We start from the raw sequence: 56756 nt of genomic DNA on the forward strand, positions 1-56756 counted from the left end.
GAGCGCGACATACATGTCCGCGATCTTGGCCTGGATCAGCTGGAAATTGCCGATGGGGGTGCCGAACTGCTTGCGTTCGCGGACATAGGGCAGGACCGTGTCGAGGCACGCCTGCATGATGCCCAGCTGAATCCCCGCAAGCACCGCGCGTTCATAGTCGAGGCCGCTCATCAGCACGCCGACACCGCCATTGGGCGGGCCCATGACCTGTGATTCGGGGACGAAACAGTCGTCGAACACCAGTTCCGCCGTCGGCGAGCCGCGCATCCCCATCTTGTCGATCTTTTGCCCCACGGAAAACCCGGTCATGCCGCGTTCGATCAGGAAGGTGGTGATGCCGCGCGACCCCTCCCCCGTCCTGGCATAGACGACCAGCGTGTCGGCATAGGTGGCGTTGGTGATCCAGAATTTGGTGCCGTTCAGCACATAGCCGCCATCGACTGCCTCCGCCTTCAGCCGCATGCCGACAACATCGCTGCCCGCGCCGGATTCGGACATGGCGAGCGAGCCGACATGCTCGCCCGAAATCAGCTTGGGCAGATATTTCGCCTTTTGCTCCGGCGAGGCCCAACGCGCGATCTGATTGACGCAAAGGTTGGAGTGCGCGCCATAGGACAGGCCAACGGACGCGGACGCCCGGCTGATCTCCTCACACGCGATGACATGTTCCAGATAGCCGAGGCCAAGGCCGCCATCCGCCTCTGCCACCGTGATTCCGTGCAGGCCCAGTTCGCCCATCGCCGGCCAGAGTTCCTGACGCGGGAACCAGTCCTCTGCATCGACGCGGACCGCCAGCGGCGCGATGCGATCAGCGGCGAACCGCTGAACACTCTCGCGGATCATGTCGGCATTCTCGCCAAGCGCGAAATCGAACTCGGGCAGGCTCAACGCAACTCTCCTGTGGTTCGTCCGCACGGACAGCGCCTGGCGGATCGTATCAGATGTTACGATGTCCCTTAATCGAGAACAGGGCCGGCTCGCAACCGTCCGATATCGCGGTCGATCAGCCTTCGCCGCCCAGCCGGTCGACATGGACATCGACGTCGAGCACTTCCTGACCATGGCCGATGCGCATCCCGGCAATGGGGGTGGAGCCGGCGGCGTCCAGGCCGACGGCGATGCGGACATAGCCTTCGTCCGGCGAATGGCCCTGCGACGGATCGAACCCGACCCAGCCAAGGCCGTCGACCCATGCCTCTGCCCAGCCATGCGGGCCGGGCGCGCCATGGGCATCGGCAGCGGCCAGGCTGTAGCCGACGACATAGCGCGCCGGGATCGACAGCGACCGGGCGGCCGACACGAACACCAGCGCCATGTCGCGCGGCGATGCCGTATCGGCGGCGAACATGGCGGCGGCCTCTGTCCGGTCGGTCTTGCGCGCCCGTCCCGGCCAATGGCCGGGCAGCGCGTGGTTGAGCGCCCGGAGCAGCGGCAGCCGTTCGGAATGCGCCGATGCAACGCCGTCGGCGAAGGCGCGGATCGCATCGTCATGCAGGGTGGTCGGGGTCACGCGGCGATAGACGATCGGGGACAGCGTTTCCGCGATCCCGCCCAGCACACCGGTGCCGTCGGTGGTCAGCACCTCACCTGCGACGGTAATCGCGATTTCGTCCAGCGGCCCTTCGGCATAGAGCATGGTGACGGCGTTGCCATGCCCATCCATGCCGTGCCGCAGCCGCGCATCGCAGCTGACGTCGATGCGCCAGTTGACGATCGTCTGATTGGCATCGTCGCGCGGCGTCAGACGCAGCAGCTGGACCAGCCGGGCCTGAGGCTCGGTAAAGCGGTAATGGGTGGTATGTTCGATGGCGAGCCGCATCAGCCGAACCGGAACTGGCGGGCGATGACGCCGTCCAGCCTTTCATTTTCGGCGATGAACCCGGTCAGCCATTCGTGCAGCCCGCCCAGGATCACGTCGCCCGAACGCGTGCGCTGCATCCGCGACAGGCGGGCGCGGGCCATGCGGTCTGCCTCCCCCTGCAATCCCGTGCGGCGGGCCAGCATACTGAGCATTTCCACCGTTTCCTCGACACAGGCGGCAAGGCTGCGCGGCAATTCACCCCGCGTGGTGAGCAGGTCGATGACCAGCGACGGCTTCAGCCCCTCTGAATAGAGCCAGCGATAGGCGGTGACGGCGGACACGGTCTGAAGGATCGTCGTCCACTGATCCCGGTCGATCACGCCGCCGACCTTTTCGCCCTCTGGCAGCAGGAGGTGATATTTGACGTCGATCAGGCGCGCAGTGTTGTCCGCCCGCTCGATCGCAGCGCCCAGGCGGATGAACCACACCGCCTCGTTCTTCATCATGCGATGCACCGCTCCCTCGAACCCGCGTGTTTCGGCCTTCACCGCTTCGACCAGGTTGAGCGTTGCATTGGCGCCGCCGGGGCTGCTCCGGCTGCTGAACAACAGCCACGCGCGGTTGATGCCGGCCCATGCCTCTCGCGTCAGGGCGGTTCGCACGGCGCGGGCATTGTCGCGCGCCATGTGCAGGCAGTGGATGATCGAGCCGAAATGCGACCCGTCGGTGGTCAGATATCGCGCGACATGGGTGGGGGTCAGCGTTTCGCCCGTCGCGGCAAACCCCTCGCTGTTATAGGTGACGGCCAGCGCGCTTTCCCACGCAGCTTCCCCCGCCGGGCGGGCGGACAGCGCATCGAGGCGGATCGTCGCTTCGACCAGCCGGGCCATGAAGTCAGCGCGTTCGACATAGCGGCCAAGCCAGTAGAGCGACGCGGCGGAGCGGGACAGCATCAGCATCAGTCCAGCCCCCCCGAACGGCCCTGACTCTGTCCGTCGATGGGCGTTTCATCGACCAGCGCCTGTTCCTGAACCTGAGCCTGGCCCTGTTCCTGATACTGGCTGCCGCATTCGGGCAGCAGGACGAAACTGTCCTTGGTCCCGCCGCCCTGACTGGAATTGACCACCAGCGATCCTTCCTTGAGCGCGACCCGGGTGAGGCCGCCGGGGACGACCTTTACCCCCTGGCTGCCACTGAGCACGAAGGGGCGGAAATCGACATGGCGGGGGGCCAGCCCCTTGTCGGTAAAGGTCGGGACGGTGGACAGGGCCAGCGTCGGTTGCGCGATGTACCGCTGCGGCTCTGCGATCAGCGCGGCGCGGAACTGCTCGATTTCGTCATGGCTGGCGGTCGGGCCGACCAGCATTCCGTATCCGCCCGACCCGTCGACCAGCTTGACCACCAGTTCGGGCAGGCGATCGAGGACATAGGCCAGCGCCTCCGGCTCGCGACAGCGCCATGTCTGCACGTTCGGCAGCTTTGCCTCGCTGCCGGTATAGAAGCGGACGATTTCCGGCATGTAGCTGTAAATCGCCTTGTCATCGGCAATGCCGTTGCCGGGCGCGTTGATCAGCGCGACATTGCCCGCGCGATAGGCCGCCATGATGCCCGGCACGCCCAGCATCGAATCCGGCCGGAAGACCAAGGGGTCGAGATAATCGTCGTCGATGCGGCGATAGATCACGTCCACCCGCACCCGGCCGCCGATCGTCTGCATATAAACCATGTCGTCATCGACGATCAGGTCCGCCGCCTCGACCAGCGGGACGCCCATCGAATCGGCCAGGAAGCTGTGTTCGTAATAGGCGGAATTGTAATGGCCCGGCGTCAGCACGACGCACAGCGGATCGCGCTCGCGGCCCAGCGGGGCAACCGACTGCATCGTCGCGTGCAAAAGATCGGGATAGCTGTCGACCGCCGCGACCCGAAAGCTGCGGAACAATTCCGGGCACAGGCGGATCATCGCCTCCCGATTTTCCAGCATGTAGGAGACGCCCGACGGCGTGCGGGCGTTGTCCTCAAGCACATAAAACTCGTCCGGCCCGGTGCGAACCAGGTCGATGCCGCAGATATGCGCCCACACATCGTGCGGGGGCCGCGTGCCGACCACTTCGGGCCGGAACTGGTCGTTGCAATGGATCAGTTCGGGCGGAAGGATGCCCGCGCGCAGGATTTCCTGCGGGCCATAGATGTCGCGCAGAAAGGCGTTGATCGCATCCACCCGCTGAACCAGGCCCGCGCTGAGGCTGGACCATTCGGCGGCGGTGAACACGCGGGGGACGATATCGAACGGGATGATCCGTTCCGCAGCCTCCCGGTCGCCATAGACGGCAAAGGTGATGCCCAGCTGGCGGAACATGGTTTCGGCGGCCTGCAACCGGCGTTCAAGTTCGGCAGGCGGCGTATCGGCCATCCATGCAGCAATCGCGTCGAAACCCGGCCTGGCCCCGGCGCCGCGGCCTAGGCCCCAGATTTCATCGAACGCTCCGTCCACTCGCGATCGCCCCCCTTAGTGTCAGCTGAAAGCCATAACGCCATGCTGCACATTCAGGTTGCACCGCACAAGTAGGAAAGGTTCAGGAACCCCCCGCCCGCCCGGTCAGCATCGACTGGGTCAGGATCTGGGGCAGCACATCGGGTTGAGGCTTGCCGGGCGCGTACCACAGGTACAGCGGCACGCCCGCGCGGCCATTCGCCTCGATAAACCGGCCGAGCGCCGGGTCGCCATCGGTCCAGTCGCCGACCAGCACCGCCACCTTGCCCCCGGCAAGGGCATCGCGGACAGCATCGGTATCGATCACCGTCCGCTCGTTCACCTTGCACGTCACGCACCAGTCGGCGGTGAAATAGGCGAAAACCGGGCGTCCTTCGGCGCGAAGGGCGGCCAGCCGTGCCTCGCTGAACGGTTCGGCGCCGGCCAGCGTTTCCGCGGTGGCATTGGCGGGCGCAGGGCGGATCAGGGGGATTGCCGCAAGGCCGAGCACCAGCGCCAGCGTGCCGGGCAGCCAGGCCCGGGCGCTCATCCCGCGCTGAAGCCCGCCCGACCACCACAGGCCAAGGCCGAACAGCAGCGCCGCGCCCAGCCCCAGCGTCATGCCAGCAACCCCCGCCTGCTGACCCAGCACCCAGGCGAGCGCCAGCGCGGTCAGGAACATCGGCACGGACAACAGATGGCGCAGCCGCACCATCCAGTTGCCGGGTTTCGGCAAGCGCCGGCGGAGGGCGGGCACGAAACCGAGCAGCAGGAACGGCAGCGCAAGGCCAAGGCCAAGCCCGGCAAAGATCGCCAGGGCAACGGGAACGGGCAGGACCAGCGCCGCGCCCAGCGCCGCCGCCATGAACGGCCCGCTGCACGGCGTGGCGACGAATGCGGCCAGCGCGCCGGTCATGAACGCACCGCCCGACCCGCCATCGGTCAGGCGGGCAAGCGGCCCCGGCAGCGTCATTTCGAACAGCCCGGCAAGATTGAGGGCGATGGCGGTAACCAGCAGCAGCAGGATCAGGATCACCTGAGGGTTCTGAAGCTGAAACGCCCAGCCGACGCTGGCCCCGCCCGCCCGCAGCGCAAGCAGCAGGCCGCCAAGCGCCAGACAGACCAGCACGACCCCGGCGGTGTAGGCCAGCGCCTCCCGCCGTGCCTGGGCTTCTTCCCCGCCCGCCTTGGCAAGGCTGAGCGCCTTGAGGCTGAGGATCGGAAAGACGCAGGGCATGACATTGAGCAGTACTCCGCCCGCCAGCGCGCCGAGCAGCGCGATCAGCGCCGCGCCCCAATCCACCCCGCCGGACGGCAGGGCCGGTACCTCGCCCGGCGTTGCAGCGATGGCAAAGCCGCGCCCGGCATCGGTGGCGATCACCCCATCGATCCGGCTGGCCGTGCCGGTGGCGCGGGTTTCGACAAGCAGCCGGTCGCCGTCGCGCACCACCCGCTGCGGTGCGTCGTAATCGATCACATCGCCGGTCAGCGGAAAGAAATAGGCATCGCCGATCGGGCGGTCGGCGGGATAGGGAATGGAGAGGCGGATGGTGCGGGCATCGCCGTTGCCGGACAGGGCAAAGCGGGCCGGGCTGCCGATCGGGGGCGGGATCGCCTGTCGCCACGCATCGAACCGGGCGCGGCGCGACGGATCGACCGTGCCATCGCCGACCGTCAGCGTGATCGACCGTTCCGCCCGTTCGGGCACGCAAATCTCGTTCGTGCAGACCAGGTAATCGAGCCGCACGCTGACCGGGAGCCGCGTGCCGGGGGCCAGCCCGGGATCCAGCGTCAGCGTGACCAGCGGGGCGAACGGCCCTTCATACACATAGTTCATGATGTCCGCGACGATCAGCCGGTGCGGCACCGGATAGCGCGGTACCCCGGCCGTGACCCCGGCGGGCAGTGTCCAGTCATAGCGGGTGGCGACACCGGCGGCCCCGGGATTGAGCCAATATCCGTGCCAGCCGGCATCGGGCCGGGAATCGAAAGCAAGCGTCACTGTGCCGCCCGGCGCGGGTCGATCCGTCTCTGCCACCAGATCAATGGCGATATGCGGGCCGGGCGAGGTCCCCTGTGCCCATGCCGGCGAGACGAGCAGAATGGCGGCCGCCAGCATCAGGGCACGAAGGGCCAGCGTTACGGACGGAACAAGACGCATTCACCATTCCCGGTCGGGCGGACGGTGATCCGCCGCCCATCGGCCCGCCCTAGCGGGTTCGGCGGCGCACAGGCAATGCGTGCCATGGGCCATAGCGCCAGCGATGGCGGCGCGGCGGCCGGATCAGCGCGTTTCGTACGGCCGGATGCCGGGGCCGAGGGTATTTGCGCCGATGACCAGCCGCTCGCCGCTGGCATTGGCGACGAAAACGGGGTTCTTGTCGACGCCGGGGGCGAGGCGCGCGTCATTCCCCTCGACCCGCAGGCCGCCCGCGCGATGTTCCCGCGCCTCTGGCGACACGGCGATGAAGGCGGTCCAGTTTTCCTTGTTCCGACCCTGAACAAAGCTGTTGCCCGCGATGATGCCGGTGCCGCCGACGGACAGGTCGATCATGTAGTTCGTTTTTTGCCCGCGCGTGTCGTCAAAGCTGTTGTCGCGGATATCGACGCGTGGCCCGCGCAGCTTGACGTAATGCCCGCCCTCGCCCCGTTCGAAGCGCGAGCGGGTGACGGTGATCAGGCCGGTCGTTTCCAGATAGATGGAGTGCGCGCAGCTTTCGCTTTCGTCGCACTGGCCAAGGCCGGCAAAGGTCGAGCGGTCGATGGTGATGTTCCACGGTTCATCGGTCGCGCCCAGGATCCCTTCCTGACTGTCCAGGAACATGGAATTGCGGACGATCAGGTTGCCGCGTTCGATACGGATGCCAGCGCCATTGCCGTCGGCGACGCTGAACCCGCGAAAGATGATGCCGTCGACGACCGATGATTTGCCGCGCAGCACGAACGCCGCCTTGTCCTCGCACGTCTCACCCTCGAACACCACGGTGCCCGGCTCCCGCGCCCGGTAGGTGATGTTGCCGGTGATCTGAACCGTGCACTGGCGATAGACGCCGGGCGCGATCAGGATGGTGGAATTGCTGTCATGCGCCTCTGTCACGGCGGCGTCGATGGTGTCGAACGCCTGCCCCGTCTGTTCGATGACGAATGGCCCGCGCGACTGGGGCATGGCGATGCCCGGCACGGCGAGCACAAGGACTGCAATGGGAAGGGCAAGGCGCATTGCGGCAATTCTCCACGAGGTTTGCCCCGAATGCCGCCTGACCGCCCGGTTGAGAAGGCAAATTGAGGGTTAACCGCCGGTAGCCGCCGGGTTCAGCGCAGCGGCGACCAGCGGTGCGACCCGATCCGTCACCCGATCGATCCCCCTGGCATTGGGATGGATGGAATCGGCCTGCATCAGCGCGCGGTCGCCGATCACCCCGTCGAGGAAAAAGGGATAGAGCGGCACGCCATAGTCCTTGGCCAGCGCAGGATAGATGGCGTCGAACCGGCGGCGATAATCGGCCCCCATGTTGGGCGCGGCGACCATGCCGGTCAGCATCACCGGGATGCCGCGTTCCTTGAGCAGGTCCAGCATTCCGCGCAGATTGCGTTCGGTTTCGGCCGGATCGATGCCGCGCAGCATGTCGTTGCCGCCAAGGCCCAGGATCAGCAGGTCCGGCTTTCGCGGGAACCCGTCCAGCGTAAAGGCCAGCCGCTGCAACCCGCCCTGCGTCGTTTCGCCCGATACTCCGGCATTGCGGACATCGGCGGCGATGCCCCGCGCCGTCAGGCTGCGTTGCAGCGCGGCGGGAAAGCTTTCGTTCTGGGCAACGCCGTAACCGGCATAAAGGCTGTCCCCGAACGCGACGACGAGGCGCGCATCCGCGGCCTCCGCCCCGGCGGCGGCGGCGGGCTGCGCCGTGGGCGTGGCGGCGTTGTCCGCTGCAATGCCCGCTGCATTGTCCACCGCCGGTTCACCCGAACAGGCGGCCAGCAATTGCGCCGCAGCGCACAGCGCTACATATGTCGTTCCACGCCGAACCCAGTTCACACCCATACCGGGGATTTCCCTTACCAATGCACGCCACTGTCGAGCCTTTCCATATTGCGATCCAGGCGCGCAATGTCACCCTTACCCTTGGCACCAGCGCCGCCCCGACGGAAATCCTGAAAGGGATCGACCTGAGCATCCCGCAGGGGCAGAGCGTCGCCATCCTTGGCCCGTCCGGGTCGGGCAAATCGTCGCTGATGGCGATCCTGTCCGGCCTTGAGCGCGCGTCCGGCGGCGAGGTTCGCGTGGCGGACATGGAGTTCGGCCCGATGGACGAGGATGCGCTGGCCCGCGCGCGGCGGGGGCGGATCGGTATCGTCCTCCAATCCTTTCACCTGTTGCCCACCATGACCGCGCTGGAAAATGTTGCCGTGCCGATGGAGCTGGCGGGCGTGGCCGATGCGTTCGAGCGCGGGCGGGCCGAGCTGGAGGCGGTGGGCCTGGGCCATCGGCTGACCCATTATCCGGCGCAGCTGTCGGGCGGCGAGCAGCAGCGCGTGGCGATTGCCCGCGCCGTCGCGCCCCGCCCCGCCATCCTGTTCGCGGACGAGCCGACCGGCAATCTGGACGGCGCGACCAGCGGCGCGATCGAGGATATCCTGTTCGACCGGCAGCGGGCGGCGGGCGCAACGCTGGTCATCATCACCCATGACCCTGCCCTTGCCGAGCGATGCGACCGCGTGGTCGAAATGCGCGACGGCTTGATCGTCGCGGACCGGGCCAGCGCATGAGCGAGCGGCTGAGCTGGGCAGCGCTGTGGCGGATCGCGCGGCGCGATCTGCACGCCGGGTTTCGCGGGCTGCGCCTGCTGTTCGTCTGCCTGTTCCTGGGCGTGGCGACGCTGGCGACCATTGGCGGGCTGACCAGCGCAATCACGGGCGAGATCGCGTCCAAGGGCCAGTTGATCCTCGGCGGCGATGTCGAGGTGGAGATGACGCAGCGCGAGGCGAGCGAGGCGGAAAAGGCCGCGTTCCGCGCCGCCGGCCGCCTGTCCGAAACCATCCGCTTGCGCGCCATGGCCCAGCGGGTCGATACAGGCACCAACGGCCCGTCAGCGGTGCTGACAGAGTTGAAGGGCGTGGACACGGCCTATCCGCTGTATGGCACGCTGACCCTGCGGGGCGGGGCGGCGGCGCGGCTGACCGCGGACGAGGTGGTCATCGGCGCGGCGCTGGCCGAGCGGCTGGCGCTGAAACTCGGCGATCGCCTGCGCTATGGCAATGCCGATTACCGCATCCGCGACATCATTGCCGACGAACCCGACCGGGTGGGCGAAGGGTTCACGCTTGGCCCCGTCGCGCTCACTTCGCTCGACGGGTTGCGGCGCAGCGGCCTGATCCTGCCGGGCAGCCTGTATGAGAGCAAATACCGCATCCGCACGCCCGACGGCACCGATGCCAAGGCGGTGGCCGACCGGTTGAAGGCGGCGTTCCCGGAGGCGGGGCTGGACATCAAGACGCGCGATGGCGCGGCGCCGGGCACCAGCCGGTTTTTCGAGCGCATGGGCCAGTTCCTGGCGCTGATCGGGCTGGCCGCGCTAGCGATTGCGGGGATCGGGGTCAGCAACGGCGTTGGTTCCTATCTGGCGATCAAGCGGAACGGCATTGCCACGCTGAAAATCCTGGGCGCATCATCGGGCGATATTGCCCGCATCTACCTGATGCAGGTGGGCGCGGTGGCATTGCTGGCGATTGCGGTGGGGCTGGTGACGGGCATTGTCCTGCCCTTTGCACTGGTGACGGCGGTGCAGGACCTGTTGCCGGTTAAGCCGGGATTTGCGATCGCGCCGGGGGCGCTGGCGATCAGTGCGGGCTATGGCGTGCTGATCGCGCTGATCTTTACCCTGCCGCCGCTGGCACGCGCGCGCACCCTGCCCGCCGCTGCGATCTTTCGCGAAACCGTGGACCGGCGGGCGCGGATCGACCGGCGGACGATGGCGCTGGTCGCGCTGGCCGGGGCGGCGGTGCTGTCGCTGGCGCTGGGCACGGCGCGCGATCCGCTGTTCGCCGCAGCGGTGCTGAGCGGCGTTGCGGGCACCATCCTGTTGTTGCTGGGCATTGGCGTTGCCGTCAGATGGCTGGCGCGGCGGCTTCCCTCTCCGCGCCGTCCGCTGGCGCGGCTGGCGGTGGCGAACCTGTATCGACCGGGGGCGCAGACATCGGCGCTGGTCGTGGCGCTTGGCCTGGGCCTCACCCTGTTCGTCACGCTGGCGGCGATCCAGTCGAGCCTGACGAGCGAAATCCGCAACACCGTGCCGAAGAAAGCGCCGGACCAGTTCGTCCTGGATATCCCGATCGAGCGGCAGGCGGCGTTCGGCGCGCTGGTGCGGCAGCAGGCACCGGGCGCGGACCTCAACATCGTGCCCACCCTGCGCGGCACCATCGTCGCGTTTCGCGGGCAGCGGGTGGCGGAGATGAAGACCCTGCCCGAAGGCGCGTGGTTCCTGCGCGGTGAGCGGGGCGTCACCTATTCCGACACGCTGCCCGAAGGATCAGAGCTGACGGCGGGAAAATGGTGGCCAAGGGACTATACCGGGCCGCCGCTGATTTCGCTCGATCAGGAAGCGGCAAAGGTGATGCAGGTCGGCGTCGGCGACACGATCACCGTGTCGGTGCTGGGGCGGGAGATCGACGCGCGGATCGCATCGCTGCGTCAGGTGAACTGGGAAACGATGGGCTTCAACTACATCATGGTGTTCACGCCATCGACGCTGAAGGCCGCGCCGCACAGCCTGGCCGCGACGATCACCCTGCCCGGCACGGTGCAGCCGGGGATGACCCGCGCGCTGCTGGCGGCATTCCCGTCGGTTTCGGTGATCGATGTGGGCGAGGTGGTGGCGCAGGTGAGCGTGTCGCTGGGCCAGATGTCGACGGCGATCCTGCTGGCCGGATCGGTCGCGATCCTGGCGGGCATCGCGGTGCTGGTCGGTGCGATCGCGGCATCGCGGCAGGCGCGCGCCTATGACAGCGTGATCCTGAAAACGCTCGGCGCGACGCGGTGGCAGGTGCTGGGCGCGCAGGCGATCGAATATGCGCTGCTGGCCAGCGTGCTGGCCGGGGTGGCGCTGGCGCTTGGCCTGGGTGCGGCATGGTTTGTCATCGTGCGGATTTTCGAATTTGGCTGGTCGCCCGACTGGGCGCTGGTGCTGGGCACGCTGGGCGTTGGCGCGCTGGGGACGCTGGCCATCGGGCTGGCGGGATCGATCCCGATCATGTCGGTGCGCCCTGCACAGGCGCTCAGAGGGTTGTGATCCAATCGTCATTGCGAGCGTCAGCGAAGCAATCCAGTCCCGCGCTGGATTGCTTCCCTTACGCTCGCAATGACGGGGTTCAGTCCCTGGCCAGCATCCGGATGAGGCCGCTGAAATCCAGCGTGCCGTTCCCGTCATCGACGAAGCGCTGGTAGAGTTCGGCCGCGCGCCTGCCCATCGGCGTTGCCGCGCCCGCGCCGTCGGCGGCATCCATGGCGAGCTTCAGATCCTTGAGCATCAGCTGGGCAGCGAACCCGCCCTGATAGTCGCGGTCGGCGGGTGTTTCCGGGCCGACGCCGGGGACCGGGCAATAGCTGGTCATCGACCAGCTCTGCCCCGACGAAACCGACGCGATGTCGAAGAAGCGCTGTGCATCCAGCCCCAGCTTTTCGGCGAGCACGAACGCCTCGCACGTTGCGGCCATGGTCGCGCCGAGGATCATGTTGTTGCAGATCTTTGCCGCCTGACCCGCGCCGACGGCACCGGCATGGATCACCGACTTGCCCATGGCGGACAGGATCGGTTCCGCCCGGGCAAAGGCCGCGTCCGTCCCGCCGACCATGAAGGTGAGCGTGCCGGCATTGGCCGCCGCAATGCCGCCCGACACCGGCGCATCCACCGCCAGCAGGCCGCGCGTCGCCGCCGCTTCGGCCACGGCGCGGGCAGTAGCGACATCGATCGTCGAACAATCCATCAGCAGCGTGCCGGGCGTGGCCAGCGGGATCAGCTGATCGCGCCACACCTGATCGACATGGGTGCCGGCGGGCAGCATGGTGACAATGGCCTCTGCGCCCGCAACCGCCTCTTCCACCGACAGCGCGGCAAGGCACCCGGCGGTGCGGGCGCGATCCAGCGCGGCCTCCGACAGGTCATAGGCGCGCACGTCATGCCCGGCCTTTGCCAGATTGGCGGCCATCCCGCTGCCCATATTGCCAAGGCCGATAAAGGCGATGCTGGTCATTGGTTACTCCCGTTCCTCGCCCCCATGGAGAAGGGGACAGCGCAGCTTACGAGCCTGCATGCTGGCGAAGCTTGGTGAGGGGGGGTGCGCGCCTCCCCCTCTCCCAACCCTCTCCCCTGAAGGGGAGAGGGCTTTGCCAATCTCAACGCCCGGTCCAGGTGCCGGGACGCTTTTCCATGAACGCGGCCATGCCCTCTTTCTGGTCGGCCGTACCGAACAGGCCGTTGAACAGGCGGCGTTCGAACTGAACCCCCTGTGCCAGCGTGGTTTCGAACGCGGCGTTGACCAGTTCCTTGTTCGCCAGGACGGCGAGCGGCGGCATGGCGGCGATGGCGGCGGCGGTCCTTACCGCTTCGTCCACCAGATCGGCGGCGGGGACGATGCGGCTGACAAGACCGGCACGCTCAGCCTCGGCAGCGTCCATCATCCGGCCGGTGAGGACCATTTCCATCGCCTTTGCCTTGCCCACCGCGCGGGCCAGCCGCTGCGACCCGCCCATGCCGGGGGCCACGGCCAGCTTGATTTCCGGCTGGCCGAACCTGGCGGTATCGGCGGCCAGGATGAAATCGCACATCATCGCCAGCTCGCACCCGCCGCCGAGCGCATAGCCGGCAACCGCCGCGATCACCGGCTTGCGGGTGCGGGTAAACGCCTCCCACCCGCTGAAATGATTGCCGCCATACATGTCGGCAAAGCCCATTTCGGCCATTTCCTTGATATCCGCGCCGGCCGCGAACGCCTTTTCACTGCCGGTGATGACGGCGCAGCCCTGAGCCGGGTCGGCATCGAAGGCAGCGAGCGCGGCCAGCAGATCGGCCAGCACCTGCGCGTTCAGGGCGTTCAGCGCCTTTGGCCGGTTGAGCGTGATCAGCGTCACGCCGTCGGCGCGCGGTTCGACCAGGATGGTTTCGTAATCGGTCATCGCCTGCTCCTTATATCGTCATCCTGACCCTGGTTCAGGGTTCACCCATCCAAATTCCATGTCGCTGCCTGCTGCGCGATGGATGCTGAACCCAGTTCAGCATGACGCATTCACGCCGGCGTCCACGCCTCGTCGTCCGGCAGGGGCGCGAAGATGCGGTCGATCATGTGGTCGGTCATGTCCGAGATCGCCGACGGGTTCCAGACCGGCGCATTGTCCTTGTCGACAATCAGCGCGCGGACGCCCTCGATAAAGTCGGGCCGCTGAACGACGCGGGTGGCGACGGCATATTCCTGTCGCATCTCGTCCTCGAACGTCGGCATGGTCGCTGCGTCGAGCAGCAGCTTCAGACTGACCTTCATCGCCTGGGGCGACTTGGTGCGGATCGTGCCTAGCGTGTCGCGGGCAAAGTCGCTGTCGTCGGCTTCCAGCGCGGCCACGATCTCCTCCAGCCGGTCGCTGGCGAACAGGCGGTCGATCGCGTCGCGATGGGACAGGATCCGCGGCTGTGGCGCGGCGGCGGATAGGTCGGCCAGCACCGCCTCGATCCCGGTCGGGTCGGCGATGATGCGCGCCTTGGCATCCTCGAGCCGTTCGGCAGGCAGAAAATGCGTGGCAAGGCCAAGGGCGAGGCAGTCGGCCCCGTCGATCCGTGCGCCCGTCACCGCGAGATACTGGCCGATGCGGCCCGGCAGGCGGGACAGGTACCAGCCGCCGCCGACATCGGGGAACAGGCCGATACCGGTTTCGGGCATGGCCAGCCGGGTATTCTCGGTCGCCACGCGATAGCGCGCGGGCTGGCTGATGCCGACGCCGCCGCCCATGGTGATGCCATCCATGAACGCCACGATCGGCTTGGCATAGGTGAACAGCGCATGGTTCATGCGATATTCGATGCGAAAGAAATCACGGGCCGCGGCGCCATCGCCGCCGCCGCTTTCCGCCAGCATCCGGATATCGCCGCCCGCGCAGAAGCCCCGGCCATCCGCATGGTCGATCAGAACCGCCAGGATGCCGGCATCGTCGCGCCATTCGGCAAGCGCGGCCAGCACGGCAGCGCACATGTCGGTGGTCAGCGCATGGATCGCCTTTGGCCGGTTGAGCCGGATGCGACCCACCGCGCCGTCGCGGGTGATGAGGATGTCGCTCACTGGCGTAGCAGATCCCGGCCGACGATCATGCGCATCACCTGGTTCGTCCCTTCAAGGATCGAATGGACACGCAGGTCGCGCCAGAAGCGTTCAATGGGATAGTCCATCAGATAGCCGTACCCGCCGTGCAGTTGCAGCGCGCGGTCGACCACGGCGCTGCCGGTGTCGGTCGCCAGCCGCTTGGCCATGGCGGCAAAGCGCGTCTTGTCGGGCGCGTCCGCCGTCACCTTGGCCGCTGCCATGTAAAGGAGGGCGCGGGCGGCCTCCAGATCGGTGGCCATGTCGGCCAGCATGAACTGGGTATTCTGAAACTCGCCAATCGGCTGACCGAACTGTTTGCGGTCCTTTACATAGCCGATGCTTTCATCGAGGCAGCGCTGCGCCCCGCCGAGCGAACAGGCGCCGATGTTGAGGCGGCCGCCATCCAGGCCCATCATGGCGATGCGGAACCCCTGCCCCTCTGCGCCGACCAGATTTTCGACCGGCACGCGAACGTCCTCAAGGATCACCTGCCGCGTCGGCTGCGAATGCCAGCCGAGCTTGCGCTCGTTCGCGCCGAAGCTGACGCCCGGCATATCCCGCTCGATGGCAAGGCAGGAAATGCCCTTTGGCCCATCCTCCCCGGTGCGGCACATCACCAGATACAGTTCGTTCTCACCGCCGCCGGAAATGAACTGCTTGGTGCCGGTGACGACATAATGGTCGCCGTCCCGGACTGCGCGCGTCTTGAGCGCCGCCGCGTCGGACCCGGACGACGGTTCGGTCAGGCAATAGCTGGCGATCCAGTCCATCGTGACCAGCTTGTCGAGATACTTGCCCTTCACCGCGTCCGATCCGAACCGGTCCAGCATCCAGGCGGCCATGTTGTGGATGGAAATGAACGCGCTGGTCGACGGGCAGCCATAGGCCATCGCCTCCATGATCAGCGCGGCCTCCAGCCGGCCAAGCCCGATGCCGCCCGATGCCTCGCTGACATAGATGGCGGCAAAGCCCAGTTCCGCCGCGGCCTTGATCGTGTCGCGCGGAAAGATGTGCTTTTCGTCCCATTCCGCCGCAAAGGGCGTGATGGCATCGGCGGTGAAACGGCGCGCAAGCTCCTGAATCTCGCGCTGATCGTCGGTCAGATCGAACTGGGTCATTTTGCTTCCTTTAGCACCGCTTCGGCGAACCAGCGGGTCGCCACTTCGGAGCTGTTGCCTTCATACCAGCGCGGGGGGGGCATGCCCTTTTCCCACGCAATCGCTTCGGTGAGCGTGCCCTGAGCGGAGGGGACGTCCACGGTCATGGCGAGCGGCGCGATGGGATCGGCATAGGCCGCGTCCGCCGTGACGATGGTCCATCCCTTTGCCCGCAGCGCCGCGACGAGATCGGGCAGGAACAGGGCAGCAAGGTCAGTTTCGTGCATCAGCATGACATGGGCGGGCGAGCGGCCCAGCGCCGTGCGGGCGATCCGGTCATACGCCTCCGCCGCATCGACGTGCATCCGGACATAGAGGTCGCGCAGGCCATCCATGTCCATCGACTTGCCCGCCCGTTTTGCGGCGATGGTCATCCCTTCAAGGTTCCAGTCGCTGGCATCCGCCGTGACATAGCCGTTCGTCAACCCGCGTTGGCGAAGGCCAGCGCGGACGGCATCGCGCCTTGCCTTGTCGGCACGCCCTTCATTGAGGAACGGGAAGCGGAACCAAGGGCGATGGCCCGGCTGTTTCGACAGCCAAGCCTCTGCCCGGTCGATATCGGCCAGATATTGCTCGGCCGTCAGGTCGGTCAGCGCGGGGTGCGAAAAGCTGTGGTTGGCGAGCACATGACCCGCGGCGACATAGGCGGCCAGCCGCGCCTCTCCCCCCTGTCCGTCCGGGCGGGACAGGAAACCGGGATTGACGAAGAACGCCGCCTGTTCGACGCCCGCCCGCTTCAGCCCGTCGATCAGGCGGGCCGTCCGCTCGTCCGGCGTCAGGAAGGCACCGCGATCGCGCGGGGCGTCGTCAAAGGTGAGCGCGATCCGCTTGTCCTGCGCGGCCACCGGCGCGGCAAGACCGAGGACCAGCAACAGCGCGGCAAGGAAACGGACCAGCATCGGCGGGTTACCCCATCGTCGGAATGACGAACGCATTGCTACCGTCCGGCGCGCCATCGGGCCAGCGTTGGGTGACCGTCTTGACCCGGGTCCAGAACCGGACGCCCTCCATCCCGTGCTGGTTCACGTCGCCAAAGGCGCTGCGCTTCCACCCGCCAAAGCTGTGATAGGCGACGGGCACCGGGATCGGCACGTTGATGCCGACCATGCCGACATTGACCCGCGCGGCAAATTCGCGGGCGGCATGGCCGTTGCGGGTAAAGATGGCGACGCCGTTGCCATATTGATGCTCGCTGGGGAGGCGCAGCGCCTCCTCGAAATCATTCGCGCGGACGATCTGCAGCACCGGGCCGAAGATTTCCTCGCGGTAGCTCGCCATCGTCGGGGTCACGCGGTCGAACAGGCTGGGGCCGATGAAAAAGCCCTGTTCATGCCCCTGAAGCGCAAAGCCGCGTCCGTCGATGACCAGTTCCGCGCCCTCGTCCACCCCGGTCTGGATCCACTGTTCCACCCGCGCGCGGTGCGCGGCGTTGACCACCGGGCCGTAATGCGCGTCGGCATCCGTGGACACGCCCACGCGAAGGGCATGGATTGCGGGGATCAGCTTGTCGCGCAGGCGATCGGCGGTCTGTTCGCCCACCGGCACCACGACCGGCAGCGCCATGCAGCGCTCGCCGGCCGATCCGAATGCGGCGCCGGACAGGTCGGCCACCACCTGATCCAGATCGGCATCGGGCATGACGATGCCGTGATTCTTGGCCCCGCCCATCGCCTGCACCCGCTTGCCCGCATCGACGCCGCGCCGATAGACATAATGGGCGATGTCGGACGATCCGACAAAGCTGACCGCGCCGATGGCGGGATGATCGAGGATCGCGTCGACCATCGCCTTGTCGCCATGCACGACCTGAAGGATGCCGTCGGGCAGCCCCGCCTCGCTGAACAGTTCGGCGAGGCGGACGGGAACCGACGGATCGCGCTCCGACGGTTTCAGGATAAAGGCGTTGCCGCAGGCGATGGCGACGCCGGACATCCAGAGCGGGATCATCGCGGGAAAGTTGAACGGCGTGATGCCGGCCCCGATGCCGATGGGCGTGCGCATCGAATAGACATCGATGCCGGGGCCTGCGCCGGGGGTATATTCGCCCTTCAGCGCGTGCGGGATGCCGCAGGCGAACTCGATCACCTCAAGCCCCCGCTGAATATCGCCCTTGGCGTCGGCAATCACCTTGCCATGTTCGGAGGACAATAGATGGGCCAGGCTGTCCATGTTCGCCTCGACCAGTTCCTTGAACCGGAACAGGACGCGGGCACGCCGCTGCGGATTGGTGGCGGCCCAGCCGGGCTGAGCGGCCTGAGCCGCGGCGACGGCGGCATCGAGGACCGCAGCATCGCCCAGCGCCACGCGGGCCTGAACCGTCCCGGCATTGGGATCGAACACATCGCCGTGCCGCGTCGCGGCGGGCACTGGCCCGGCCAGAAAATGGTCGATCATCCGCATCGCATCGTCTCCTGTGGCATCATCGCCGGTCTGACGCCGACTCATGAACGCGTAATTTAATTGCGTTGTGCCACAGGCGACAGGATGTGTCAGCCCGCCAAAATCCAATCTTTCTGTCGCAAATATGACGTAATAAAATTACGTTTTGTCATTCAAATGTCATCAATGGCTAACTCCGCGTTTACCGGAATTGGAAGAAAACGAAGTGATGGTGCAGTCGTCGTTCACCCTTACCCCAAACAGTTCTCCGCTGCCGGACTGGCTGCGTGGAGCGGATTGCAACATCGCATCGGTAACTGCCGAGACGCCCATGCGGACCGTCGTCGCATTGTTCGAGAAAAATATCGATTTGCGTCTGCTGCCCGTCGTTGATGACGGCAATCGTCCGATCGGCGCGATCTTCGAACGGGATATTCGCCGCTTGGTGCTTAACCCTTTTGGCCATGCACTGATGCGTAATCCGGCATATGGGGACCGGATTGACGCGCTGATACGGCCATGTCCCGTCGCGGAAGTGGACCTGCCCGTTTGCAAACTGCTGTCCCGGTATGAGGAAGCCCGCGGAACCGAGGGCATGGTTCTGACGGTCGGCGGACGGCTGCGCGCGGTGGTCCCAAACCGGCGCCTCGTTCAACTCGCTGCCGAAGTCGCCATGATCCGGGCAGACAGCGAGGTTGCCAAAGCACGCCGGATCGAAGCCTCCGCCGCATCGTTCGAGGCCGAGGTGGCAGCGCTGGCCAACACAATGGCTGATCTTTCCGACCGGCTGGAAGCCCATGCCGTCTCGACGCTGGATCGTGCCGGACTGGTCGGTGACAAGGCGACTGCCGTGGCAGCGGCGGCGGATCAGACAGGTAGCGCGATGGATGGCATCGCCGATAACAGCGCAATGCTGGCCGGGGCGTTCGATCGCATCGCCGGTCAGATGGACGACGCCGAGCGATCGGCCGGGTCCGCGGCATTGCTGGCCGCGCATGGACGCAGGCGCGCGGCAGAACTGGTTCAGTCCGCGCGGTCGATCGATACCGTGATCAGCCTGATCACGGATATTGCATCGCAGGTAAACCTGCTTGCGTTGAATGCCTCGATTGAGGCTGCACGCGCCGGCGAAGCAGGCCGCGGCTTCACTGTCGTGGCCAATGAGGTCAAGGGACTGTCGAGCCAGGCCGCAGTCGCCGCAGCCAGCATCACCCGGCACGTCGAGGCGATCAGCACCGGTTTTGAAACGATTGCCGACAGCCAGGACGAGGTAGCGACCGCTGTCGGGTCAATCGCAGCGCTATCGGCCGAAATCCGCAATGCGATGGCACTTCAGCGAGCCGCGACACGCACCATCGCCGATCACGCCAGCGAAGTTGTGTCGGCATCGGATGCCATCCGGTCAGATATGTCCGACCTTTCGGGCAGTGCGGGCGAGGCTACATCAGGCGCAAGGGAGATCCGCGAACTTGCACGGCTCCTTAATCGCGGAACCAGACAGTTGTCCGGGGAAGCATCCCGCTTTCTTGCCGAACTTCGGGCGGCCTAACGCCCTTCAGGCTCTGGCACGCGCAGCATGGCGAGCGCGGCGAGCACGAACACCCCGGCGGCAAAGGCCATGGTCCATACCGGCTGATCGGGAAAAAACGCTTTCATGATCGTGCCCATGACGGTCGCCACGAGCAGTTGCGGGATGACCACGAACACGTTGAACAGGCCCATATAGATGCCCAGTTTCTGCTGCGGCAAGGCCGAGGCGAGGATGGCATAGGGCATGGCCAGGATCGAGGCCCAGGCGATGCCGATGCCGATTTCGCTGACGATCAGCCAGCGATGGTCGGTGATGACGAAAAAGCCGGCAAAGCCCGCCGCCCCGGCGAGCAGCGCGATCATGTGGGTGCGCACCCGCCCGACCCGGCGCGCCAGCAGCGGGAGGAAGGTCAGTGCCGCCACCGCCGCAATGCCGTTATAGATGGCGAACAGCACGCCCGCCCAGTTGCCCCCGGCATTATAGGCCGCGCCGCTGGTGTCGGTTGCCCCGAAATAGTTCGCGGCGACCACCGGCGTCGTATAAATCCACATGATGAACAATGCGGACCAGCTGAAAAACTGGACCAGCGCCAGCCGTTTCATGATGTCGGGCATTCCGGCAAAATCGCCGACGATGCTGGCCAGCATATGGTCATCCCGGCCGTTCCGGGCGAGCAGGATGCCCGCGATGCTGGCGATGCCATAACCGATCAGCAGACCGCCGAGCAGGAACATCTCCTTTTCCAGTGCGAATGCCTGAACCGCGGCGATGACCGCCGCGCCCGCACCGATCCAAAGGAGGCTGGCGACAAAGCTGCGGCTGGACAGCGCGCGCACAGGCTGAGCCGCCGCCTCTGCCTCGCCGTCGAATGCGGCAAGCTCGGCCGGCGAATATTCGCGGGTCGTCACGATGGTCCACAGGACGGCAAGGAACAGCGCGGCCCCGCCCGCCCAGAAGCTCCATCGCACGGTGTCGGGGACCACCCCGGGCGCGGCCTCGTTCGCGACGCCAAGGCTGGTCAGCAGCCAGGGGAACATCGAGCCGGCCACCGCGCCGACGCCGATGAACGCCGTCTGCACCGCATAGCCGGCGGTATGCTGATCCTTGCGCAGCATGTCGCCGACGAATGCGCGAAACGGCTCCATCGAGATGTTGAGCGAGGCGTCGAGCAGCCACAACATGATCGCGGCAAAGATCAGATGTTCGGCCAGCGGCATCAGGAACAGCGACAGGGCAGCGAGCACCGCACCGGCCAGGAAATAGGGGCGGCGGCGACCAAGGCGGCCAAGCCAGGTCCGGTCGCTGAGATGCCCGATCACCGGCTGCACCAGTAGTCCGGTCAGCGGCGCGGCGATCCACAGCGCGGGCAGATTGTCGAGCGATTCACCCAAGGTCTGGAAAATGCGGCTCATATTCGCGTTCTGAAGCGCGAACCCGATCTGAATGCCGAAAAAGCCGAAGCTGATGTTGAACAGACCCGCCCAGCCCTGACGCGGCTTTTCCATGGTCCTCCCCTTACATGACGCTGTGTTGTTGCCCCGACCTTGCGGGCAAGCGCGGGCCAATGGAACCGGTATTCGTATGCGCGGGATATGCGCCGCACCCGCGTCATTTTTGCCGATGTGGCTCTAGCCGCCGCCGCTGAGCACCGATAAGGCTGTGCCAGTCGCCCGCCAACGCCCAAAGGATCCCGCACCATGCCCAGTGGCCTGATTGCCCTGCTTGACGATGTGGCCACGCTGACCAAGCTGGCGGCGACGTCGATCGACGATGCGGGGGCCGCAGCCGCGCGGGCGGGCAGCAAGACGGTGGGCGTGGTGATCGACGATGCGGCGGTGACGCCCGGCTATGTCGTCGGTCTGCCGCCGCAGCGGGAATTGCCGATCATCGGCAAGATTGCGCTGGGATCGCTGAAGAACAAGCTGTTGTTCCTGTTGCCCGCCGCGCTGGTGATCAGCGCGTTCCTGCCGTGGCTGCTGACGCCGCTATTGATGATTGGCGGCGCCTATCTGTGTTTCGAGGGCGCGGAAAAGGTGGCACACAAGCTGTCCGGCCATCATGGCGGAGAGGGCGTCGAAGCGATCACCGACCCCGCCGAACTGGAAGAACGTCAGGTAACGGGCGCGATCCGCACCGATTTCATCCTGTCCGCCGAAATCATGGCCATTGCGCTGGCCGATGTCGAAGCCAGCCCGATCTGGCAGCAGGCCATCGTGCTGGCCCTGGTCGGCACGGCGGTGACGGTCGGCGTTTACGGCGTGGTCGGCCTGATCGTGAAGATGGACGATATCGGCCTTCATCTGGCCAAGGGCAAAGGGGCACAGGCGGCGTTCGGCCGGGGACTGGTGGCGGCGATGCCCCGCCTGCTTTCCACCCTGTCGGTGATCGGCACGGCCGCGATGATCTGGGTCGGCGGCGGGATCATCGTCCATGGGCTGGCCGAGTTCGGTCTGGACTGGCCGGAGCACGTCATCCACGACGCGGCCGTCGCCGCAGGTGGCGCGGTGCCCGCTCTGCATGGCCTGGTCGAATGGGCGGTGACCGCGATCGGCAGCGGGATCATCGGCGCGATCCTGGGTGCCGCGATTGTCGGGGTGCTGCACCTGATCCCGAAGAAGGACAAGGCGGCGGCAGCGCACTAACGCCAGTCGCGCCAAGCCGCACAGCGGATCAGCCGCCGCTGGATTGCCGGACCTCAAGATGCACGGGCAGCACCTGATCCTGCACGGCCTCGCCATGGATCAGGCCGATCAGCGTGTCGACCAGCATCCGCCCGGCCGCCCGGCTGTCCTGCACCACGCTGGTCAGCGGAGGACGGGTGAGCCGCGCGGCGGGGATGTTGTCGAACCCGACGATGGCGACATCGCCCGGCACGTCCCGGCCGGCGGCTTGAAGGGTACGCATCGCTCCGATGGCGATCAGATCACTGGCACAGACCAGCGCGTCGAACGGCAGCCCACGCGACAGCAGGGCGGCGGCGGCCGCCTCCCCATCCGCCTCGTTCGACAGGGCATCGGCCTGTAGCGCGGGATCGCTGGCCAGCCCAGCGGCCTGCAACGCGGCCTCATGCCCCCGATAGCGGGCAAAGAATTCCGGATAATGGGTGGAGGCATCGCCCAGAAATCCGATCCGTCGCCGCCCCCGGTCGATCAGGTGGCGGGTCGCATCATGTCCGCCCTGAAAATTGTTGGAACCGATCGTCACGCCCGGCTGTCCATCCCGGCTGGAGCCCCAGAGCACGAAATGCGTCCCCTGTGCCACCAGCTGTTCCAGCCGCCCGCGATAGGTTTCGTAATCGCCATAGCCGAGCAGGATGATGCCGTCCGCCTTGCGGCTGTCCTCATAATCCTTGTGCCAGTCGGTGCTGAACTGCTGAAACGAGATCAACAGGTCATAGCCGCGCTGGGCGCAGGCGCGGGTGATCGAACCCAGCATGGACAGGAAGAACGGATTGATCTGGCTGTCATCGGGCGAGGGATCCTCGAAGAACAGCAGGGCCAGCGTGTTCGAATGCTGGGAGCGCAGGTTCGAGGCGTTCTTGTCCACCTTGTAATTCAGCTGGGCGGCAATCGCCTCGATCCGCTTGCGCGTCTCCTCGCTGATCGCCGGACTGCCGCGAAGGGCCCGCGAAACCGTCGGCTGGGACACCCCGGCCAGTTCGGCGATATCGAAACTCGTGATCTTGCGCGGTGCCGTCATCGCCAGGCCATGCCCCCTCCCCCAGATTTGCGCCACCCGATTTCAAAGATCGGGTATGCCGCAGTGATGCCGAAATGCCGCACTGGCCTGTCCTTTGGCCCCCGTGCATACGAGTGCATAGGCGTATTCGTATGCACATTTGTTGCCCGCGCCAAGGGGGCGAACGCATTCAGCCGGCATCGGATGCACGGTGCCCGATCTTGAATTCAGCACCCTTGCGCGGACGAAACAGACACCACCACCGCCACACGAAGCGGGCCGCCGGGATCCTGGGGAGGACAGACATGAAGGTTTCCATCAACGCGCGCGGCCCGCTTGGCCTCAGCCGGCTGTGCCTGACGTCGAGCGCCCTTGCGCTGGCGCTGACGGCTGCGCCCGCCCTGGCGCAGGACGCAGCCCCCGCCGCCGATGAGGCGACCGAGCAGGCCGAAGCGGCCGAGCAGGACCAGTCCATCGTCGTCGTCGGTTTCCGCGCCTCGCTGCAGAGCGCTGTGTCGGCCAAGAAGGACCGCGACCAGATCGTCGAATCGATCACGGCGGAAGATATCGGCCGGTTGCCCGATGCGTCGATTGCCGAATCGATCGCCCGCCTGCCCGGCCTGACGTCGCAGCGCGTTTCGGGCCGGTCGAACTCGATCTCGATCCGCGGCTTTGCGCCGGATTTCTCCACCACCCTGCTGAACGGCCGCGAGCAGACCTCGACCGGCGACAACCGCGCGGTGGAATATGACCAGTATCCGTCGGAAGTGATCAACCAGGTGCTGGTATACAAGACGCCGATGGCGTCGATCGTCGGACAGGGCCTGTCCGGCACGGTCGACCTGCGCACCGTTCGCCCCCTGGATGTGGGCAAGCGCACGATCGCGGTTGGTGGTCGTGGCACCTATGCCGATCTGGGCAAGCTGAACGCCGGGTCGAAGGAGTTCGGCTATCGCGTCAACGGCGTCTATATCGACCAGTTCGCCAACGACACCATCGGCATCGCGCTGTCGGCCAGTTATGTGAACGAGCCGTATCAGATCCAGGAATTCGAAGCCTGGGGCTATGCGGCCACGGGCGCGAATGGCGCCCCGCCCTATGTCATCGGCGGATCCAAGTCGTTCGTCACGTCGACCGAACTGGCCCGGCTTGGCCTGCAGGGCACGTTGCAGTGGCGGCCCAGCCCCAATTTCACCAGCACGTTCGATGCCTTCTATTCGGATTTCTCTGACAACCAGATCAAGCGCGGCATCGAATTGCCGCTGGCGTTCAACGGCAACCCGCTCACCATCACGCGCACCAGCAGCGACGGCATCCTGGTCGAGGAAGGCAGCTTTGCCAATGTCGAGGGCGTCGTTCGCAACGATGCGTTCCAGCGCAAGGCCAAGCTGTATTCGTTCGGCTGGAACAACAGCTGGAAGGGCGATGACGGCTGGAACGTGCAGGTCGACCTGTCGCTGTCCAAGACCGACCGCAACGAGCTGGTGCTGGAATCGAACGCCGGCACGGGCCGCGGCGCGGGCGTCGGCGCACAGGACACGATCGGTTTCGTGACCAGCCCGGACGGGACGGTGTTCAGCCCGCGGCTTGATTATTCCGACTGGAACCTGATCCGGCTGACCAGCCCGCTTGGCTGGGGCGGCGATCAGACCGCGGTCGACGGCCGGCGCATCCGGGGCGGCCAGGACGGGTACTACAACAACCGCATCGTCGAGGACGAGCTGCGCCAGTATCGGGTCGAGATCGAGAAGGAGATGGACGGCGCACTGCGATCCATCCAGTTCGGCCTGAACTACACCGACCGCAGCAAGCAGCTGACCCCGGACGAGGCGTTCCTGGGCCTGGTCGCCAATACCGACGGCCTGACCAGCGTGATCGTGCCGGAGCAGTATCGCCTGTCGCCGACCAACCTGTCCTATCTGGGGCTGGGGCCGATGATCAGCTATGATCCGACGCGGCTGTTGGCCGACGGCATCTATCAGCTGGTGCCCAACCCCTATGGCGACGTGATCGTCAAGGCGTTCCGGGTTCAGGAACGGCTGATGACCAGCTATCTGCAGGGCAATCTGGATGCGCCGGTGGGTGCATCGACGCTGACCGGCAATTTCGGCGTCCAGGCGATCTTTGCCGAGCAGAAGTCGCGCGGCGCCACGGCATCGTTCATCGGCACCAATCCGAACGGATCGCCCAATGTGCAGGGCACGCCGCGGAACGAGGGTGCGGATTATGTCGATGTGCTGCCCAGCGTGAACCTGTCGCTGCGCACGCCGAGCGATTTCGTCATCCGCATGGGCCTGGCCCGCGAGATCATCCGGCCGCGGCTGGAAGATATGCGGGCCAGCACCAGCTATGGCGTGACCATCGGCGATCTGGGCGGGATCACCAACCCGTTGCCGGGCCGGACCTATGGCACGGTGCGTGGCGGTGCGGGCAATCCCCAACTGCGGCCGTGGCGCGCCAATGCCGCCGATCTGACGTTCGAGAAGTATTTCGGGCGGACCGGCTACATCGCGCTGCAGCTGTTCTACAAGCAGCTCGAAACCTATATCTACAACGCCGACATCCCATTCGATTTCACCGGGTTCCCGATTGCGCCGCAGGGCGTCGATCAGAACGGCAATCCCATCATCATCAACTATCAGGGCTTCATCAACGGCCCGATCAATGGTGAGGGCGGCGACCTGTATGGCGCGGAACTGGCCGGCACCCTGCCCTTCAACGTCTTTACCGAGGCGCTGGACGGCTTTGGCGTGACGGGCGGCGTTTCCTATACCGAAACGAAGATCAGCCCGACGCCGGGTGCCCCGTCGGAGGATATTCCGGGTTATTCGAAGTGGGTGGCGAATGGCACCGCGTTCTTCGAAAAATGGGGCCTGAACGCTCGCGTTTCCGCCCGGTATCGGTCGAGCTTCATCGGTGAGCTGTCGGGCTTCGGTGCCGTCCGCCAGCGTCGCCGAGCGCGGGATGAAACCATCCTCGACGCGCAGATCGGCTATGACTTCCAGGAAGGAAGCGCCCTGTCCGGCCTGTCCCTGTTCGTTCAGGGCCAAAACCTGACCAACGAGCCGTTCGTCACCACCTTCCCCGAGGATGACCGGGCCGTGGTGAACTATCAGACCTATGGCCGCCGGTTCCTGGCAGGGGCGAATTTCCGCTTCTGATCGGGGGACGCGCCGTCGGCGGCGGGGATGATCCCCCGCCGCCGGCAGCCGGCAGGATCATCGGGAGAACCGACGTGACCGACACTCCAGCCCGACATATCGTCATTGCCGGTGGCGGCACGGCCGGGTGGATGGCGGCGGCTGCGCTTTCCCGCTTTCTGGGGCGCGAGTGGCGCATCACGCTGATCGAATCCGAAACGATCGGCACGGTGGGCGTGGGCGAGGCGACCATTCCGCCGATCCGCACGTTCAATGCGGGCCTTGGCATCGACGAGGCCGAGTTCGTCCGCGAAACCCAGGGCAGTTTCAAGTTGGGCATCCGGTTCGACGGATGGTCGGCACCCGGCGAAAGCTACATCCACGCCTTTGGCGCGATCGGGCGGCCGCTGGGCCTTCTTCCATTTCTCCCCTACTGGCTTCGTCATCGCATGGGTGGTGGCGAGGCCGATTTTTGGGATTTCTCTCCCTCGGCGCTCGCTGCCGCCGCCAATCGCTTCGGCATGCTGGAACAGCGGGCGGACGGGCCGCCGATCGGCCTTGCCCATGCCTATCATTTCGATGCCGGCCTCTATGCCCGGTTCCTGCGTCGTTATTCGGAGGCGCGCGGTGTCGAGCGGACCGAAGGGCGCATCGTCAGCGTCGAGCGACAGGCAGAGGGCGGCGATGTCGCCGCGCTGATGCTGGACAGGGAACGGCGCGTTGCGGGCGACCTGTTCATCGATTGCACTGGCTTTCGCGGCCTGCTGATCGGCGAGGCGCTGGGCGTCGGCTATCAGGACTGGCGGCACTGGCTGCCCTGTGACCGGGCGGTCGCGGTGCCGTGCGAGCGGGTCGAACCGCTGACCCCGTTCACCCGCGCCACCGCGCGCGAGGCGGGATGGCAATGGCGCATCCCGCTGCAACACCGGACGGGCAATGGCCTGGTGTATTCCAGCGCCCATCTGAGCGATGCCGTGGCGACCGAAACGCTGATGGCGAACCTTGACGCGCCGGCCACGGCCGAACCGCGCCTGTTGCAGTTCGTGACCGGGATGCGCGACCGGGCATGGTCGCACAATGTCGTCGCGCTTGGCCTGTCCGGCGGATTTCTGGAGCCGCTGGAATCGACCAGCATCCACCTGATCCAGACGGGCATCGCGCACCTGCTTCAGTTCCTGCCCGGTGGACAGGATGCGGCGGAGCGTCGGGACGCGTTCAACCGGCAGATGGCGCATGAGTTCGTCAGCGTGCGAGATATGCTGATCCTGCATTACCATGCAAACAATCGGCCGGGCGAGTTCTGGGCCGCGTGCCGGGCAATGGCGGTTCCCGACAGCCTGACCCGGCGGATCGCCCTGTTCCGCGAGGCGGGCCGCGTCGTCCGGTTCAACGAGGAGCTGTTTACCGAGGATGGCTGGACCCAGGTGATGCTGGGTCAGGGCATCCTGCCCGGCGGCTATCACCCGCTGGCCGATCAGTTGAGCGAGGCGCAGCTTTCCGAGTTTCTGACACTGGCCGGAACTCATGCCCGGCGACAGGCCGATGCGCTGCCCCCCCATGCCGATTTCGTTGCGGCCCATTGCGCCGCCACCCCAATTCAGACCGAAAGGGCGTTTGCGTGACACGTGTTTCCCGATGGATGGCGGGCATTGCCGCCGCCGCAGCGATGCTGCCCCAGATCGCCCTTGCGCAACAGGCGGCGCCGGCCGAAACCAGGGCGCTGCGCCAGCGGCTGCCGCAGGATGAGGTCATCTATTTCCTGTTGCCCGACCGGTTCGAGAATGGCGACCCGGCGAACGACCGGGGCGGCATCAGCGGCGACCGGATGGCGCATGGGTTCGACCCCGCGCACAAGGGGTTTTACCATGGCGGCGACCTGAAAGGGCTGATCCAGCGGCTGCACTATATCCAGGCACTGGGCGCGACGGCGATCTGGGTTGCGCCGATTTTCAAGAACAAACCCGTGCAGGGCGGGCCGGGCCAAGAATCGGCGGGTTATCACGGATATTGGGTGACCGATTTTACCCAGGTCGACCCGCATTTCGGCAGCAATGCCGATTTCAAGGCGCTGGTCGATGCCGCCCATGGCCGGGGCATGAAGGTGTATATGGACATCATCGCCAATCACACGGCCGATGTGATCCAGTACCGCGAATGTGGCGATTGCGCCTACCGCACCCGTGCGGACTATCCCTATTCCCGGCAGGGTGGCGTGAAGGGCAAGGCGATCAACCCCGGCTTTGCGGGGGACCAGGTGATGACGGCGGGCAATTTCGCCCGGCTGACCGAACCGACATGGGCCTATACCCCCTATGTCCCGCAGGCCGAGCGGAACGTGAAGGTGCCCGCATGGCTGAACGACCCCATCCACTATCACAATCGCGGCAACACGACGTTCGAGAATGAAAGCTCGACCATGGGCGATTTCGTCGGTCTGGATGACCTGATGACCGAAAGCCCCGTGGTGGTTCAGGGGATGATCGACATTTTCGGCAGCTGGATCGACCGGTTCGGCATTGACGGGTTCCGCATCGATACCGCCCGCCATGTGAACCCGGAATTCTGGCAGAAGTTCGTGCCGGCCATGCGTCAGCGGGCAAAGGAAAAGGGCATTCCCAATTTCCACATTTTTGGCGAAGTGGCGCTGGATGGGGTCAATCCCGGCGGGCTGGCACGCTTTACCCATGTCGACCGCTATCCCGCGGTGCTCGATTTCGCGTTTCGCAGCGCGGTGATCGAAAGCATTGCCGGCAAGGGCGGTACCGACCTGTTCGTCCGGCTGCTCGACGGCGATGCACTGTATGCCGAGGGGGCGGATATCCTGCCGACCTTTACCGGCAATCACGATGGCGGCCGGTTCGGCCATTATGTCCGCAAGGCGTTTCCAAAGGCGGGCGATGCCGAGGTGCTGGCGCGGGTGGAGCTGGCCCATGCGTTCATGTTCGGCCTGCGCGGGGTCCCGACGATCTATTCGGGCGATGAACAGGGCTTTGCCGGGGACGGCATCGATCAGGACGCGCGCGAGGACATGTTCCCCAGCAAGGTCGCCGTGTACAACGACAATCGCCTGATCGGCACCGACAAGACGACGGCGGCGAGCAATTTCGACACGGGCCACCCGCTGTTCCGCGCCTTTGCCCGGCTGGCGGCGATCCGCAAGGACAGCGCGGCGCTGCGCCGGGGCAGGACCCTCGTCCGCGCCTATGGCAAGGAACCGGGGCTGTTTGCCGTATCGCGGTTCGACCCGGATACGGGCGCGGAAACGCTGCTGTTGTTCAACACCGGCACCAAACCGGTCAGCGGCAATGTGGAAGTGGACCCGGCAACGCGCGGCTTCACCGCAAAGCACGGACCATGCGCCAGCGTCACCGCCCCGGGCAGCGCGGCCTATGCCCTGCCCGCCCTAGGCTATGCGATCTGCGAGGCGACCAAGTGAACGCGCCCGACATGAACGGCATGACCCCGGCCAAGGCCGCCCACGAATGGTGGCGCGGTGCCGCGATCTATCAGATCTATCCCCGCAGCTTTCAGGATTCGAACGGCGATGGGGTCGGCGACCTGCCGGGCATCACGCAGCGGCTGGGCCATGTCGCGTCGCTGGGCGTGGATGCGATCTGGCTGTCGCCCTTCTTCACCTCGCCGATGAAGGATTTCGGATATGACGTCAGCGATTATTGCGATGTCGATCCGATTTTCGGAACGCTGGAGGATTTCGACGCGCTGGTCGCCCGCGCCCATGCGCTGGGCCTGAAGGTCATCATCGATCAGGTCTATTCCCATACCAGCGACCAGCATGACTGGTTCGCAGAGAGCCGGTCGAGCCGGACCAATGCCAAGGCGGACTGGTATGTGTGGGCCGATGCCCGCCCGGATGGCAGCCCGCCCAACAACTGGCAATCGGTGTTCGGCGGCCCCGCCTGGACATGGGACGCACGACGCGGGCAATATTATCTGCACAATTTCCTCGCCAGCCAGCCGCAGATGCACGTTCACAACCGCGAGGTGCAGGACGCGTTGCTGGCCACGGCGCGGTTCTGGCTGGAACGCGGCGTCGACGGGTTCCGCGTCGATGCAATCAACTTTGCGATGCACGATCCCGAACTGCGCGACAATCCGCCCGCGCCGGATACGGGCAAGCCGCGCACGCGCCCGTTCGATTTCCAGCAGCATATCCATAACCAGTCCCATGCCGACATCCCGCTGTTCCTGGAGCGGCTGCGCGGCGTGCTGGACGAATATGGCGCGACCTTTACGGTGGCAGAGGTGGGCGGGCCGGACCCCGATCCGGAGATGAAGGCGTTCACTGCCGGTGGCCGGCGGCTGAACAGCGCGTACAGTTTCGACTTCCTCTATGCCGACCGGCTGGACGGCAGCCATGTTGCCGAGGCGCTGGGCCGGTGGCCGGAACAGCCGGGAACGGGCTGGCCAAGCTGGGCATTCGAAAATCACGATGCGCCGCGCGCCATTTCGCGCTGGGCATCGCCTGATCAGGCCGCAGCCTTTGGGCGGATGAAAACGACGCTGCTGGCGTGCCTGCGCGGCAATATCTTCCTTTATAATGGCGAGGAGCTGGGCCTGACCCAGGTGGATATCGCGCAGGAGGATCTGCGCGATCCCGAAGCCATCGCCAACTGGCCCATGACGCTGAGCCGCGACGGCGCGCGCACGCCGATGGTGTGGGAAGCGGACACGCCCGGCCATGGCTTTTCGGGCGCACGGCCTTGGCTGCCCTTTGGCCCGGATCACCCGGCGCTGGCGGTGGACCGGCAGGAGCGCGATCCCCAGTCGATGCTGGCCCAGACGCGGGCGGCCCTGTCGCTGCGCAACGGGCACCCGGCGCTGCGCTGGGGCGAGATGACGGTGATCGAGGCGTCGGCCGGGCATATCGTGTTCGAACGGACGCTGGGTGCGCAGCGGATGCGATGTGCGTTCAACCTGACCGACCAGGCGATGACGTGGACCGGCGGCAATGGCCGGATCGCCATGGCAGTGAACGGGGCGACGGCGAACGAATTGCCAGCCCATGGTGCGATCGTCATAGAATCCGACCGGTAGGCAATCGGAGGGAAGGACGGGGCGATGGTGCGCGGGATGCTATGCCTGGGTGCGGCGGCGATGCTGACCATCGCCGGGCCGGTCGGTGCACAGGATGTTGCCGCCATCCGCCCTGCGGATCGCAACGGCACGCTGGTGCAGGTACAGCCGATCGCATCGCGGCACACCGCATCCCCCCGCCTGACCATCTGGTTGCCGCGTGGCTATCCCGCGGCCCGCACCCGCTATCGCGTGCTGTACATGCCCGACGGCCAGAACCTGTTCGATCCCAAGCTGTCGGGATATGGCAAGGTGTGGGGCGCCGATGTCACGGCCCAGCGGCTGATCGACGAGGGCGCGGCAAAGCCGTTCATCATCGTCGGTACGTGGAATGCGGAGGGCGACCGGTATCGCACCTATCTGCCCGACAGCCTGTATCGTGCGGCCAAGGGGCACGAACGGGCCGAGATGGTGCGCAGTGCCGACAGCAAACCCGTCGTTTCGGCGGGGTATCTCCGCTACCTGACCAGCGAGCTGAAGCCGTGGGTGGACCGGAATTACCGCACCCTGCCCGGCCCGTCGGATACCGCGATCATGGGGTCGAGCATGGGCGGCCTGATTTCGGTCGAGGCGCTGGCCAAATATCCGCGCGTGTTCGGCCGGGCCGGGGCGCTGTCGATCCACTGGCCGATGGGCGATCCGCGCAGGATGAATCCCGAAGGCGCGGGGATAAAGGCGCTTTGGAAAATCTATCTGACCCGCACGCTTGGCGCGCCCAGGGGGCGGCGGCTGTGGATCGATCGGGGCACGGCAACGCTGGACCAGTATTACGGCCCTTACTTCGATCGCGGGGTCGAAAGCCTGACGGCCGCAGGGTGGCGCCAGGGCAGGGATTTCCGGGCCGAAGTTTATCACGGGACCGAACATGACGAGCGGGCCTGGGCCGAGCGGCTGGACGAGGTGATGGCGTGGCTGTGGAGCGATGACGGGTGAGCGGGACGGCGCACCATGTCGTCATCCTGGGCGGCGGCACGGCCGGGTGGATGGCGGCGTGCCTGATCGCGCATCACGGGCACGGGCGCAGGGTTGCCGTGACCGTGGTGGAAAGCCCGGACATCGGCATCATCGGCGTGGGCGAGGGATCGACGCCGCACCTCAAGCATTTTTTCGATACGCTGGGCATCGCCGAACGCGAATGGATGCCGGCGTGCGATTCGACGTACAAGACCGGGATCCGGTTCAACGGATGGGGCGGCAATGACGGCCCGGCCAGCTATTTCCACCCCTTCCCCACCGAAATCGACCGGCATAGCGAACCGGATTTCCTTGCCGCCTGTGCCGCGCGCCGGCGCGGAGAGGATGTACCGGCCCATCCCGACGACTGGTATCTGGCCGCGTGGCTGGCCGCCCATGGCCGCGCACCGATCGCACCCGGTCATTTCCCGTTCCGCATCGGATACGGATATCATTTCGACGCGCACAAGGTGGGGACGTTCCTGCGCGGACGGGCGACGGCGATGGGCGCCATGCACCTGTCACGCACGGTCGACCGGGTCGAGGTGACGGGCGAAGGGACGGTCGCCGCGCTGATCCTGGATGGCGGGGAACGGCTGGCCGGGGACTTTTTCATCGACTGTTCCGGCTTTCGCAGCCTGATCCATCAACAGGCGCTGGGCGTGCCGTTCCTGCCGTTCGCCGACAATCTGTTCAACGACCGGGCCGTGGTCGCCCCCACCCCCCTGCCCGACGGAGAGATTGCGCCGCAGACCGAGGCGACGGCGCTGTCCGCAGGCTGGGTATGGCGCATTCCGCTGACCAGCCGGGTCGGCAACGGCTATGTCCATTCCAGCCGCTATATCGACAAGGAAGCGGCCGAGGCGGAGTTTCGCCGTCACCTCGACCTGCCCGACGATCAGCCGGTCCGGTTCCTCGACATGAAGGTCGGCCGGGTCGCCGATAGCTGGGTTTCCAACAGCCTGGCCGTCGGTCTGTCGCAGGGGTTTCTGGAGCCGCTGGAGGCAACGGCGCTGCATATCGTGCAGGCGACGCTGGAGGCGTTCATCCAGACCTATTGGGATGGCGGCTTTACCCCCCGCCACCGCGACACGTTCAACCGCACGATCAATGCGCGGTACGAGGGCATCCGGGATTACATTGTGGCGCATTACCAGATGAACCGGCAGCAGGCATCCGGTTACTGGACCGATGCGGCGGGGATGGAGGCGCTATCCGATCCGCTGAAGCAGGTGATGACCGCCTGGTTCACGCAAGGCGATGTTGCCGCCACCGTCGAGCGGCTGGGCATTGCGCGGTACTATACGCCGATGAGCTGGCACGCCCTGATGGCCGGATACGGAACCTTTCCCGCCCGGTTGCGGCCCGCCGAAACGCGGATGCGGGACGTGGCGGAGGTGCGCCGGTTCATCGCCGCGTGTGGCAGCAATTTTCCGCCGCATCGGGCGGCACTGGCGCAGGCCCAGCACCTGGTCAGCGCATCGCTGCGCCCGCAATGACGGGGATCAATTCCCGTCGATCGCCAGCGGACCCAGGTCGCCCAGACCAACGGTGCCGCCGGCCATGGCCAGCATCCGGTCGAGGCTGCGCTTGGCCTTGATCCGCAGGCCCTCCTCGATCTCGATCCGCGGCTGAAGATCGCGCAGCGCCAGATACAGCTTTTCCATCGTGTTCAGCGCCATGTACGGGCAGATGTTGCAGTTGCAGTTGCCGTCCGCGCCCGGCGCACCGATGAAATTCTTTTCGGGCAGCGCCTTTTCCATCTGATGGATGATGTGCGGTTCGGTCGCGACGATCAGCGTGTCGCCGGGGAAATTCTGCGCAAACGCAAGGATGCCGCTGGTCGAACCGACATAATCGGCATGGTCCAGGATATGCGGCGGACATTCCGGGTGCGCGGCGACGGGCGCGCCGGGATGCTGCGCCTTCAGTTTCAGCAGCTCGGTTTCGCTGAACGCCTCATGCACGATACAGACGCCCGGCCACAGCAGCATTTCGCGGCCCATCTTGCGATTGATGTACCCGCCCAGATGGCGGTCAGGGCCAAAGATGATCTTCTGATCCTTTGGAATCTGGCTCAGGATCTTTTCGGCCGAAGAGCTGGTGACGATGATGTCGGACAATGCCTTCACCGCCGCCGAACAGTTGATGTAAGTGAGCGCGATGTGATCGGGATGCTGCGCCCGGAACGCCGCGAACTGCGACGGGGGGCAGCTGTCCTCCAGCGAACAGCCGGCGTCCATGTCGGGCAGCACCACGATCTTTTCGGGCGACAGGATCTTGGCGGTTTCGGCCATGAAGCGCACGCCGCAGAACGCGATGACATCCGCGTCCGTATCCGCCGCCTTTCGGCTGAGATCGAGAGAATCGCCGACGAAATCGGCCAGATCCTGAATCTCCGGCTTCTGATAATAATGGGCGAGGATGACGGCGTTGCGCTCTCGCTTGAGGCGCATGATCTCGTCCAGCAGATCGGTGCCCGTCGGCAGGGTCGGCGCGTTCATTGGGAAGTCCCTCCTCGCATGGTCGCCGCCCACATGGCCCGGATGAGCGCGGGGTTCAAGCCATGGGCGGAGCGGAACGTCAGCCGCGGTTGGCCAGCACCTCGTCCACCGGGCGGGTCACGTCCCAGCGTTCGCCGTCATCAATGCGGCGTTCGTTGGGAAAGGTGACGACCACCCGCGCATCGCCATAGCCCGTGGCGGCGAGCGGCATTGCCAGCACGCGGGCGACAGAGCGCCGGCCATATTCGCGCGCCTGTGCCATGCGTTCGGGCGAGCGGGCAGCGGCGCCAGCCCCGCTGGTGGCGGAGGCGGAGGCGCGGCGGGCCAGCGCCTGCCCCGCCGCACGGGTGACGAACAGGCCGTCGACTTCGGATACCGACACCGATCCTTCGTCGATATTCGGCGTACCCACGGTGACTTCGGGTGCATTGACGATCAGCGTGCGGCTGTCGGCATCCCATTGCAGGTCGCCGGGGCGGATCGCGGAAAGATCGACGAAATAATCGACGCTGTACGGCGCCTTGGTCACCAGCCGGGAACGGAGCACCCCGCCCCAGCGGACATCCTCTGCCGTCGCCTGGATGGTGCCGTTCAGGCGCGAGACGCGCAGCTCGCCCGCGCCGGACAGCCGGGCGGTGATGACGCGGGTAACGGCGACGCCGCTTTCGTCCCGCGTGACCACTTCGGTTTCCTGATGCCGCTGCCATGCCAGCCAGGCCAGCACCGCAAGGATCGCGGCAAGCAGGACGGCAATGGCGATCAACAATGGCTGACGGGCGAACGACCGGGTCATGACAAGCGCCATTCGTCCCCCGCCGCGGTGACAAGGCCGCGCCGCTGAAGGTCGATCAGATGCGCCAGCACCGATCGCTGCGCCGCGCCGACAAGGCGGGGATCAAGGCCGACATACATCCGGTCCACCATGGCGGAGATCGCCCCCACCCCTTCGCCCAGCAGGCGCAGGATCTGCCCCTCCCGCTGCTTGCGATGGCCGAGCAGGCCGCGCACGAATCGTTGCGGCCGTTCGATGGGATCGCCATGCGCGGGATAATAGACGCGGTCGTCCCGCGCCATCAGCCGTTCCAGGCTGACCAGATAATCGCCCATGTCCCCGTCGGGCGGCGCAACGACGCTGGTCGACCATCCCATGACGTGATCGCCGGTGAACAACGCGCCCGATTGTTCCAGCGCAAAGCACAGATGGTTCGACGTATGGCCGGGCGTTGCCAGTGCCGTCAGCGTCCAGCCGGTTCCCGCGACCTGATCGCCCTCTGCCAGCACGCGGTCGGGGGCATAGTCGCGGTCGAACGCGGCATCGGCGCGCGGCCCCGCATCGTCGATCGACAACGGTGCGCAGCCGATGATCGGCGCGCCAGTCGCGGCCCTGAGCGGCCGGCTGGCCGGGCTGTGGTCGCGGTGGGTGTGGGTGCACAGGATCGCCGCCAGCCGCCGGGTCCCCAGGGCCGCCAAGATGGCGTCCAGATGGGCGGGATCGTCCGGGCCGGGATCGATCACCGCCGCATCGGCATCGCCGACGACCAGATAGGTCTGCGTCCCCGTATAGGTATAAGGCGACGGATTGGGCGCCAGCACGCGCAGGACCAGCGGATCGATCCGCATCGCGATGCCGGTGGGGGGAACAGTCATGGACAGGACATGGCCATGGCCACCCGGTGAGGCAAGAGCGGATGGCGCACGCGGGCCGGTGACGAACGGGGCCGCCCCGCGAAGGATCGGGACGGCCCCGCCGGAACCGGCCGGAAGCAATCTGGGGTTAACTTCCGCTCCGGCCCCGCCCCTCCCCAGGGGTCGACGGCAATGGCCGGGGGCTTACTCCTCCGGCGACTGCTGTTCCTGTGCGATCTCGCGGATCGCTTGATCGATCCCGGCCAGCGCCTCGCGCTTCTGATCGGCGGACAGGCTGTCCTGCATCTCGATCGACTTGCGGGCATGGCGCAGGCCCATCATCGCGCTGCTGAGGCCCATGGTCCGCGAGCGCAGCGCCAGCACCCGCGCACCATTGGCATCAGCCATGGCGACATCGGCAAGTTTGGTGGCGTTCAGGGTCATTGCCTCGATCCGGTCGGTGCAGATGACGGTAACCGACTTGCCACCCGCCTTGTCATCCTTCCGCTGTACCATCATCCCGTCGCCCTTGCCGCACTTGCCCTCGCGGATTTCGGGGATCTGGATTTCGGGCATCCGGGCCAGCCGCTCGGCATCCTCCCGCGACAGCTTCGCTTCGGCTACCAGCCGGTCCAGTTCCTTCTGGTCCAGGACGCGATCGACGCTGAGGACCAGATTGTCCCCCTTTTTGAAGCGAATGATCTTGACCGGCTGCTTCCCTTCGCCGTCCGCCGACGCTGGCTTGTCCGGTGCCTGCGGAGTGGCGGGTTCGGCGACAGGCGCCGGTCCGGGGGCCGCGGTCTGAACCGGTGCAACCGGGGCCAGCGGCGCGATGGCGGAAGGCAGGTCGATCGCGGCCAGTTCGACGCCGGTGGCGCGTTCTACGCCTTCGCGCATTTTTTCGGCGGCGGCGGTGCCCGATGCGGTCAGCGCAAGTCCGGCCAGCGCAATTCCCGTCAGGGTGATGCCCCCGGCGACGACGCGGCTGCGGGGGGTCGGTTCGTGTTTAGTCAGCATCTTCAGCCTCCCTTTGAGGTCGTTTATCGTATGCAGATGACAGGCCGCCGAGACCGCGCCCCCATGCGCGCTCTTGACGATCGCACGGCCATAAGCGTGCCGCAGCGATTGGGGTCGACCGGCGAGCACCAGGGCATCGCAGGCCAGTTCCTGATCAGCGCGAAAGGCGCGATATGCCCGCCACGCGACCGGATTGAACCAGTGAAGGGCAAGCATCGCGAGCGCCGCCCAGTTGGCGATCAGATCGCCGCGCGCGTGATGGCCAAGCTCATGCGCCAGCGCGAGGGCGCGTTCCTGTTCGTCATAGCGTTCCCCGAAATCGCTGGGAAAGGCGATCGTCTTTCGCCAGATGCCAAAGGCGAGCGGGCCGGTGGTCTCGTCCGTTTCGATAACCCGGACCGTCCCATCGGCAACGACCGATCGTAGCCGCGCACTGCGCTGAAGCCGCGCGACGAACAGGGCATGCGCCGCCAGATGATAGCCAAGGAACGCGATACCGCCGACGATCCACAGTGCGATCAGCAGCGCAGCGACCGGGGCGCCGTCCGTGACAAGCGTCGGCGGCACCAGGGCGATCGGCACGCCGTCCCCCGCCAAAGCGAGCGGGATCGCCCGGTCGGTGAGGTCAGCCGGCAGCGCGGACGGATCCAGCGCGCCCGCCACGACCTCCGCTGCGCGCATGCGCTCTACCGCCGGGGCGAACAGCGCACTCCACTGCCAGTCGCCGGGCAGCGGCGGCAGCACCATGCGCGCCAGCGGGATCGACCATAGCGCATAGGCGATATGCGGTCCGAACCGCGCCCGCACCGGCCCCCGGATCGCCAGGACCAGCAGCATCAGCAGCGTCGTCGCCACCAGCGTTTCCACCGCCCAGCCGATCATTGCTTCAGCTCCCGCAGCAGGGCCTCGATCTCGGCAATGTCATCCGCGGTCAGGGCATCGCGCTCTGCCATATGAGCGACCAGCGGGGTCAGACGCCCGCCGAACAGGCGGTCCATCAGGCGGCGGGATTCGCCGTCCACATAATCCTCGCGCGCCACCAGCGGGCGATAGCGATAGCGGCGGCCATCCTCTTCATGCGCAATGATATTCTTCGCAAGCAGGCGGCCGAGCAGCGTCTTGACGGTGTTCGCGCTCCAGTCGCGTTCCGCCGGAATGCGCTCCACCACTTCCTGTGCCGTCAGCGGGCTGTCCTCCCACAGGACCTCCATCACCGCATGTTCGGCATCGCTGATCCGTTCCGACATTACGACTCCCCAATGAACAAACCCACGACTACGGTTGTAATCGACTTGATTACATCTGTAGTCAATAGGCTGAACGCAAAATGAATGTCTCGCTATCGGAACAAGCCGGCCCGATGCCCGTTGCCCATCCGCGCCGCCCAAGTTACGGGCAGGAGACCAAAATGAGGGATTGGCCGGCACTTGTCCGCGCCGCGGGGGATGACGTGATGAATGAGGCCGCATTGATCACACCCGTCATCCTGTCGGGCGGTTCGGGCACGCGCCTGTGGCCGATGTCACGGCCGGAGATGCCGAAACAGATGCTGGCGCTGACCGGCGATCAGACGATGCTGCAGATGACGGCACTGCGGACCGCCGATGCAGAGGCGTTTGCCGCGCCGCTGGTCATCGCCAATGCGCAGCACGCCGACCTGATCCAGCAGCAGCTGGAAGACGTCGGCATCCGTCCGGCGGCCATTGTGCTGGAACCGATGGGCCGCAACACTGCCCCTGCCATCGCGCTGGCCGCGATTGCCGCAGGCGGGGGCGATGCGATGCTGCTGGTGATGCCATCCGACCATGTCATTGCGGACGCTACCGCCTTTCATGCGGCCATTGCGGCGGCCCGGCCGATGGTGGAACAGGGATGGCTGGTGACGTTCGGCATTCAGCCCGATGCCCCCGAAACCGGCTATGGCTGGATCAAGGTGGGCGACCGGATGGCCGACGGCGTGCACCGCGTCGACCGGTTCGTGGAAAAGCCGCCGCTGGACAAGGCAGAGGCGATGCTGGCCAGCGGCGATCATGCCTGGAATGGCGGCATCTTCCTGTTCAGGGCCGATGCGTATCTGGCAGCGCTGGACCAGTTTGCCCCTGTGATGCGCAGCGCCGCGACAGAGGCGATCGAGCTGGCCCGGCATGACGGTATAGCCATTCACGCCGACGCCGACGCCTTTGCGCGGTCGCCATCCGATTCCATCGACTATGCCGTCATGGAACGTGCCGATCGGGTCGCGGTCGTCCCCGTTTCGATGGGGTGGAGCGATGTCGGCAGCTGGGATGCGCTGCACGCGATCAGCGCGTCCGACGCAGCGGGCAATGCGCACAAGGGCGATGTGATTGCCATCGATACCGAGCGGTGCTTGGTCCAGACCGACGGGGTGCGGATCGCCATGGTCGGGGTCGAGGACCTGATCGTGGTGGCCAGTGGCAAGAATGTGCTGATCCTGCCCCGCGGCCGCAGCCAGGAGGTCAAGCGGCTGATCGAGGCGATGAAAAAGGGCAGCTGATCGAATGGCAGGCGCAGGCGCCTGTCGAAAATCCTTACAGCCAGCAGGCAGCGCCCTGCCCCGTTAACCAGCGAACCCGTTGATATCCGGACAAGCGCCACGATTGGCACGGTGGGTGCAGCGGTAGGGGCAGCGAGCGCAAGAACGCTTCAATGGCGGGTCGATGACCATCCGATCTCTCATCGGCCCGCCAACCCGCTAACGCCCCAGCCCAAATAAAAACGGCCGGCCGCGCCCGGATATGCCGAACGCTGACCAGCCGATTTCACCCGTCAATCAGGACCGATCAGTTTGCGTCCTGACCGGCGACCAGCGCGGCAAGTTCGCCGCTTTCGAACATTTCCATCATGATGTCCGACCCGCCGACAAATTCGCCGCGGACATACAGCTGCGGGATGGTCGGCCAGTCGGAATATTCCTTGATCCCCTGACGGATGCCCTGATCCTGAAGCACGTCGACGCTTTCAAACTCGGTGCCCAGATGGTTGAGGATCGCTACTGCGCGGCTGGAAAATCCGCACTGGGGGAATAGCGGGCTGCCCTTCATGAACAGCACCACGTCGTTGGATTTTACGAGCCCGTCGATGCGGGCATGTGTGTCGTCGCTCATTGCCTTACTCCTTGACCGGCACGGCCGTTGTCAGTTGCAGCGCGTGCAGCACGCCGCCCATCCGCCCGCCCAGCGCGGCATAAACCGCTTGATGCTGACGCACGCGGGGCATTCCGCGGAAACTCTCGCTCGTCACCCGCGCGGCATAATGGTCGCCATCGCCGGCCAGATCGGTAATTTCCACCTCCGCATCGGGGATCTCCTGCCGGATCAGCGTTTCGATCTCGCTGGCTGCCATCGGCATCGGCGTCAGTCCTGCGCTTCGATCAGCTGGCGGCGCGCCTCGATCGTCATCAGATCGAGCGCCGCACGGATTTCGGCGTCCGAAATCTCGACACCCGCACCAGTCAGATCGCCGAGCAGCTTGCGCACGACATCCTCGTCGCCCGCTTCCTCGAAATCCGCCTGGACCACCGACTTGGCATAGGAATCGGATTCCTCCGGCGTCAGGCGCATCTTTTCGGCCGCCCATTGGCCGAGCAGCTTGTTGCGGCGGGCATTCACCCGGAACTGAAGCTCGTTGTCATGCGCAAACTTCGCCTCGAAAGCCCGTTCGCGGTCATCAAAAGTCGTCATTCGGTCGCATCCCCTGTGCGCTGATCCTGTCCAGTGTGGCAGATAGGCAGCATGATCGCGGCTGGCAACGGGGCGATCAGTCCATCGTGACGACCAGCTTGCCGATCACCTGACGCGCGGCCATGCGGGCGATGGCATCGCCGCCGCGTTCAAGGGGAAAGGTTTCGCTGATGCGCGGAGCAATGCGCCCTTCCCGCCAGAGCGCAAACAGCGTGTCGACATGGGCGCGATGCGCCGCCGGATCGCGCATTGCAAAGGCACCCCAGAACACGCCGCAAACATCGCAGCTTTTCAGCAGTGTCAGGTTGAGCGGCAGTTTCGGAATGCCCGCCGGAAAACCGACGACCAGATAGCGCCCGGCCCAGCCGATCGAACGAAGCGCCGGTTCGGCATAATCGCCGCCCACCGGATCATAGATGACGTCCGCCCCGGCCGCACCAACCGCAGCCTTGAACTGTTCCGCCAGCGCGCGCTGACCATCCCGGTCAAGCGGACCGCGCGCATAGACGACGACTTCGTCGGCCCCGGCCTGCCGCGCCGCCTCCGCCTTTTCCGGGCTGGAGACCGCAGCGACGACCCGCGCGCCGAACGCCTTGCCCAGTTCCACAGCGGCAAGGCCGACGCCGCCCGCCGCGCCCAGCACCAGCAACGTCTGGCCGGCAGCGATACGGCCGCGATCGACCAGCGCATGGATGCTGGTGCCATAGGTCAGGACGAGCGCCGCCCCTTCCGCAAAGGACCGCCCCTCGGGCAGGGGCAGGAGCTGGGCCGCGCTGACAGCGATCCGTTCCACCATCCCGCCATGGCCCGGAACGGCCATCACGCGGTCGCCGACCGACCAGCCGGTAACGCCCGGCCCGATGCTGTCGATCACGCCGGCAATTTCTCCGCCGGGGGCAAAGGGACGCTGGGGCCGGAACTGATACTGATCCTGGATGATCAGGACGTCGGGATAATTGATCGCACAGGTATGGACCCGGACCACCACCTGCCCCGGACCCGCCACCGGATCGGGCAGGTCGGCCAGTTCCAGAGTTTCAGGTCCGCCCGATTCCCGTGACAGCAAGGCCCGCATCACCGCTCTCCCGCTTGATCCAGGGCCGCTTGGCAGCGACCATGGATTCATAATTCGAAATTGCGGTATCTTTTGCCAGTGTCATCCCGATTTCGTCCAGCCCCTGCATCAGGCACTGTCGACGAAACGGATCCATGGTGAATTCGAACCGGTCCTGAAAGGCGGTCGTCACCGTCATCGTTTCCAGATCGATGGTGATCGCGTCCGTCCGCGCCACATCGACCAGCCGGTCGATCGCCGCCTGAGGCAGTTCGATGGTAACGATGCCGTTCTTGAACGCATTACCGGAATAGATGTCGGAAAAGCTGGGGGCGATCACGGCCCGGATGCCCATGTCCTCCATCGCCCAGGCGGCATGCTCGCGGCTGGACCCGCAGCCGAAATTCTCGCCCGCGATCAGGATGGGCGATCCGGCATAGCGGGGATCATCGAACAGGTTGCCCGGCTCTGCGCGCACGGATTCGAACGCGCCCCGCCCCAGCCCCTCACGGCTGACCGTTTTCAGCCAATGGGCAGGGATGATGATGTCGGTGTCGATATTCTTGGCGCCCCAGGGATAGGCGCGCCCCTCGACCCTGGTCACGGCTTGCATCGCTGGGCAGCTCCGGTCTGGCGTTGGCGGCAGGCGCCGTTATTCGGCGGTTTCGGCAGCCGCTTCGCTGACCGGGGTACGGCCCTTGGCAGCGGAAGCGGCATAGGCGGCGGCGATGCCGCTGATGATGGTGCCGGCGACAAGCAGCACGATGACACGCTTCATGGACGATCCCCTCCCATCAACTCCCTGACATCGGTCAGCCGCCCGGTCACTGCCGCGGCGGCGGCCATGGCGGGCGACACGAGATGGGTTCGTGCGCCCGGCCCCTGCCGTCCTACGAAATTGCGGTTCGAAGTGGAAGCGCAGCGTTCGCCGGCCGGCACCTTGTCCGGATTCATCGCCAGGCACATGGAACAGCCCGGTTCGCGCCATTCGAAGCCGGCATCGGTAAAGATGCGGTCCAGCCCCTCTGCCTCCGCCTGCCGCTTGACCAGCCCCGATCCAGGTACGATCAGCGCCTGACGGATGGCGCTGGCAACGCGGCGACCCTTTACCACCGCAGCGGCGGCACGCAGATCCTCAATCCGGCTGTTGGTGCAGCTGCCGATAAAGATATGCTCGACCGCCACGTCCTGCATCCGCGTGCCGGGTTCCAGGCCCATATAGGCGAGCGATTTCCGGGCCGCCTCGCGCTTGGACGGGTCGGCAAAGCTGTCGGGATCGGGGACGCTGCCGGTAATCGGCACCACATCCTCCGGGCTGGTGCCCCAGGTGAGCGTGGGGGCGATATCCTGTGCATCGATCAGTACGACCCGGTCATATTCGGCGCCGGGATCGCTGGCCAGCGTGCGCCAATAGGCGACGGCCCGGTCCCACTGCTCGCCCCGCGGCGCCATCGGCCGGCCCTTCAGATAGGCAAAGGTCGTGTCATCCGGGGCGATCAGGCCGGAACGCGCGCCCCCCTCGATCGACATGTTGCTGATGGTCAGCCGCCCCTCGACCGACAGGGCGCGGATCACTGCTCCGGTATATTCGACGACATAGCCGGTGCCGCCGGCAGCACCCGTGCGGCCGATGATGTGCAGCACCACATCCTTGGCCGTGACGCCCGGCCCAAGCGTGCCGTCGACCCGGATTTCCATGGTTTTCGATTGCTTGAGCAGCAGCGTCTGCGTGGCGAGCACATGCTCCACCTCGCTGGTGCCGATGCCGAATGCGAGCGCACCCAGCGCCCCGTGCGCGCTGGTATGGCTGTCGCCGCAAACCAGCGTGGTGCCCGGCAGGGTAAAGCCCTGTTCCGGCCCGACGACATGGACGATCCCCTGCCGTTCGCTGAGCGCGTCGATATAATCGATGCCGAATTCCGGCGCGTTGCGGCGCAGCGCCGCCAGCTGCTGTGCCGAGGCGGGATCGGCGATCGGCAGTTCATGGCCCGCCGCATCGACCCGCGCCGTTGTCGGCAGATTATGGTCGGGCACCGCCAAGGTCAGGTCCGGCCGGCGGACGCGGCGGCCATTGGCGCGAAGGCCGTCGAACGCCTGCGGGCTCGTCACCTCATGCACCAGATGCCGGTCGATGAAGATCAGACAGGTGCCATCGTCCCGGCGCTCGATCACGTGATCGGCCCAGATCTTTTCGTACAGGGTCAGCGGTTTGGAGGCCATGATGCCGCTCCCTTAACCTTTTCGGTCGCAGGAGCAAGCATCGGCGACATTTTCGGGCGCGAAGCTGGTCTATTTCCCCGCATCGACAATGGCGTCGATCAACGCCGGATAGGCCTCTGCCCCCGTCGACCGGTTGAACAGCCCGAACGCATGGTTGGTGGTATAGCCATTGTCCCAGTACATCGGGACCAGCCCCCGCTGACGCGCCGAGCGCGTGACATAGCGGTTCCACGCGGTGCGATAGGTGCCCGCAGGATCATATTCGGTGCGCAGGATCGCGCCATATTCGCCCAGGATGACCGGAACCCCCTTATCCACGAACGTCGTTTTCATCTTGTCGAACTGCGCGTCGGTATAGGCTTCTCCGCCCCAGTTGGGCGTGTTGGCCGGATTGGTCGCACCCGATCCCCATTGCCACAGCGTGCTCTTTTCATTGAGCGCAAAGTCATAGGGGTCGTAATAATGGACCTCCATCATCAGGCGGCCCGATGCGCTGTCCACCGGCAAGGTGGCGTTGCACGCGACGGTGAAATCGATGTTGGTGTTATAGCCCTGAACCACCAGAAAGCGGTTGGCATTGTTGCCGCCGGTCGCCCGCACCGCCTCGACAAACGCCTGGTTGAACCCGCGCTGGACCGTGCAGTTTTCGGTCGTCGGCGCGGAATAGACGTCGGTGACCATGATCTCGTTGGTGCCGGCAAAGACCAGTCGATCATCATAATCGCGAAACCGGGTCGCAATTTGCGTCCAGTAACTGCGCAGCCGGGCCGTCGCCTCGTCCCGCGCGGCATTGGTTGGTTGCAGCCAGCCGCCATCCCAGTGGACGTTGATCATCACGGTCAGGCCAGCGGCGCGCGCATCGTCCACCACCTGTTGCACCCGATTGAGCCACGCGGCGCCGATCCGGTCGCTGCCATCGGCATATTGCCGCCAGGCGACGGGGATGCGGACGCTCTTGAACCCCGCCGCTGCGACGGCGTTCAACAGCTGGCGGTTGACCGCGGGATTGCCCCAATGGGTTTCCTGGGAAACGGTGAACGGCGCGCCGGTGGCATTGATCGCCTCCAGCGAGTTACCGAGGTTCCAGCCCGGCGACATGGCGGCGGCGAAGCTGGTTGCTGTCGTCGACGGTGACGGAGAAGGCGACGGCGCAGGCGCTGGCGCAGGTGCGGGCGGTGCAGGCGGGCTGACCGTCGGGGCGGGCGTTGGCGCTGATGCGACCGGCCCGGCCGATGCGCTGCCCCCCGACCCGCCGCAACCGGCGACCAGCAATGCCGCAGCGCCCAGCAACGGCAGGCGCGCCCGTACCGAAAAACCCTTCATAACCCCTCCACTGCGGCGTTTGGTCTATCCCGCTACCGCTAACATTTATCATATCTTTCAGGGTTGGGAAGAGCGTGTGACCGGCCCGACATAATCCGGGTCGTGGGCAAAGGGCATTCGCGCCCCGGTGCTGAGCGCGGACAGGATCGATGCGAAATCGGTGTCGAAGCGAAAGCCAAGGTCGCGCTGAATCGCGCCGGAATCATAGACGCGGCCGATGCTGGACGGCAGTTGCCAACCCCGTGCCGCATAGCGGGCAGCGGCGTCGGGAAAGTGCCGGGCGATGACGGCGGGCGCATCCTGTTTCAGCGCCGCCGCCTCCTCACGGGTGAGGGGCGTCGGCGCGCTGACCAGATAGGTGGCACAGCCGATCCGGGGCGCGGCGTCCAGCGCGGCAATATGGGCGCGCGCCGCATCCTCCACCGTCAGGCGGCGGTTCAGAAATTCGTTGGCCTTCAGATTTTCGCCCGGCGGATCGCCATGGGTGTCGTCGCCTTCAGGAAAGAAACGCCCTGTTCTCAGGATGATGGCGCTCAACCCTTGCGTGGCATGGTAAAGCCGGACGAGCTGTTCCGCGGCATATTTGGTGACGCCATAGATGTTGCGCGGCTCAATCGGCCCGCTGGTTTCATCCAGCCAGACCGCAGCATCCCCCGCCTCGTCCCGGATCGCCTGGCTGATCATCAGGGATGTCGTGGAAGTAAAGACGAACCGGTCATGGCCGGCCGCGACCGCCGCCTGCAGCAGATTGAGCGTGCCGGTGATGTTGACGTCGACAAATGCCTGCGCCGGATAGCGCGCGATATCGGGCTTGTGCAGCGCGCCGGAATGAATGACCGCGCGGACGGCGTGGTCGGCGAACACCCGGTCGATCAGCGCGCGGTCGGCAACCGATCCGATCACCTGTGTATCCGCGCCCGGCGCGACGTCGAGGCCGACGACCCGGTGCCCCGCATCGCGCAGCATCGGGGCGAGGAACCGGCCAAGCCAGCCGGAGGAACCAGTGAGCAGGATCGTCATGGACCAGGACGAGTGGCAAAAATCACCGCGACTGTCGAGCGATACGACGCCAGCGGGCCGGCCGGCCTCCGCATGGCTTGCATGACGTTGGCACGCGGCTAAGCTGACTGAACTCAATGGGGAAATCACCGACCGATGCGTTCAGCCATTTTTGTCGCCAGCCTTGCCGCCTGCACGCTGATCCTGCCTGCCACCGCACAGACGCCGCCCGCCGCCGAAAAGGCAGAGGCAAAGGGCGATGCCGCCATCCCGCCACCGGTTCGGTCCGAAACGCGGCACACCGGCACCTTTGGCGGCCAGCGGATCAGTTATCGCGCGATTGCGGGCGACACTTATCTCAAGGACAAAGACGGCAAGCCGCTCGCCTCGATCACGTCCTATACCTATCTGAAGGACGGGCCGGTCGATCCCAACCGGCCGGTCACGTTTCTGTGGAACGGCGGGCCGGGTTCGGGATCGCTGTGGCTGCACATGGGCGCATTCGGGCCGCGCCGCGTGGTCGTGCCCGGCGATGCAAAGGACGACGGCGCCCCGCCCTTTCCGGTGATCGACAATGCCGAATCGCTGCTGGATGTCACCGACCTGGTGTTCATCGACCCCGTCGGCACCGGGTTCAGCCGCGCGCTCGGCAAGACCGACCCCAAGGATTATTGGGGCGTGACCCAGGACGCCAAGTCGATGGCGGAGTTCATCCGACTGTGGCTGAACGAACATGGCCGCTGGAATGCGCCCAAATATATCGGCGGCGAAAGCTATGGCACAACGCGATCGGCGGCGGTGATCCGCGAGCTGGAGGGCAGCTATACCGACGTCACGGTCAACGGCATCATCCTGATTTCCGCGATCCTGGATTTCAGCCAGGCGGCGGATTCGCCGGGGAACGAACTGGGCTATGTCACCAACCTGCCCAGCATGGCGGCGACCGCATGGTATCATGGCAAGGTGGCGGACAAGCCCGCGACGGTCGAGGCGTTTGTCGAGGAGGCACGCGCCTTTGCCATCGGCCCCTATGCCACCGCGCTGCTCAAGGGAAACAGCCTGAGCCAGGCGGAGCGACAGGCGATCCTGCCGCAGCTGTCGCGCTTTACCGGCGTCAGCCAGGCGTATCTGGCCAATGCCGATCTGCGGCTGACGCCCGGCCGGTTCTACAAGGAGCTGCTGCGCGATCGCGGTCAGACGATCGGGCGGCTGGATACGCGCTACACCGGCCGCGACTATGACAATGCGGGCGAGGAGCCGGACAATGACCCCAGCTTTTACGGCATCGACGGGGCCTATACCGCGGCGATGAACCAATATGCGCGCGAGGTGCTGAAATACTCGCCCGACGTGACCTATTCCGCGATTGGCGGCGTGCGCGACTGGGACTGGAAAATCGGCGGCCCGCGCGGCGGCGAGGGGTATCTGAACGTCGCGCCGTGGATCGGACAGGCCTTGCGCGAAAACAGCCGCCTGCGCGTCTGGGTGGGCCAGGGCTATTATGATTTCGCAACGCCGTTCTTTGGCGCGGAATATTCATTGAACCGCACCGGGATGCCCATGGATGGCCGCATCCAGTGGCATTACTATCACGCCGGGCACATGATGTACGTGCGCGACGAGGATCTGAAGAAACTGTCCGCCGACCTGCGCGCCTTTATCCGGGCGCGCTGACCGGCGGCGCTGGCGGCGGCCGGTTCAGGCGGCCGCCAGCGCGACCTGATACTCGGCGGTGGTCTTTGCCGCGACCTCGTCCGCCGTCACGCCGGGGGCAAGCTCGATCAGCCGGAATGGCGACTGATGATCCGCGCGCTGGAACACGGCCAGATCGGTGATGATCATGTCGACCACGTTCCGCCCGGTCAGCGGCAGCGTGCATTCCGGGATGAACTTGGGCGATCCGTCCTTGGCATTATGTTCCATGACGACGATGATCTTCTTGACGCCAGCGACCAGATCCATCGCCCCGCCCATCCCCTTGATCATCTTGCCGGGGATCATCCAGTTGGCGATGTCGCCGCCCTGGCTGACCTCCATCGCACCCAGCACGGTCAGGTCGATATGGCCGCCACGGATCATGGCAAAGCTGTCGGCCGAGCTGAAATAGGCGGAATGGGGCAGCTCGCTGATCGTCTGCTTGCCCGCATTGATCAGGTCCGGGTCCTCTTCACCCGCAAACGGGAACGGACCGATGCCGAGCATCCCGTTTTCCGACTGGAGCGTCACGGTGACGCCATCGGGGATATGGTTCGCCACCAGCGTGGGGATGCCGATGCCCAGATTGACGTAGAAACCGTCGCGCAGCTCGCGCGCGGCGCGGGCAGCCATGTCATCGCGGGTCCAGGCCATTACTCGCCCTCCTTTGGCGTCCAGCGTTTGTCGGCGGGGAACAGGTCGTCGAACCCGGCCCCTTCCCATGCGCCATAAAGCGCGTTGGGGATCAGAAACCAGCCATTGCCCCAGAGCGACGCGATCGCCGCATCCTGCGCCAGCGCCCTGCGCGCAGGCGTGGTCAGCGCCTTGTCGTTAAAGGCATCGGCAAAATCGCCCAGATTGTCGCCCGCCATCGCGATCACACAGAATTTCGTGTCGATCGCCGCCCGGCGTGGATCCTTGGCAGAACCGGGGGCCACATCGCCCTTAAGGAACAGGGTTTCACCGGGAACCGCCCCCGCGATGCCGACCGATGCAAGCGCGGCGGCAGTGGCCGAAGCAGCGGCACGATCGCGGTTGGAATTGAACACAACGGTAACGCCGGCGGCGCGGATGGCGGCAATGCCGTCGATCACGCCTGGCACCGGCTCGACCTTTTCGGCCCCGCCCTGTTCCCACTGGCTCCATCGAGCCGGGTCGAACGGCGGGTCGCCGCGCACGGCGCTGTCGTAATTGGCGCCCGTGTTCAGCAGGACCGTCTCGTCAATGTCATAGACGACGGCGCGCGGACGATTGCCGCAATCGGCAAAGCGGGGCGCAGCGGGCGTCGATCCGGCGGCGAGGACGACGCTGGATGCCGGCCCCTTCGCGTGCGCGGCGACAAAGGACGCCATCGCCAGATGCGCCTGACGCGACAGCACCGCGGCCTCGCCCGATCCCAGTTGCCAGCGATACTGGCGGCCGGGCTGCACCGGGGCGGTGGTCGTTGTGCCGGCAGCGCGCGGCGGGGGCGTGACCGCACAGGCGGACAGCGCAGCGGCAGCGGCGGCAAGCGATAGCGTTCGGATCACGCGGCCGTCCGCTCGCGCACGGTGCGGAACTCGATCTTCTTGTCGTACGGCGCGCCGACGATCATCCGCTTCACGTAAATGCCGGGCAGATGGATGTGATCGGGATCGAGCGAGCCGACGGGCACCACTTCCTCGACCTCTGCCACGCAGATATTTGCGGCAGTCGCCATCGGCTGATTGAAGTTCCGCGCGGTCTTGCGGAAGATAAGGTTGCCCATCTCGTCCGCTTTCCACCCCTTGATAATCGCAAGATCGGCGCGGATGCCGCGTTCGAGGATGTACTCCTCACCGTCGAAAACCTTGACCTCCTTGCCCTCGGCCACTTTCGTGCCGACGCCGGTCCTGGTGTAAAATCCGGGGATGCCCGCCCCGCCCGCCCGGCATCGTTCGGCCAGCGTGCCCTGGGGACAGAACTCCACCTCAAGCTCGCCGGCCAGATACTGCCGCTCGAACTCCTTGTTCTCGCCGACATAGGACGAGATCATCTTTTTGACCTGACGCGTGCGCAACAGCTTGCCCAGCCCCTCGCCGTCGATTCCGGCATTGTTGCTGGCGATCGTCAGATCCCTGACCCCGGCATCGCGGATCGCGTCGATCAGCCGTTCCGGAATACCGCACAGACCGAACCCGCCGGCACAGATCGTCATGCCATCGCGCAACAGACCGTCCAGCGCCGCCGCGGCAGTGGGATAGAGCTTGTTCATCTGCGAATCTCTCCCGTCATCCCCGTTGCCGATAGGCACTGGCCCGGCGGCCGGTCAAGCAACCTGGGCCCGCAGGGCGGGTGCGCAATCCCCAACCGTTCCGGTAGTTTCGCTTACCGATGATTAACGACAAGGCGCTATGCCGCCCCAATGCAGGGCAGTTATTCGATCGAAATTGACAGTCAGCGCAATCTGGCGCGGATGACGCTGAAGGGCTTTTTCAACCCGGCGCTGCTTCAGGCGTTCGTCAACGAACGAAACGCGCTTTATGCCCGATTGTCGCCCGGCCATGTGACGCTGGCCGATGTACGCGAAATGCAGATCCAGTCGCAGGAAATGGTCGAGGCGTTCCGCCGGATGCTGAACGACCCCAATGTGCAATCGCGCAAGCTCGCCTTTGTCACCGCATCCTCGCTGGCCCGGATGCAGTTGATCCGCGCGGCCGAAGCACGGGTCGCCCGGTTGTTCGAATCGGTCGACGCGGCCGAGCGGTGGCTGATGTCCGACGATGCAGGCGAGCCGCTGGCCCCCAATCTGCGCAGCCTGGTGATCGATCGCTGACCCTCTTGGCCAAACCGGCGCTGTCCGGTTAGGATCGGGGATGACGATGAACCGAACGGGCGGCCGGATCCTGGTCGATGCCCTGATCACCCATGGTTGCGACCGCCTGTTCCAGGTGCCGGGCGAAAGTTTCCTGGCGGTACTCGACGCGCTTCACGACACCGCCGCGATCGACGTCGTCACCTGTCGTCAGGAAGGCGGCGCGGCGTTCATGGCGTGCGCCGATGGCGCAATGACCGGGCGGCCGGGCATCTGTTTCGTCACGCGCGGGCCGGGCGCGACCAATGCCAGCATCGGCGTGCATGTCGCGATGCAGGATTCCCTACCGATGATCCTGTTCATCGGCGATGTCGATCGCGGGATGCGGGACCGCGAGGGGTTTCAGGAGGTCGACCTGCCCGCGATGTTCGCGCCGCTCGCCAAATGGGCGACACGGATCGAGGATGCGGCGCGCATCCCCGAATATGTCGCCCGGGCATGGTCGGTGGCAACGGGAGGACGGCCCGGCCCGGTCGTCATCGCCCTGCCCGAAGACATGCTGTGCGACCGGGTTGCTGCAACGGACCGGCCCGCAGCAGGGCGCGTGGACCGGCCGCTGGACCCCGCCGCCTTTGCCGATGTGCTGGAACGGTTGAGAATAGCCGAGCGTCCTGTGGCGATCGTCGGCGGCGCGGGATGGGACAAGGCGACGGGTGGGGCCTTTGACTGTTTCGCGCGCAGCTGGGGCATTCCGGTTGCCGCAGCCTTTCGCCGGCAGGACACGATTGCCAATGACAGCCCCGTCTGGGCCGGCAATCTGGGCTATGGCCCCAATCCGAAACTGGTCGAGCGGATCCGGTCGGCTGACCTCATCCTGGCGGTCGGGCCGCGGCTGGGCGAGGCGACGACCGACGGCTACACGCTGATCACGCCGGACCATCCGGGACAGGCGCTGATCCATGTCCATCCCGATTCGGGTGAGCTGAACCGCGTCTATTATGCGGACATCGCCGTCGAAAGCGCGCCCTTCCCCTTTGCCGCGATGCTGGCCGCAGCCGAGCCGCCCGGCACCCCCCGGCCCGCAGGCGCGCAGGCCCATGCCGAATGGCTGGACTGGTCCACCCCGCGCGTGCGGGACGGTGTGACCATGGACCTTGGCCAATGCGTCCTGGCGATGCGCGAGCGGATGGGCGCTGAAGTCACGATCATCTGCAACGGCGCCGGCAATTTTTCAGGCTGGTGGCATCGATACTGGCGATACGGGATGCAACCCAGCCAACTGGCCCCGACCTGCGGTGCAATGGGCTATGGCGTTCCTGCCGCCGTTGCGGCGGCCCTGCGCCATCCCGACAAGCAGGTCGTCGCCGTTGCCGGCGATGGCGATTTCCTGATGAACGGACAAGAACTGGCCACCGCGGTCCAGCATGGTGCGAACCTGATCGTCATCCTGGTGGACAATAGCGGATACGGAACCATCCGAATGCATCAAGAACGCGAATATCCCGCCCGGATCAGTGGCACGCGGCTGAGCAATCCCGATTTTGCCGCGCTTGCCCGTGCTTATGGTGGTTGGGCGGACCGGGTGGAGCGGACCGCCGATTTCGCGACCGCACTGGACGCGGCACTGGCAAGGCCCGGCCTCAGGCTGATCCACTGCGTAACAGATATCGACGTGATCTCACCCGGCACGACCATCGCGGCGCTGCGCGCGGCTCACTGATCCGTTTCGGCGGGCAGCAGTGCGCGCCATTTGCCGGTGAGCGGGCGATGGCGATGGGCGAGCAGTGCGGGCGGCCGATCATCGCCCTTTGGCGCAAGCAATCGCACCTCATCCTGCATGATCGCGATCCGCTGGCTGGCCGGGGGATGGGTCCGGCTGCGGGCAAGCCCGATCGAGCCCGTCTCCCGCTCCACCATCGGCCAGACGACCGCGCCGCGCGCAGGGTCATAGCCCGCCCGCACCAGCAGATGCACCGCCAGCCGGTCGGCCTCCATCTCGGTTTCGCGGAACAGACCGGCATTGCGGCCGAAACCGGATACCAGGCCCCAGCGGGCACCCGCCGCCTCCAGCCGACGCCGATGGTGCAGCATGTTGTGCGACAGTTCATGCGCGACGATCACGGCAAGGTCGGCATCGTCCATCCGTTCCAGCCAGCGGACGCCGATCTGGACCAGACGGCCATCGGCCTGCGCCTGAAGAGCGTTGGACAGGTCAAGTTCGAACCGCGTGCGGCAGGCCGCAACCGGCGCAACCGTGACATCCAGCGGAGCGCCGCCCTTGCGGCCAAGGCGCATCGGGATGCCCTTGTCCGGGGGCAATTCGGCAAGCGCGCGATCGATACGGTTGACCCGATCGGTCGGTTCGTCGCCGGGATGTGTGGCAAGATCGACAGCGCCAAGGGACAGGACGAGATCGCCGGCCCGGACGCCCGCCCGGTCAGCCGGGCCGCCCCCGACCACCGCCACGACTGCCGGGTGTCCGTCAAATCCCACCGCTGCCTCGACTGCTGCACGGCCGGATGCGTCATATTGTTCGGCCGTGTGAAGGGACCAGCCGATACCCGGCTGAACATGGTCGCACCACGGCCGGGCAGCGATGGCCAGTCGCAAGCCGATCGCGTGCAACCGGCTTTCGGCATGTTCCAGAGAGGATCGCTGACCCTGTGCGGTAAAGCTTGCCGGATCGACCGTCGGCCGGTCGCCGGAAACCGGAACCGTCGCCTGTTCCAGACCCCTTGCGATACCGCTTGAGCCGGTCAGGGCAAGGGCCGCGAAGGACAGGCTGGCAACGATCATGGCGGGCCGACGAAGCTGAACGAGCATCAAGGCGATATGCAGCCGCAAGGATCGCGGTTCAACCATTGCGTCGCAGCGCATTACTGGAACCGGCATCCTTCCGGGGAATAGCATTTTACTCGAGAAAATTGAGATATGTTGCGGAATGGCAACAGAACAAGCCGGAATTACACGCAAACCGACGGTCGTTTCGCGCATGACCGGTGTTTCGCCAGTAGAGTCGACAAAAATCGGCGGTTTTCTTTTTCGATTTACGACGGAATGATCGAAAATGCGGCAGTACGTTTCGATTTAACGATTGATTGACAATAAATCCGTAGGTGATTTGCTCGGGCTTGTGGAGACTAGGCCCGGGACAGGCATTTTTTGAGCTTGCTGCGGGGCAGCAAATCCGTTAACCGGAACACGGCTCAGGAATCTGCAGGTTCCACGGCATCGTGGATGCCGGAGTCTATAAAGGGAGTATCGTATGCGCATTATGAAGCTCATGACGGCTGTTGCCGCTCTGTCGGTTGCCGCGACCCCGGTCGTTGCCGCCGAAGCAAACTCGGCAGCCAAGCTGTCGGTCGCCAAGGTTGCCCGTCAGGCGACCCCGGCGAAGAAGGCCAGCCGCGCTGAAGGCAGCACGGGCATCATCATCGGTGTCGTGGCTGCTGCTGCCGTTGTCGGCGGCATCATCATCGTTGCCGATAGCGATGACAGCTCGGACAGCAACTGAGTTTTGCTGAGTTGAGATGGAACAGCGGCTGCCTCTGGCGGCCGCTGTTTTTCTATGCGTCACGCAGCGCACATCTTCCCGAAAGATTCGTCGCAAGCTCGACATTGATCGGTCGATCTCGTCACCGGCATGAAGCCCAACCTGCCGCCGCGCGTTGCAAACCCTAAACATAAAGTTGGTGGCAGGCGGGTGTTGGTACGCTTAGGTGGCGGCCATGGCATCGGCACCGGATTTTCCTTCCTTGACCCATCTTCAGCGCCTGGAGGCTGAGGCGATCCACATCCTGCGGGAGGTGGTGGCTGAGGCAGAGCGGCCAGTGATGCTCTATTCCATCGGCAAGGATTCGGCGGTGATGCTGCATCTTGCCAAAAAGGCATTTTACCCCGCCCCGCCGCCCTTTCCGTTGCTGCACGTCGACACGACGTGGAAGTTCCGTGCGATGTACGATCTGCGCGAACGATCAGCCGCTGCGGCGGGGATGGAATTGCTCGTCTGGCAGAATCCAGAGGCGCAGGCACGCGGCATCAATCCGTTCGATCACGGCCCGCTCCACACCGACATGTGGAAGACGGAAGGGCTGAAACAGGCGCTCGACCATCATGGGTTCGACGCTGCATTCGGCGGTGCGCGGCGCGACGAGGAAAAGAGCCGGGCCAAGGAACGTGTGTTCAGTTTCCGCACGGCCGCCCATCGCTGGGATCCCAAGAACCAGCGACCTGAACTGTGGCACCTGTATAACGCCCGCAAGCACAAGGGCGAAAGCATCCGCGTCTTTCCGATCTCAAACTGGACCGAACTGGATATCTGGCAATACATCATGGCGGAGGGGATCGAGATCGTTCCCCTTTACTTCGCGGCGCCCCGCCCGACTTTTGAATGGGAGGGCCAGCTGCTCATGGCCGACGATCCGGAACGGCTGGAGCGCGTGCTCGGCCGAATGCCGGACATTACCACGCGGTCGATCCGGTTCCGCACGCTGGGCTGCTTTCCGCTGACTGGCGCGGTGGAGAGCACGGCGGCGACGCTGAGCGATGTGGTGCAGGAAACTCTACTGACGACGACCAGCGAACGTCAGGGCCGCGTCATCGACAAGGATGCTGGCGGGGCCGGCATGGAGAAGAAGAAGCAGGAGGGGTATTTCTGATGCCGGATACCCCCGCCTACACGCCCGACGCGCTGATCGCCGAAGATATCGACGCCTATCTCGACCTCAACCAGCGCAAATCGCTGCTCCGGTTCATCACCTGCGGCAGCGTGGACGACGGCAAATCGACCCTGATCGGGCGCCTGCTGTACGACTCCAAGATGATCTTCGAAGATCAGCTCGCCAGCCTGGAGGCGGATTCGCGGCGGGTGGGCACACAGGGCGGTGCCATCGATTTCGCCCTGCTGGTCGATGGCTTGGCAGCAGAGCGCGAACAGGGCATCACCATCGACGTCGCCTATCGCTTTTTCGCCACCGAAAAGCGCAAGTTTATCGTCGCGGATACGCCCGGGCACGAGCAATATACCCGCAACATGGTGACGGGCGCGTCCACCGCCGACCTTGCCGTCATCCTGATCGACGGGCGCAAGGGCGTGCTGACCCAGACGCGCCGGCACAGCTATCTGGCGTCGCTGATCGGCATTCGCCACATCGTGTTGGCGGTCAACAAGATGGACCTGATCGGATATGATCAGGCGCGGTTCGACGCGATCGTTTCGGATTACCGGGAATTTGCGTCGTCTATCGGTATCGAGGATTTCCTGGCGATCCCGATTTCGGGTCTTGGCGGCGACAATATC

At 65.7% G+C, this 56756-nt stretch carries 50 protein-coding genes (2 of these 50 only partly in view); 17 read left to right on the top strand and 33 right to left on the bottom strand.

All coding sequences use genetic code 11. The annotated features are described in order from the left end of the window. From ACNI3Q_RS03880 to ACNI3Q_RS03910, 7 genes are all read right to left on the bottom strand, one after another. A protein-coding gene (locus ACNI3Q_RS03880) for an acyl-CoA dehydrogenase family protein (protein WP_426274200.1) crosses the window boundary here: on the bottom strand, positions 1-843 show its 5' portion. 267 nt of this gene lie to the left of the window's left edge; only the first 843 of its 1110 coding nucleotides appear in the window; it begins with the start codon at positions 841-843; the stop codon falls past the left edge of the window. 160 nt (positions 844-1003) lie between these two features. Further along, positions 1004-1819: a transglutaminase family protein gene (locus tag ACNI3Q_RS03885; RefSeq protein WP_426274093.1), complete on the bottom strand. Its 816-nt coding sequence runs from the start codon at positions 1817-1819 to the stop codon at positions 1004-1006. Continuing rightward, the gene (locus ACNI3Q_RS03890; RefSeq protein WP_426274202.1) at positions 1819-2754 is read right to left on the bottom strand and encodes an alpha-E domain-containing protein; all 936 of its coding nucleotides are present in this window, start codon (positions 2752-2754) and stop codon (positions 1819-1821) included. The genes ACNI3Q_RS03885 and ACNI3Q_RS03890 overlap by 1 nt, the downstream gene beginning before the upstream one ends. 5 nt (positions 2755-2759) lie before the next feature. Then, complete coding sequence (locus ACNI3Q_RS03895; RefSeq protein ID WP_426274094.1) at positions 2760-4295, bottom strand: circularly permuted type 2 ATP-grasp protein; 1536 nt, start codon at positions 4293-4295, stop codon at positions 2760-2762. Positions 4296-4377: 82 nt separating this feature from the next. Next, the gene (locus ACNI3Q_RS03900; RefSeq protein WP_426274095.1) at positions 4378-6435 is read right to left on the bottom strand and encodes a protein-disulfide reductase DsbD family protein; all 2058 of its coding nucleotides are present in this window, start codon (positions 6433-6435) and stop codon (positions 4378-4380) included. Between the two features lie 123 nt (positions 6436-6558). Further along, positions 6559-7494 (bottom strand): right-handed parallel beta-helix repeat-containing protein, encoded by a 936-nt coding sequence (locus tag ACNI3Q_RS03905; RefSeq protein ID WP_426274096.1) that lies wholly within the window; start codon positions 7492-7494, stop codon positions 6559-6561. 69 nt (positions 7495-7563) lie between these two features. After that, positions 7564-8313, bottom strand: coding sequence for an arylesterase (locus tag ACNI3Q_RS03910; RefSeq protein WP_426274097.1), 750 nt, complete (start codon positions 8311-8313; stop codon positions 7564-7566). Between the two features lie 20 nt (positions 8314-8333). Between ACNI3Q_RS03910 and ACNI3Q_RS03915 the strand changes: the two genes are divergently transcribed. Together ACNI3Q_RS03915 and ACNI3Q_RS03920 are read left to right on the top strand one after the other, a co-directional pair. Beyond that, positions 8334-9038 (top strand): ABC transporter ATP-binding protein, encoded by a 705-nt coding sequence (locus ACNI3Q_RS03915; RefSeq protein ID WP_426274098.1) that lies wholly within the window; start codon positions 8334-8336, stop codon positions 9036-9038. Beyond that, complete coding sequence (locus ACNI3Q_RS03920; RefSeq protein WP_426274099.1) at positions 9035-11557, top strand: ABC transporter permease; 2523 nt, start codon at positions 9035-9037, stop codon at positions 11555-11557. The genes ACNI3Q_RS03915 and ACNI3Q_RS03920 overlap by 4 nt, the downstream gene beginning before the upstream one ends. 79 nt (positions 11558-11636) lie before the next feature. Here the strand turns inward: ACNI3Q_RS03920 and mmsB are convergent, their stop codons facing one another. The 6 genes from mmsB to ACNI3Q_RS03950 form a co-directional block, all read right to left on the bottom strand. Then, a complete protein-coding gene (gene mmsB / locus ACNI3Q_RS03925) occupies positions 11637-12518 on the bottom strand; it encodes a 3-hydroxyisobutyrate dehydrogenase (protein WP_426274100.1) in 882 nt (293 codons plus the stop codon). A 142-nt stretch (positions 12519-12660) separates the two neighbouring features. Continuing rightward, positions 12661-13440, bottom strand: a complete 780-nt coding sequence (locus ACNI3Q_RS03930) for an enoyl-CoA hydratase (RefSeq protein WP_426274101.1) — start codon at positions 13438-13440, stop codon at positions 12661-12663. 110 nt (positions 13441-13550) lie between these two features. After that, positions 13551-14591 carry an enoyl-CoA hydratase/isomerase family protein gene (locus ACNI3Q_RS03935; RefSeq protein ID WP_426274102.1) on the bottom strand — a complete coding sequence of 347 codons (1041 nt, stop codon included), beginning with the start codon at positions 14589-14591 and terminating at the stop codon, positions 13551-13553. Further along, a complete protein-coding gene (locus tag ACNI3Q_RS03940) occupies positions 14588-15730 on the bottom strand; it encodes an acyl-CoA dehydrogenase family protein (RefSeq protein ID WP_426274103.1) in 1143 nt (380 codons plus the stop codon). Before ACNI3Q_RS03940 ends, ACNI3Q_RS03935 begins: the two co-directional genes overlap by 4 nt. Continuing rightward, a complete protein-coding gene (locus tag ACNI3Q_RS03945; RefSeq protein ID WP_426274104.1) occupies positions 15727-16668 on the bottom strand; it encodes a polysaccharide deacetylase family protein in 942 nt (313 codons plus the stop codon). The genes ACNI3Q_RS03940 and ACNI3Q_RS03945 overlap by 4 nt, the downstream gene beginning before the upstream one ends. A gap of 7 nt (positions 16669-16675) precedes the next feature. Then, positions 16676-18169 (bottom strand): CoA-acylating methylmalonate-semialdehyde dehydrogenase, encoded by a 1494-nt coding sequence (locus ACNI3Q_RS03950; protein WP_426274203.1) that lies wholly within the window; start codon positions 18167-18169, stop codon positions 16676-16678. Positions 18170-18377: 208 nt separating this feature from the next. Between ACNI3Q_RS03950 and ACNI3Q_RS03955 the strand changes: the two genes are divergently transcribed. Further along, the gene (locus ACNI3Q_RS03955; RefSeq protein ID WP_426274105.1) at positions 18378-19697 is read left to right on the top strand and encodes a methyl-accepting chemotaxis protein; all 1320 of its coding nucleotides are present in this window, start codon (positions 18378-18380) and stop codon (positions 19695-19697) included. On the opposite strand, the gene ACNI3Q_RS03960 is transcribed toward ACNI3Q_RS03955, so the two are convergent. Continuing rightward, on the bottom strand, positions 19694-21184 hold the full coding sequence (locus ACNI3Q_RS03960) for an MFS transporter (RefSeq protein ID WP_426274106.1): 1491 nt from the start codon (positions 21182-21184) through the stop codon (positions 19694-19696). The genes ACNI3Q_RS03955 and ACNI3Q_RS03960 overlap by 4 nt on opposite strands. A gap of 192 nt (positions 21185-21376) precedes the next feature. Here ACNI3Q_RS03960 and ACNI3Q_RS03965 point away from each other — a divergent pair, with 192 nt between their 5' ends. Then, complete coding sequence (locus ACNI3Q_RS03965) at positions 21377-22321, top strand: DUF808 domain-containing protein (RefSeq protein ID WP_426274107.1); 945 nt, start codon at positions 21377-21379, stop codon at positions 22319-22321. A gap of 28 nt (positions 22322-22349) precedes the next feature. On the opposite strand, the gene ACNI3Q_RS03970 is transcribed toward ACNI3Q_RS03965, so the two are convergent. Beyond that, positions 22350-23378: a LacI family DNA-binding transcriptional regulator gene (locus ACNI3Q_RS03970; RefSeq protein ID WP_426274108.1), complete on the bottom strand. Its 1029-nt coding sequence runs from the start codon at positions 23376-23378 to the stop codon at positions 22350-22352. Positions 23379-23662: 284 nt separating this feature from the next. Here ACNI3Q_RS03970 and ACNI3Q_RS03975 point away from each other — a divergent pair, with 284 nt between their 5' ends. From ACNI3Q_RS03975 to ACNI3Q_RS04000, 6 genes are all read left to right on the top strand, one after another. Next, positions 23663-26518, top strand: a complete 2856-nt coding sequence (locus ACNI3Q_RS03975) for a TonB-dependent receptor (protein WP_426274109.1) — start codon at positions 23663-23665, stop codon at positions 26516-26518. A gap of 131 nt (positions 26519-26649) precedes the next feature. Next, positions 26650-28119, top strand: a complete 1470-nt coding sequence (locus ACNI3Q_RS03980) for a tryptophan halogenase family protein (protein WP_426274205.1) — start codon at positions 26650-26652, stop codon at positions 28117-28119. 17 nt (positions 28120-28136) lie between these two features. Next, positions 28137-29933: an alpha-amylase family glycosyl hydrolase gene (locus tag ACNI3Q_RS03985; RefSeq protein ID WP_426274207.1), complete on the top strand. Its 1797-nt coding sequence runs from the start codon at positions 28137-28139 to the stop codon at positions 29931-29933. Between the two features lie 11 nt (positions 29934-29944). Further along, a complete protein-coding gene (locus ACNI3Q_RS03990) occupies positions 29945-31552 on the top strand; it encodes an alpha-amylase family glycosyl hydrolase (protein WP_426274209.1) in 1608 nt (535 codons plus the stop codon). A gap of 24 nt (positions 31553-31576) precedes the next feature. Then, positions 31577-32524, top strand: coding sequence for an alpha/beta hydrolase (locus ACNI3Q_RS03995; RefSeq protein ID WP_426274110.1), 948 nt, complete (start codon positions 31577-31579; stop codon positions 32522-32524). Beyond that, the gene (locus ACNI3Q_RS04000; protein WP_426274111.1) at positions 32521-34044 is read left to right on the top strand and encodes a tryptophan halogenase family protein; all 1524 of its coding nucleotides are present in this window, start codon (positions 32521-32523) and stop codon (positions 34042-34044) included. The genes ACNI3Q_RS03995 and ACNI3Q_RS04000 overlap by 4 nt, the downstream gene beginning before the upstream one ends. Positions 34045-34050: 6 nt before the next feature. On the opposite strand, the gene nadA is transcribed toward ACNI3Q_RS04000, so the two are convergent. From nadA to ACNI3Q_RS04025, 5 genes are all read right to left on the bottom strand, one after another. Then, positions 34051-35049, bottom strand: coding sequence for a quinolinate synthase NadA (gene nadA / locus ACNI3Q_RS04005; RefSeq protein ID WP_426274112.1), 999 nt, complete (start codon positions 35047-35049; stop codon positions 34051-34053). A 79-nt stretch (positions 35050-35128) separates the two neighbouring features. Then, the gene (locus tag ACNI3Q_RS04010; RefSeq protein WP_426274113.1) at positions 35129-35842 is read right to left on the bottom strand and encodes a DUF4230 domain-containing protein; all 714 of its coding nucleotides are present in this window, start codon (positions 35840-35842) and stop codon (positions 35129-35131) included. After that, positions 35839-36696 (bottom strand): MBL fold metallo-hydrolase, encoded by an 858-nt coding sequence (locus ACNI3Q_RS04015; protein ID WP_426274114.1) that lies wholly within the window; start codon positions 36694-36696, stop codon positions 35839-35841. The genes ACNI3Q_RS04010 and ACNI3Q_RS04015 overlap by 4 nt, the downstream gene beginning before the upstream one ends. A 183-nt stretch (positions 36697-36879) precedes the next feature. Continuing rightward, positions 36880-38574 carry a M56 family metallopeptidase gene (locus ACNI3Q_RS04020; protein WP_426274115.1) on the bottom strand — a complete coding sequence of 565 codons (1695 nt, stop codon included), beginning with the start codon at positions 38572-38574 and terminating at the stop codon, positions 36880-36882. Then, positions 38571-38939: a BlaI/MecI/CopY family transcriptional regulator gene (locus tag ACNI3Q_RS04025; protein ID WP_426274116.1), complete on the bottom strand. Its 369-nt coding sequence runs from the start codon at positions 38937-38939 to the stop codon at positions 38571-38573. Before ACNI3Q_RS04025 ends, ACNI3Q_RS04020 begins: the two co-directional genes overlap by 4 nt. A gap of 206 nt (positions 38940-39145) precedes the next feature. Here ACNI3Q_RS04025 and ACNI3Q_RS04030 point away from each other — a divergent pair, with 206 nt between their 5' ends. Continuing rightward, complete coding sequence (locus ACNI3Q_RS04030; RefSeq protein ID WP_426274211.1) at positions 39146-40207, top strand: mannose-1-phosphate guanylyltransferase/mannose-6-phosphate isomerase; 1062 nt, start codon at positions 39146-39148, stop codon at positions 40205-40207. A gap of 286 nt (positions 40208-40493) precedes the next feature. On the opposite strand, the gene grxD is transcribed toward ACNI3Q_RS04030, so the two are convergent. The 9 genes from grxD to ACNI3Q_RS04075 form a co-directional block, all read right to left on the bottom strand. Continuing rightward, entirely contained in the window at positions 40494-40817 is a 324-nt protein-coding gene (gene grxD, locus ACNI3Q_RS04035; protein WP_426274117.1) for a Grx4 family monothiol glutaredoxin, read from the bottom strand. Between the two features lie 4 nt (positions 40818-40821). Continuing rightward, positions 40822-41061 (bottom strand): BolA/IbaG family iron-sulfur metabolism protein, encoded by a 240-nt coding sequence (locus tag ACNI3Q_RS04040; RefSeq protein WP_426274119.1) that lies wholly within the window; start codon positions 41059-41061, stop codon positions 40822-40824. 5 nt (positions 41062-41066) lie between these two features. After that, the gene (locus tag ACNI3Q_RS04045; protein ID WP_260019226.1) at positions 41067-41393 is read right to left on the bottom strand and encodes a DUF1476 domain-containing protein; all 327 of its coding nucleotides are present in this window, start codon (positions 41391-41393) and stop codon (positions 41067-41069) included. A gap of 76 nt (positions 41394-41469) precedes the next feature. Further along, the gene (locus tag ACNI3Q_RS04050) at positions 41470-42468 is read right to left on the bottom strand and encodes an NADPH:quinone oxidoreductase family protein (RefSeq protein WP_426274121.1); all 999 of its coding nucleotides are present in this window, start codon (positions 42466-42468) and stop codon (positions 41470-41472) included. Beyond that, positions 42431-43060 (bottom strand): 3-isopropylmalate dehydratase small subunit, encoded by a 630-nt coding sequence (leuD, locus tag ACNI3Q_RS04055; protein ID WP_426274123.1) that lies wholly within the window; start codon positions 43058-43060, stop codon positions 42431-42433. The genes ACNI3Q_RS04050 and leuD overlap by 38 nt, the downstream gene beginning before the upstream one ends. Positions 43061-43099: 39 nt before the next feature. Then, positions 43100-43225: a hypothetical protein gene (locus ACNI3Q_RS04060; protein ID WP_426274125.1), complete on the bottom strand. Its 126-nt coding sequence runs from the start codon at positions 43223-43225 to the stop codon at positions 43100-43102. After that, the gene (gene leuC / locus ACNI3Q_RS04065; RefSeq protein ID WP_426274127.1) at positions 43222-44667 is read right to left on the bottom strand and encodes a 3-isopropylmalate dehydratase large subunit; all 1446 of its coding nucleotides are present in this window, start codon (positions 44665-44667) and stop codon (positions 43222-43224) included. The genes ACNI3Q_RS04060 and leuC overlap by 4 nt, the downstream gene beginning before the upstream one ends. 69 nt (positions 44668-44736) lie before the next feature. Beyond that, positions 44737-45990, bottom strand: coding sequence for a glycoside hydrolase family 5 protein (locus ACNI3Q_RS04070; protein WP_426274129.1), 1254 nt, complete (start codon positions 45988-45990; stop codon positions 44737-44739). Between the two features lie 57 nt (positions 45991-46047). After that, the gene (locus ACNI3Q_RS04075) at positions 46048-47010 is read right to left on the bottom strand and encodes an NAD-dependent epimerase/dehydratase family protein (protein WP_426274131.1); all 963 of its coding nucleotides are present in this window, start codon (positions 47008-47010) and stop codon (positions 46048-46050) included. Positions 47011-47145: 135 nt separating this feature from the next. Between ACNI3Q_RS04075 and ACNI3Q_RS04080 the strand changes: the two genes are divergently transcribed. Continuing rightward, complete coding sequence (locus tag ACNI3Q_RS04080) at positions 47146-48663, top strand: S10 family peptidase (protein WP_426274133.1); 1518 nt, start codon at positions 47146-47148, stop codon at positions 48661-48663. Between the two features lie 24 nt (positions 48664-48687). Here the strand turns inward: ACNI3Q_RS04080 and ACNI3Q_RS04085 are convergent, their stop codons facing one another. Genes ACNI3Q_RS04085 through ACNI3Q_RS04095 form a run of 3 tightly spaced genes read right to left on the bottom strand, consistent with a single transcriptional unit; the run spans position 48688 to position 50917 of the window. Further along, complete coding sequence (locus ACNI3Q_RS04085) at positions 48688-49338, bottom strand: CoA transferase subunit B (protein ID WP_426274135.1); 651 nt, start codon at positions 49336-49338, stop codon at positions 48688-48690. Continuing rightward, positions 49338-50213 (bottom strand): HAD family acid phosphatase, encoded by an 876-nt coding sequence (locus tag ACNI3Q_RS04090; RefSeq protein ID WP_426274137.1) that lies wholly within the window; start codon positions 50211-50213, stop codon positions 49338-49340. The genes ACNI3Q_RS04085 and ACNI3Q_RS04090 overlap by 1 nt, the downstream gene beginning before the upstream one ends. Then, a complete protein-coding gene (locus ACNI3Q_RS04095) occupies positions 50210-50917 on the bottom strand; it encodes a CoA transferase subunit A (protein ID WP_260019216.1) in 708 nt (235 codons plus the stop codon). Before ACNI3Q_RS04095 ends, ACNI3Q_RS04090 begins: the two co-directional genes overlap by 4 nt. Before the next feature lie 150 nt (positions 50918-51067). Here ACNI3Q_RS04095 and ACNI3Q_RS04100 point away from each other — a divergent pair, with 150 nt between their 5' ends. Together ACNI3Q_RS04100 and ACNI3Q_RS04105 are read left to right on the top strand one after the other, a co-directional pair. After that, entirely contained in the window at positions 51068-51478 is a 411-nt protein-coding gene (locus ACNI3Q_RS04100; protein WP_426274139.1) for a hypothetical protein, read from the top strand. Positions 51479-51518: 40 nt separating this feature from the next. After that, the gene (locus tag ACNI3Q_RS04105) at positions 51519-53177 is read left to right on the top strand and encodes a thiamine pyrophosphate-binding protein (protein ID WP_426274141.1); all 1659 of its coding nucleotides are present in this window, start codon (positions 51519-51521) and stop codon (positions 53175-53177) included. Here ACNI3Q_RS04105 and ACNI3Q_RS04110 read toward each other — a convergent pair. Beyond that, positions 53171-54280: a M48 family metalloprotease gene (locus ACNI3Q_RS04110; RefSeq protein ID WP_426274143.1), complete on the bottom strand. Its 1110-nt coding sequence runs from the start codon at positions 54278-54280 to the stop codon at positions 53171-53173. The genes ACNI3Q_RS04105 and ACNI3Q_RS04110 overlap by 7 nt on opposite strands. Before the next feature lie 451 nt (positions 54281-54731). Between ACNI3Q_RS04110 and ACNI3Q_RS04115 the strand changes: the two genes are divergently transcribed. The 3 genes from ACNI3Q_RS04115 to cysN all read left to right on the top strand — a co-directional run. Next, positions 54732-54971: a hypothetical protein gene (locus tag ACNI3Q_RS04115; protein WP_426274145.1), complete on the top strand. Its 240-nt coding sequence runs from the start codon at positions 54732-54734 to the stop codon at positions 54969-54971. A 214-nt stretch (positions 54972-55185) separates the two neighbouring features. Beyond that, positions 55186-56115: a sulfate adenylyltransferase subunit CysD gene (gene cysD / locus ACNI3Q_RS04120; protein WP_426274147.1), complete on the top strand. Its 930-nt coding sequence runs from the start codon at positions 55186-55188 to the stop codon at positions 56113-56115. Further along, positions 56115-56756, top strand: the start of a protein-coding gene (gene cysN, locus ACNI3Q_RS04125; RefSeq protein ID WP_426274149.1) for a sulfate adenylyltransferase subunit CysN. It continues 1281 nt past the right edge of the window; 642 of the gene's 1923 nt are visible here — the first part of the coding sequence; the start codon lies at positions 56115-56117; its stop codon lies beyond the right edge, outside the window. The genes cysD and cysN overlap by 1 nt, the downstream gene beginning before the upstream one ends.

Origin of the sequence: Sphingomonas eleionomae, from assembly GCF_049889035.1 — a bacterium.
Taxonomy (GTDB): domain Bacteria; phylum Pseudomonadota; class Alphaproteobacteria; order Sphingomonadales; family Sphingomonadaceae; genus Sphingomonas.

Excerpts from the sequence above, each read along its gene's own strand:
- ACNI3Q_RS03885 (WP_426274093.1), bottom strand. The coding sequence starts at position 1,819 with ATGCGGCTCGCCATCGAACATACCACCCATTACCGCTTTACCGAGCCT.
- ACNI3Q_RS03890 (WP_426274202.1), bottom strand. The coding sequence starts at position 2,754 with ATGCTGTCCCGCTCCGCCGCGTCGCTCTACTGGCTTGGCCGCTATGTC.
- ACNI3Q_RS03900 (WP_426274095.1), bottom strand. The coding sequence starts at position 6,435 with ATGCGTCTTGTTCCGTCCGTAACGCTGGCCCTTCGTGCCCTGATGCTG.
- ACNI3Q_RS03905 (WP_426274096.1), bottom strand. The coding sequence starts at position 7,494 with ATGCGCCTTGCCCTTCCCATTGCAGTCCTTGTGCTCGCCGTGCCGGGC.
- ACNI3Q_RS03910 (WP_426274097.1), bottom strand. The coding sequence starts at position 8,313 with ATGGGTGTGAACTGGGTTCGGCGTGGAACGACATATGTAGCGCTGTGC.
- ACNI3Q_RS03915 (WP_426274098.1), top strand. The coding sequence starts at position 8,334 with ATGCACGCCACTGTCGAGCCTTTCCATATTGCGATCCAGGCGCGCAAT.
- ACNI3Q_RS03920 (WP_426274099.1), top strand. The coding sequence starts at position 9,035 with ATGAGCGAGCGGCTGAGCTGGGCAGCGCTGTGGCGGATCGCGCGGCGC.
- mmsB (WP_426274100.1), bottom strand. The coding sequence starts at position 12,518 with ATGACCAGCATCGCCTTTATCGGCCTTGGCAATATGGGCAGCGGGATG.
- ACNI3Q_RS03930 (WP_426274101.1), bottom strand. The coding sequence starts at position 13,440 with ATGACCGATTACGAAACCATCCTGGTCGAACCGCGCGCCGACGGCGTG.
- ACNI3Q_RS03940 (WP_426274103.1), bottom strand. The coding sequence starts at position 15,730 with ATGACCCAGTTCGATCTGACCGACGATCAGCGCGAGATTCAGGAGCTT.
- ACNI3Q_RS03945 (WP_426274104.1), bottom strand. The coding sequence starts at position 16,668 with ATGCTGGTCCGTTTCCTTGCCGCGCTGTTGCTGGTCCTCGGTCTTGCC.
- ACNI3Q_RS03950 (WP_426274203.1), bottom strand. The coding sequence starts at position 18,169 with ATGCGGATGATCGACCATTTTCTGGCCGGGCCAGTGCCCGCCGCGACG.
- ACNI3Q_RS03955 (WP_426274105.1), top strand. The coding sequence starts at position 18,378 with ATGGTGCAGTCGTCGTTCACCCTTACCCCAAACAGTTCTCCGCTGCCG.
- ACNI3Q_RS03960 (WP_426274106.1), bottom strand. The coding sequence starts at position 21,184 with ATGGAAAAGCCGCGTCAGGGCTGGGCGGGTCTGTTCAACATCAGCTTC.
- ACNI3Q_RS03965 (WP_426274107.1), top strand. The coding sequence starts at position 21,377 with ATGCCCAGTGGCCTGATTGCCCTGCTTGACGATGTGGCCACGCTGACC.
- ACNI3Q_RS03970 (WP_426274108.1), bottom strand. The coding sequence starts at position 23,378 with ATGACGGCACCGCGCAAGATCACGAGTTTCGATATCGCCGAACTGGCC.
- ACNI3Q_RS03975 (WP_426274109.1), top strand. The coding sequence starts at position 23,663 with ATGAAGGTTTCCATCAACGCGCGCGGCCCGCTTGGCCTCAGCCGGCTG.
- ACNI3Q_RS03980 (WP_426274205.1), top strand. The coding sequence starts at position 26,650 with ATGGCGGCGGCTGCGCTTTCCCGCTTTCTGGGGCGCGAGTGGCGCATC.
- ACNI3Q_RS03985 (WP_426274207.1), top strand. The coding sequence starts at position 28,137 with ATGGCGGGCATTGCCGCCGCCGCAGCGATGCTGCCCCAGATCGCCCTT.
- ACNI3Q_RS03990 (WP_426274209.1), top strand. The coding sequence starts at position 29,945 with ATGAACGGCATGACCCCGGCCAAGGCCGCCCACGAATGGTGGCGCGGT.
- ACNI3Q_RS03995 (WP_426274110.1), top strand. The coding sequence starts at position 31,577 with ATGGTGCGCGGGATGCTATGCCTGGGTGCGGCGGCGATGCTGACCATC.
- nadA (WP_426274112.1), bottom strand. The coding sequence starts at position 35,049 with ATGAACGCGCCGACCCTGCCGACGGGCACCGATCTGCTGGACGAGATC.
- ACNI3Q_RS04010 (WP_426274113.1), bottom strand. The coding sequence starts at position 35,842 with ATGACCCGGTCGTTCGCCCGTCAGCCATTGTTGATCGCCATTGCCGTC.
- ACNI3Q_RS04015 (WP_426274114.1), bottom strand. The coding sequence starts at position 36,696 with ATGACTGTTCCCCCCACCGGCATCGCGATGCGGATCGATCCGCTGGTC.
- ACNI3Q_RS04020 (WP_426274115.1), bottom strand. The coding sequence starts at position 38,574 with ATGATCGGCTGGGCGGTGGAAACGCTGGTGGCGACGACGCTGCTGATG.
- ACNI3Q_RS04025 (WP_426274116.1), bottom strand. The coding sequence starts at position 38,939 with ATGTCGGAACGGATCAGCGATGCCGAACATGCGGTGATGGAGGTCCTG.
- ACNI3Q_RS04030 (WP_426274211.1), top strand. The coding sequence starts at position 39,146 with ATGAATGAGGCCGCATTGATCACACCCGTCATCCTGTCGGGCGGTTCG.
- grxD (WP_426274117.1), bottom strand. The coding sequence starts at position 40,817 with ATGAGCGACGACACACATGCCCGCATCGACGGGCTCGTAAAATCCAAC.
- ACNI3Q_RS04040 (WP_426274119.1), bottom strand. The coding sequence starts at position 41,061 with ATGCCGATGGCAGCCAGCGAGATCGAAACGCTGATCCGGCAGGAGATC.
- ACNI3Q_RS04045 (WP_260019226.1), bottom strand. The coding sequence starts at position 41,393 with ATGACGACTTTTGATGACCGCGAACGGGCTTTCGAGGCGAAGTTTGCG.
- ACNI3Q_RS04050 (WP_426274121.1), bottom strand. The coding sequence starts at position 42,468 with ATGCGGGCCTTGCTGTCACGGGAATCGGGCGGACCTGAAACTCTGGAA.
- leuD (WP_426274123.1), bottom strand. The coding sequence starts at position 43,060 with ATGCAAGCCGTGACCAGGGTCGAGGGGCGCGCCTATCCCTGGGGCGCC.
- ACNI3Q_RS04060 (WP_426274125.1), bottom strand. The coding sequence starts at position 43,225 with ATGAAGCGTGTCATCGTGCTGCTTGTCGCCGGCACCATCATCAGCGGC.
- leuC (WP_426274127.1), bottom strand. The coding sequence starts at position 44,667 with ATGGCCTCCAAACCGCTGACCCTGTACGAAAAGATCTGGGCCGATCAC.
- ACNI3Q_RS04070 (WP_426274129.1), bottom strand. The coding sequence starts at position 45,990 with ATGAAGGGTTTTTCGGTACGGGCGCGCCTGCCGTTGCTGGGCGCTGCG.
- ACNI3Q_RS04075 (WP_426274131.1), bottom strand. The coding sequence starts at position 47,010 with ATGACGATCCTGCTCACTGGTTCCTCCGGCTGGCTTGGCCGGTTCCTC.
- ACNI3Q_RS04080 (WP_426274133.1), top strand. The coding sequence starts at position 47,146 with ATGCGTTCAGCCATTTTTGTCGCCAGCCTTGCCGCCTGCACGCTGATC.
- ACNI3Q_RS04085 (WP_426274135.1), bottom strand. The coding sequence starts at position 49,338 with ATGGCCTGGACCCGCGATGACATGGCTGCCCGCGCCGCGCGCGAGCTG.
- ACNI3Q_RS04095 (WP_260019216.1), bottom strand. The coding sequence starts at position 50,917 with ATGAACAAGCTCTATCCCACTGCCGCGGCGGCGCTGGACGGTCTGTTG.
- ACNI3Q_RS04100 (WP_426274139.1), top strand. The coding sequence starts at position 51,068 with ATGCAGGGCAGTTATTCGATCGAAATTGACAGTCAGCGCAATCTGGCG.
- ACNI3Q_RS04105 (WP_426274141.1), top strand. The coding sequence starts at position 51,519 with ATGACGATGAACCGAACGGGCGGCCGGATCCTGGTCGATGCCCTGATC.
- ACNI3Q_RS04110 (WP_426274143.1), bottom strand. The coding sequence starts at position 54,280 with ATGCTCGTTCAGCTTCGTCGGCCCGCCATGATCGTTGCCAGCCTGTCC.
- ACNI3Q_RS04115 (WP_426274145.1), top strand. The coding sequence starts at position 54,732 with ATGAAGCTCATGACGGCTGTTGCCGCTCTGTCGGTTGCCGCGACCCCG.
- cysD (WP_426274147.1), top strand. The coding sequence starts at position 55,186 with ATGGCATCGGCACCGGATTTTCCTTCCTTGACCCATCTTCAGCGCCTG.